We start from the raw sequence: 51,957 nt of genomic DNA on the forward strand, positions 1-51,957 counted from the left end.
CAAAGCGAAGAATGCCGAAAACCAGCGTCACGCCGATGGCGCCCAGCGCATAGATCGATCCCAGAACGGTTCCGGAAATCAGAGCGCGGTTGATAAAGAAAATAAGCTCGTCCACGCCTAGCCCCCCAGGAAACTCTTGGCCACTTCCGGATCTGCGATCAGCTCCGGTCCAGTGCCTGTGAAGCGGTTCTGCCCCTGCGCCAGAACAAAGCCCTTAGAGGCAAAGGCTAAAGCCTGCCGGGCGTTTTGCTCCACCATCAATATGCCGACGCCCTCTTTGTTGACGCGCACAATGGTTTCAAAAATCTCGATGACATAGCGCGGCGACAAGCCTGCGGAAGGCTCATCAAGCATGAGGAGGCTGGGCTTGCTCATCAGTGCCCGACCCATGGCCACCATTTGACGTTGCCCACCAGAAAGCTCACCGGCAGGTTGACGGCGTTTTTCCTTGAGCACTGGGAACATGTCGTAAACCCAACTCAACGTGCCGGAGAAATCGTCGCTACGGGTAAATGCGCCCATCTCGAGATTTTCTTCAACAGTCATAGAAGTAAAAACGTTTTTCTCTTGGGGCACGAAACTCAGCCCCTTAGGCACGAGCTTATCGGGGAGCGAATTGGCGATATTCTCGCCACCAAATTCGATCGTTCCACCTGTAACTTTAAGCAGGCCAAATATGGCCTTGAGAGTGGTCGACTTTCCCGCGCCATTAGGCCCAACGATGACACCGATATCGCTCTGCTCAATCGCCATGTCGACGCCATTGAGAATGGGCGCGCCACCATAGCCGCCAACGACGTGCTTTAATTCGATCAACGCCATTAGTTTGCTACCTCTACCGGGGAGCCAAAATAGGCCTCAACAATGGCAGGGTTTGCGCGAATTTCGCTCATCGGCCCCTCGGCGATCTTTTCGCCCTGTGCCATGACGATCACCGGATTACACATGCGCCCGATGAGGTCCATGTCATGCTCGATGACAAAGAAGGTGTAGCCAAGCTCGCGGTTCATGCGCTCGATATTGTCCGCCAGATCATTGAGCAACGTCTTGTTGACGCCAGCAGCAACCTCGTCCAGCAGGACGACTTTGGCATCCACCATCATCGTACGACCAAGCTCTAGGAGCTTTTTCTGCCCCCCGGAGAGATTGCCAGCCAATTCGTCGCGGACATGTCCGAGCTTGAGGAAGTCGATGACTTCCAACGCCTTTTTGCGCACTTCGGTTTCTCGGCTACGCACCAATCTGGGCCGCAGCCAATTGTCGAGCAAGCTTTCACCCGGCTGGTCGCCCGGAACCATCATCAGGTTCTCTAAGGCGCTCATCTGGCTGAATTCATGCGCAATCTGAAACGTGCGCAACATGCCAATACGGAAAAGGGCATGTGGCTTCATCCCTGTAACGTCCTGATCATCAAAGATGACCTGTCCGCTATCAGGAACAATGTTCCCGGCGACTATATTGAAGAGTGTCGATTTCCCGGCACCGTTAGGCCCGATCAGCCCAGTGATAGAGCCGCGCCTGACGGAGAGTGAGCAGTTATTGACGGCCTTGAGGCCGCCAAAACTCTTGCTGACGTTTTGAACGTCAATAACTAAGTCGGAGGACAAGTTCCCGAGAGCCCCGATGTTCCTGAACAAACTATTGCGCCCGGTTATTCCGAGCTGTCTTCAGGCATCTGTTCATACGATTGCGAACCGGTCAACCGGGGCCACTTAGTCAAAGTGCAGCCAATACCGCATCAGCTGTCGATTTATTATTGGCAAAGGGCACGTCGTATAACGTCGCTAGGCGGTTTAGCGCTTTGATATCAACATCATGAGGTTGCGCTGACAGGGGATCAATAAAGAAGATCAACATGTCCAAGCGCCCTTCGCAGATCATTGCACCAAGCTGTTGATCGCCGCCGAGAGGCCCAGATTTAAGCAGTTTAACGTCAAGACCGGTTGCGGCCATAATACGGCTACCGGTTGTCCCGGTGCCCCAGAGCTCGTGTTGAGCCAGCTTGTCCTTATGAACCTCCGCCCACCGGCAGAGGTCATCTTTTTTGTCGTCGTGGGCCACAAGGCCAATATGCGCCATAAGAAGTCTCCGTTGCTCTCTTTTAGCCCTTAAAAGGGGACAGCGAGCAACGGATATTCGTTGAGCAGGGGTTAGAATTCATCCCAGTTATTGGCGAGCGCGGTATTCCCACTCGTTTGGAGTGGAGCGCCCCCACGTCTGCGGCGCTGTTCGCTCGCCGGCGCGCGCCCGGCACGATCATTCAGGCGGAACACATCCACGATCACATCAAGCTCGCTCGCCTGAGCTTCGGTCTGCTCAATGGCAGCATTGGTTTCTTCAACCAGTGCTGCATTGTGCTGGGTCATCTCGTCCATCTGGCGGACAGCCGTGGTCACTTCGCGAAGAGCGGTCGATTGCTCACGATTAGCCAGCGCGATCGAGTCAATTAGGCTCGCGCTCTCTTCAGCACCGCCCTGTATCGCCTCAAGGGTTTCGGCCGCCTTAGACACCAGCAAATTGCCGCCGCGAACTTCGTTCGCACTCGCTTCAATAAGCGTCTTCACTTCGGCGGAAGCATTGGCTGTGCTCTGCGCCAAGCGACGAACTTCAACCGCAACCACGGCGAACCCCTTACCCGCTTCACCAGCACGCGCGGCTTCGACAGAGGCGTTCAGTGCCAACAAATTGGTTTGGAACGCGATGTCATCGATCATGCCAATGATGTTGGAGATTTTCGCAGACGACTGACGAATTGCGTCCATTGCCTTGGTCGCGTCGGCCATCACATTGCCGCCTTCAATGGCGTCCTGAGCGACAGAGCGCGCCTTCCCGCTGGCGTCATTTGCGCGGGTAGCATTTTCCAAGACTGCTGCCGACAACTGCTCAACGGAGGCAGATGTTTGTTCAATCGCAGCTGCCTGGCGTGTCGTGCGATCGGCCAGATCGTTGGTGCCAGCCAAGATTTCACTCGTAGCCGTCTTCAGCGAGCGCGATGTATGCTGGAGCTGGCCAACAATGTCGGCAAGCTTGTCCACCACCGCATTAGTATCCTGCTTGAGTTGATCAAACTGCGGGTCCAGATCTTCCGTAACGCGCTGGGTCAGATCACCGGTCGCAACACCGCGCAAAACCTTACCCGTAGCATCCATCGCCTGATGAATTTTCTCGCGGGACGCCGCTTCAGCTTCCTGCGCATCCGAGGTGAGCTTATCGAAATAGGCCGTCACACCAATGTCGATGTCGATCAGCATCGACTTCATCATCGCGACAACCTTGTCGGAAACGTCGGCCGCGCCTGCCATGACCTGATCGCAGCTCGGTGGCACCATACGGCCAAAGCGCCCCTTCTTGGGCTGCATGACCTCGGTCATCAAATCCTGGACGACATTCTTGAGCAAGGTTTCAAAAATAACGCCATAACCACCAATGTGCCAGCGCGGCTCCAACCCGATCAGGGCGTGCCGCAAGCCAACCTTGGCGCTATTTTCCATATATTCGGCGTCAAGCTGACCAGCGGCAATCGCGCTCCAATGGCCAATTTGACGTGACTTGGCGCGATCCATGTGCGGGCGACCACCACCGAAGAAACGGGCCACTTCAGGTTCTTTAGCGACCTTGTCATAAAAATGATCCAGCGCTGGACCGACATGCTTTTCAATGGTTGGCCGAATACTGGCCAGCTGCGCACGCGCATCTTTGTTCAGGTCAATAAAGTCCAGGCGAGTTTGCAGCGCGGCAGGAATGTTCGAAGGCAAGTCAGACACCATAGTTTAGATCCGCTGGATCAGTTCACCATTCCAGATGCGAACATCTTGATCTGGATCAACCAACCCACAGCGCTAAACGACGAGGGTAAACACGGAGTTATTTACCGCTCGTGAAATGGGAAAAATCAAAGATTTAGGTGCAGAACCGCGCAGTCGCCGCCCACTGCTGCGACAACACCTGTGCTTTACTCTGCAGCACGCAGGCTTTGCTGAAACGCGTGCTCTGCTGTGCCCGCCCCGTCGCTTTTAAATACGGCAACCAGATCATCCAGGGCTGCCGCTTGTGTTTCAGTTTGCTCAATAGCAGCGTTGGTCTCTTCGACGAGCGCGGCATTGTGCTGGGTCATCTCATCCATCTGCCGCACGGCGACAGATACCTCGACCAAGGAGGCAGATTGCTCCCGGTTCGCAGTGGCAATTTCGTCGATGAGTGTTGCGCTCTCTTCGGCGCCTTTGACAATGTCCGCGAGACGATCAGCCGCCTTTGATACCAATTGCGATCCGCCGCGCACCTCGCCCTCGCTGGCCTCGATCAAAACTTTAACATCTGACGACGCTTGCGCAGCCGACTGAGCGAGCCGCCGCACTTCAATAGCAACAACGGCAAACCCCTTGCCGGCTTCGCCAGCCCGTGCTGCCTCAACCGAGGCGTTGAGTGCCAGAAGGTTGGTCTGGAAAGCAATGTCATCAATGAGACCGATGATTTTCGAGATTTTGGTCGACGATGCCTCGATCGCGGTCATGGCCTCGGTTGCCCGACCCATCACTGTCCCACCATCGATTGCCACAGAGACCACGTGACGCGCTTTTTCGTTGGCACTGGCGGCACGCTTAGCGTTTTCAGTGACAGCTCCTGTGAGTTGCTCCACCGAGGCCGATGTTTCTTCAATGGTGGCCGCTTGCCGGGTCGTGCGTTCTGAGAGGTCGTTGGCCCCCGAGAGGATTTCACCCGTGGCAATTTTTAACGAGCGCGAGGTGGTACGCATTCCCTCAACGATCTCCTGCAACCGCCCAAGCGATGAGTTGAACGCGTGACGCAAGGCCTCATACTGGCCTGTATAAACGTGATCGATATGGCCAGATAAATCGCCCTGCGCCATCATTCGTAGGCTTTTTGTGAGTTCGTTTATGACGCCCTCGGCACGCTTGCGCTCGCTAATGTCGGTGGCAAACTTGACAATTTTCGAGACGCGACCAGCGGCATCGAGCACAGGGTTATAGCTCGCCTGGATCCACACTTCTTTCCCGCCCTTACCGAACCGCTGGAACTCGGCTGCCACATATTCGCCGGACCGCAAGCGCTGCCAGAACTGAGCGTATTCGTTCGTCCTTGTGTAAGCGGGATCACAAAACATGGAATGATGTTTTCCCGCGATCTCGGCCAAACTGTAGCCGAGCGTCGTGAGAAAATTGGCGTTGGCAGTGATGACAGTGCCGTCAAGGTTAAACGATATCACGGCCTGCACGCGTGAGATCGCTTCGATTTGAGCTGCATGGTCAGCCGCCATCTGTCGCTGCTCGGTAATATCGGTGGCGAACTTAATCACCTTTACTGGCCGACCGTTCGCATCGAATACCGGACTGTAGCTGGCTTGTATCCAAACCTCCCGCCCACCCTTACCAAAGCGTTGGAAGGCGTCGGATTTGAACTCACCTTTGCCGAGGTCAGCCCAGAAGTTTTTGTATGCTGGACTTTTTACGTATTCGGGGGCGCAAAACATGGAGTGGTGCTTGCCCCGCACTTCATCGAGCCCATACCCCAAGGCCTTTAGGAAGTTCTCGTTTGCGGTGATGATCGTGCCATCGAGTTCAAACTCGATAACTGCCTGACTTCTCAGCAGAGCCGCAAGTTTGGCTGCGTCGTCCTTGCTACTGTTCTGCCCAAAAGAAAACCGTCTCATGCCCATGCCCCTTTGGACCGGCGGCACACCGGCCGTGCACGAAAAGACTGGAGGAGGATGGTTAACTAAGACTTTTGTGGCGCTGGTCCGCCCAGCGCCACTTCCAGGTGAGTGCGGCGTTAGCCACTCAAGTTCTGTTAGCTAACAGCGATCTTTTTTGTTCAAGGGCAGTCAGTAAGTTCGCCGTTAACTAGGCATTAACCATAAATACAAAAAGAGGGCGCCGTGGCGCCCTCAATGGGAAATCTTGGATTCAACGATGCTTAGAACTCGCTCCAGTCGGCGTTCAGCGCTGTGCCGCCCTGGCTGAGGTAAGAGCGTGCCGCACTCTTAACGCGGTCACGCTGAACCGGAGCCGAACCCGCCGCTTCACGTTTCGCGGGTGCAGCCCGCTTTTGCTCAGACTGTTGGATTGTAAACACATCCACAACACGGTCGAGTTCGCTAGCCTGTGCTTCGGTCTGCTCGATGGCAGCATTCGTCTCTTCCACAAGAGCCGCGTTATGCTGAGTCATTTGATCGAGCGTTCGCACTGCGACACCGACTTCGTCAATTGCAGCGGCCTGGGCCTTGCTGGCCTTGGCAATCGACTGCATCAGGACGGCATTCTCGGTCACCGCGCCCAGCATTGCCTTAAGCTGCTTGGCTGCACTCGACACGAGATCCGAGCCTGATTTGACTTCCTTTGCACTGGTTTCGATCAGTGCCTTCACTTCGGCCGAAGCCTCAGCTGCAGACTGCGCTAGACGACGCACTTCGACAGCGACCACCGCAAAGCCCTTGCCCGCTTCGCCCGCACGCGCCGCTTCAACCGAAGCATTCAGTGCCAGCAAATTGGTCTGGAAGGCAATGTCATCTATCATGCCCACAATGTTGGAAATCTTGGCGGAAGACTGAGCAATGCGATCCATCGCGTCATTTGCCGTTTCCATCATCTTTCCGTTGCGCTCCGCATCGGCGGACACAGCATTGGCCGAAGCGTTGGCGTCGTCAGCCATGCGGGCGTTATCCTGCACGGTGCTTGCCAGCTGTTCCATCGCAGCAGAGGTTTGCTCGATCGTCGCCGCCTGTTTGGTGGTGCGTTCGGACAAATCATTGGTGCCGGAGAGCAGTTCGCCAGTTGCTGTCTTGAGCGTACGCGAGGTTTCTCGCAGCTGCCCGATAACATCCGAGAGGCTCTCTGCCACGGCGTTGGTGTCTTCTTTGAGCTTGGCAAACGAACCCTGGTACTGACCGTTCATACGGCGGGTGAAGTCGGCCTTGGCCATCGCCGCCAGCACATCGCCGGTCTCGCCGATACCACGGTCGACAGTCTCAACCAGCGAGTTGACACTAGCGGCCAGAGCATTGAGCTCACGATCAGGGAATTCGGCATGAACGCGCTTGGTGAAGTCGCCAGCAATAGCGGCGTCCACCACTTCGCCAAAAGCCGCCTGCAACTCGACCATCATGTCGGTGCGCTCGATACGGCGGCGCTCCGAAGCAGCGCGTTCTTCTTCCGTCATAGCGTTCACACGCAGACCATTTTCGCGGAAAACCTCGACCGCACGCGCCATATCACCAACTTCATTGGTGTACTGAACATAGGGTACATCGGTTTCGTACGCGCCCTTGGCGATCGCGTTCATGGTCGTTGCCAGCTTGGGAATGGTCGACATGATCATCGACGAAACCAGATAGCCGAGCACACCCAGAACAACCAAGGTGACCGCGCCAACAATCAGCAAAATCCACAATGTCTGCTGAATGCCAGCTTCGATTTGATCCTTATCGAGGCCGACAAAGATGACGCCGATGACGTCGTTCTGGTGATTTGTGATCGCCTGATAGCCGATATAGTAGCCAACGTCGCCATAGGAACCCTCGCCCCGATAGGAACCGCTGGTCACAACCGGGTTATAGGCAGGGTCGGTTTCCGCAAATGTCGATCCTAGGCTACGTTCTCCGCTTTCCTCTACAAAGCTCGATGTCAGAACGTTCAGTGGCTGGCCCGCTTGTTCCGCGCCGTAAATCATCGCTGTGCCACCGGTAAGACGGACAACAGAGTCGATGATGTTGTGGTTGATGAAAACACGCGGCATCGAAAATGCTGTCACGCGGCTCACGCTGCCATCTTCATTCCACTCGACCTTGGTCGAGGCCATCTCGCTGCTGATCAGAGAAACAGCGGTGCGCATATGGTTCTCGAGCGTGACCATTGCGTCAGCGCGAGATTGATTGCTCAGCGTAATATATGTGGCCGTACAGACAGCTGCCGTCGATAAAAGAATGCCCGAAATCACCAATGTGGCGATGAGAGCGGTCATGCGGATTTTGCCGAAAATTTGCATAGCTATAGACCAGTCCCCAATATGTTCCCGCCCTCCGACCCCACGTTCCAAAGGCGGTTGAGCTGTTTAACCCCAAACTAGGATAAAGGGGCTTAACCAACTGTTATTACGGAAAAAATAACGCGAGCCATCGCTGACCCGCGTTAAAGATTAAACACTCATAGACACTGACGTTAGAAGTCGTTCCAATCTTGCGAGACCGCAAGATTTCCTTGAGAACTTGGGCCACGAGAGGAATATTGACGCGACGGGCGCTCAGTCGCCGTAGGCCTCATTACGCTCGCTTCACTACGATGATGCGCAGGTGCAACTACAGCATCGACAGCGAAGACTTCGACAATCAAGTCAAGTTCATTCGCCTGCGATTCAGCCTGAGCAATAGCGGCGTTAGTCTCTTCGACCAAGGCAGCGTTATGCTGGGTCATTTCATCGAGCTGACGCACCGCGGAACTGACTTCCTCAATGGAATTTGCCTGCTCCGAACTCTGCTGAGCTATGGTCTCCAGCGCCTTGGTATTTTCGCGGATCGCGTCCAGCACGCTCGCAAGCTTGCTTGCCGCGTCATTGACGAGCTTGGAGCCAGTTGCGACTTCAGAGCTGGACTGATCGATCAATACCTTGACCTCGGACGAGGCTTGCGCCGCCGACTGAGCCAAACGGCGCACTTCTACCGCAACCACGGCAAACCCCTTGCCAGCCTCGCCAGCACGTGCGGCTTCCACCGAAGCGTTCAGCGCCAACAAATTGGTTTGGAAGGCGATATCGTCGATCAAACCGATGATGTTGGAAATCTTGGACGAAGACTGAGTGATCCGGTCCATCGCCTCATTGGCCGATTCCATTACGCGGCCGCCCTCTTCTGCGGTCTTGGTGACCTTGGAGGCATTCTGGCTCGCAATGCTCGCCCGCTCCGCATTTGAAAGCACTGTGGAGGCGAACTGCTCCATAGCCGCGGATGTTTCCTCAATCGTCGCAGCCTGACGTGTGGTGCGCTCCGACAGGTCATTCGCCCCTGAGAGGAGTTCGCCGGTTGCATTCTTGATAGAGCCGGACGTGTGGCGAAGCTGGCTAACGACCTCGCCGAGCTTGTCAGCAACGGCATCTGTATCTTCACGCAGCTTGGCGAAAGCGCCTTCGAATTCACCTTCCATGCGAAGGGTAAAATCAGCCTCGGCCATGGCAGAGAGCACTGTGCCAATTTCACTGACACCGTGATCAAAGGCACCAACGAGCTTGTTTACGCCTCCAGCCAGAGCATTGAGCTCTGCGTCTGGGAACTCTGTCTTAACGCGACGCGAGAAGTCTCCAGCAATAGCGGCATCCACGACCTGCCCGAAGGCATCTTGCAAATTGGCCATCATCGCGCGACGAGCATCCTCATCAGCCACGATACGCGCAGCTTCCGCTTCAGTCATTTGGCTAACGCGCAGACCATTTTCGCGGAAGACTTCGACCGCGCGGGCCATTGCCCCCACTTCGTTCTTGAAGCCGGTATAGGGCACCTCGATGTCGTAATTGCCCTCGGCAATCACATCCATAGTCTTTGCCAAACGCGGTATGGGTCGAGAAATGAGGCGCGATGAGACAAAACCCAACAGAGCAAAGACGATGGTGACGGGAATACCGACCATGCCAATAACGCCGAGAACCTCGCCTGCAGCAGCATTGACGTTTGCCATTGGCGTGCCAACCAAGATAGCACCCATCATGTCACCCTTGGTGCCAACAATAGGCTGAATGGCGACAAGGTAAGGCACGCCCTGCAAAGTCATCTGCGAGCGAATGGTTTCACCTTGCCCGAGCAAGGCAAGAGTTGGATCGCCACTGGTAATCTTCGCATCTATAGCGCGAGACCCATCGGCCGCCAGGAGTGTCGTGGTCTTAGCGACCAGATCCCCGGTCTCCTTTTCCAAAACATAGATAGCGGCGTCTTGCTTGGTGACGCGGCTCACGCTGTCGATGACATCGTTGTCGTAAAAAGGCGGCACAGCCCAGCTTTGGAAAGAAACAATGCTTCCATCCTCTGCCATGGTCAAAATGGAGCCCGATATTCGGCGCTCTAAAATGGTCGCTGCAACAGCAAGATTGGTGTCTTGCTGTATTTCGCTCTCGTCGATCGAGCGCTGATGCATGGTCAGGTAAAGTGTATGAGATATAGCACCAACCGAGCCAATGATTGAGACCATGACGAGGAGCAAAATGCTCGTAGTCATGCGCACACTGCCAAGCAGTTGAGAGATTTTTTTCATGTCTGTCCCCCACGGCCAAGCGCGGACATATCGCTCATTGGCCCATTGCGGCAAACCTTAAGTCAAACACCTTACTGAATAGTTCCAAACTACTCTCATCGGCTATTTTTATCAGATTTGCCTATTTTTGTTATTGCGATCCGGCCCCCGCATCGCAATCAAAACTCCCGCCACTCCTCTTCGAAAGCAGCATTGCTAGGCCGCAGATAGCTCCGAGCCTTGCGAGACAGATTGGCTTGCAATCCGCGCACGCCCGCCATTGTCGCGAGGCTTGCAGTGGGCTCCTGGCGCTGACGATTGCTGATCGCAAATATATCAACAATACGATCCAGTTCGCTGGCTTGGTTTTCCGTTCTCTCGATCGAAGCATTCATTTGCTCAACCAGTGCAGCGTTACTCTGAGTCATCTCGTCCATCGTGCGGACCGCAGAATTGACCTCCTCAATGGACGAGGCCTGTTCACGGCTTTGCACCGCAATGCCATTCATCAACGCGCTGGATGATCGAGCGGCGGTAAGAATATTCTGAAGATGATGTGCCGCGTCAGCCACCAGGCGCGAGCCACCCTTCACCTCTTGCGCACTCTGTTCGACCAATTGTTTGACGTCGGAAGACGCCTGAGCCGCAGACTGAGCCAAACGGCGAACCTCGACGGCAACGACGGCAAAACCCTTACCAGCCTCGCCCGCGCGGGCCGCCTCGACCGAGGCATTGAGTGCAAGCAGATTGGTTTGGAACGCAATATCGTCGATCAACCCGATGATATTTGAAATCTTGGACGAAGACTGAGTAATGCGCTCCATGGCCTCCGTCGCCTTGCCCATTACCTGACCGCCTTGTTCAGCGGTTTGAGTAACTGAGCTCGCTACATCACTCGCTTCGCTCGCGCGATTGGCATTCATCAACACCGTGGACGCCAACTGATCCATTGTAGCCGACGTTTCTTCGATAGTTGCTGCCTGGCGCGTGGTGCGCTCGGAAAGGTCATTCGCGCCAGAGAGTATCTCGCCTGTTGCCGTTTTCAGCGTGCCAGATGTCGAACGCAACTGCCCAACGATGTCAGTCAGTTTATCAGCGACTGCGTTGGTGTCATTCTGCAGGCGCGCGAACGCTCCTTCGTAGTCGCCCTCCATCCGAAGGGTCAGATCGGTCTGCGCCAGTGCCGAAAGCACTTTCCCAGTTTCAGCTATGCCGCGATCGACGGTTTCGACCAGTTCGTTGACAGCATGTGCGAGTGCATTGAGCTCGTCATCAGGAAATTCTGCCCCGACACGCTGCCCAAAGTCACCTGAAGTTGCTGCCGACACCACTCGTCCAAACGCCCGTTGCAGCTGCTGCATCATTTGTGCACGTTCTGCCTGGCTTGAAATAATACGTGCGGCCTCTGCCTCGGTCATTTCGCTGACACGCATAGCATTGGCTCGGAAAACTTCGACGGAACGCGCCATTGCGCCAATTTCATCGCCGCGATCCGCTCCTTCGACCTCAGAATCGAGACGTCCGCCCGCGAGTTCGTCCATCGTCCTCGTGAGTTTACTGATGGGTTGGCTGATGCTGCGGGCGAACACCAAGCCGAGCACCGCCGCAATGCCCAACAAGGCACCACCGATTAAAAGCGTCGAGTTGCGCATCTCGTCGACCGCTGCGTAGGCTTCCTTCTCGGGCTGCACAGCTACAACAGCCCAATCCACGCCGTTGACGGATATGGCTTGCGCCCGCACGACCATGGCCGCATTGCGGTAACTATTGGAAATGCCTTCGGCGCTACTGCCCGCAAAGGCAGCTGCGATCAGAGGGGTGTCGAGCGCAGTGTTGAGCACATCAAGCTCTTCTGTGTGGACACTTTCGCTGCGCAAAAGTCCGTCCTTGCCAACAACCACAACCTCCCCGCTTTCCCCCAATCCGGAAAGGGCACCAACGCGTGCGCTCATCGCATCGGGAGCGATCGACAAGACCATGACACCGACGTTCTGGTCACGCTCAAACACAGGCATCGCCATAAAACTCTGCGGCGTACCGGTCGGCGAATAGAGCGAAAAATCGACAAAGCTGGCTTGACCATCCTTAAGCTCTCGTGCGCTGGCAAAGGCCTTCCCTAGGCCAGACTCCTGAGAAGCGCGATCTGTCAGCACATTGTTGGCAAAATCGTCGTTCTTGGCGACCGAGTAAACCACATCGCCGGACGCGCTGATCAACAAAACGTCTGAGTAGCCGCGCTCTTGCTGCAGTGTTCGGAAGCCGGGATGATACCGCTTGTGGGGCGCGTCGTAAGTTGCCCCTTTGGGGGTACTGTCGGTCGCCGCGCGATTTTCGGGCGTCGGATTTTCGGTAATATAGGCGACCTTGAGTTGGGCAGCGGCTTTCTCTGCCAAGCCCATCCGCAGCTCATCGAGCGCCCGAGTTAGGTTTTTGGTGGCTGTGACCGTATCGGACCGCTGCACGAACAGGCGCAAATCCACTTCAGCTGCAGTGAAATAGTCGCTGACTTGCGTCGCGGCCGTGCTGAGAGAGGCCTGCATGGACAGGTCCCGCTGCGACTGCACGGTGTTCAAACCAATAAAATAGCTCGCAAAACCAACGCCAGCGCTAACTACCAATGCTGAACCAACGACAGCAAGCGGCAGCTTCTGCGCAACTTTAAGTTGCGGAAACAATCCCATAACGCCCCCCATACCTGCCCGAGCCCAATCGATAAGCGCAAACCTCCAGCGCTTATCTCAGACCCCGCAGTATATTTTGCTCATCATCTCCATGAGCATGGTAACGATATAAGTCTCACCTTAAGCACTTCTTACAATCGCGACGAAAGTGTGAAGTTTTGTCGCAGCAAGCTCATGACAGTCAAAGAAAAACACCCGGCCTTGGTAAGGCCGGGTGTGTACAAATCTTTGATTTAAAACCGCGTTTACGTCAGCGCGCCAATTACGGCTTCGATGCGCTTTTTCATCGTCGAAGCATCGAATGGCTTGATGATGTAATTGTTTACACCAAACGAAATGGCTTCCTTGACCTGTTCTTTGTCAGAACGGCCGGTTGCCATAATGAACGGCATAGCCGCTGTACGCGGATGCTTGCGAATGACCTTCAACAAGGTCAACCCGTCGATATCTTCCATGTTCCAGTCGGAAATGATCAGATCGACATTGGCCTTTTCGAGCTTGGTCAGAGCGTCGCGACCTGACTTGGCTTCAATAATGTCTTTGAAGCCAAGCTGAGTAAGAATGTACTTACAGATGCCGCGCATGGACTGCTGGTCATCGACGATCAGAACACTGACAGCGCTTGCCTTGGGCATGGACTTTAAACCTTCTACACGCCTTGGGGTGGAGCCCCAGAGTTTCCTTGGACCTTAGAGAACAAGGGTTACAATTATCTCAATCTTGACCGAAGCTACGCTGCTGATTTGAGCTTTGCCAGAGCGTTGGCGAGCTTTGTCGCGATCAGGTTAATACTAGCCTGCTCAACCACAGCGCCCTCTTCAAAGGCAACACGTGGCATGCCGTAGACCAGCGACGACGCCTGGTTTTGCCCAACAGTATAGGCACCCGCGTCACGCATCATTTTCAGGCCGCGAGCCCCATCGCGTCCCATGCCGGTCAGAATTGCCCCAACCGCCATATGACCGACGCTCTTCGCTACAGATTCAAACAGCACGTCCACACTTGGACGGTGTCCACTCGTCTGTGCTTCCTGCCCAAGGCGGCATTTCAGCTGCCCAGATGTCCGCTCGACACGCAGGTGATAGTCCCCTTTGGCAACGTAAGCGTGGCCCGGCTCAAGAACCATTCGGTCTTCAGCCTCCAGAACTTTTAACGCACAAAGCTCATCCAGTCGGGCGGCGAAACGTCCGGTAAAACCGGGCGGCATGTGTTGGGCAATGACAACCGGTGGACAATCAATTGGCAGATCAGACAAAACCGTCCGGATCGCCTCAACCCCACCCGTCGACGCGCCGATAGCGATCAACGCCCCCTTAGGGGCCGCAGCGGTGCGTAGGGCTTCTTTGCGCACCGGTTCTCCACGCGCAGCAGTTCGCCCACGAACGTCGGACTTGGCAGCTGCGCGGATTTTTTCGCGCAGACCGGCGCCGAAGGCCTCGAGCCCACCCGAGAACTCAGCGCTCGGCTTGGCGACGAAATCCACCGCGCCGAGTTCAAGCGCGAGAAGCGTTTCACTCGCCCCTTTTTTGGTCAAGGTTGAGACCATGACCACAGGCGTGGGGCGCAAGCGCATGAGTTTTTCGAGAAATGCCAACCCGTTCATGTTTGGCATTTCAATATCAAGCGTGACCACGTCGGGATTGAGTTGCTTGATCTTATCGCGCGCTTCCAGAGGATCCACTGCTGTGCCAACGACTTCGATATCACCCTCGCGGGTTAGCATCCGGCCGAGCACTTCGCGGATGAGCGCCGAGTCGTCGACGACCAAAACCTTGATGCTCATTTATGCAGCTCTTCTATTCAGTTTCTCGCGGGACTGGTAAATCGTCTTACCAACCAGCCGGAAAGCCTCACCACTCGTTCCCAGATTTTCTGAGTGCCCGATGTAGAGAAATCCCTCTGGCGCCAGCATTTTACCTAAGCGCGAGAACACCTCGCCTTGCGTCGGCTTGTCAAAGTAAATCGCGACGTTTCGGCAAAAAATCGCATCAAACGGGCCCTTCATCGGCCACTGGCCAATGAGGTTCAACTGCTTGAAGGAAATGAGTTCGCGGACCGCTTGCGGAACGCGGATCATGCCGTTGGATTTTTCGAAATGACGTGAGCGTTCGGCGCTCAACCCGGCCAATTCACTCTCTGGGTAGACACCCATCGACGCCTTCTGAATCACGGACGTGTCGATGTCTGTTGCCAGAATTTTAAAATCCCAACGCTTCAACTCAGGAAACGCCACCAAGAGGTCGAGGCCGATCGTGTAAGGCTCTTGACCTGTTGAGCAACCCGCCGACCATATGCGCAGACGCTGGCCGCGTGGACGCTCATTGATCAGATTGCCCACAAATTGGCGCAGATGATCAAAGTGATGGTCTTCGCGATAAAAGCGCGTCAAATTGGTCGTCAACGCATTGACGAACTCCTGACTATCCTCGGCCGAGCCCCCTTTTTCAAGGAAATCGACATAGGCGTCAAAACTGGGCAAACCATGAGCACGCAGGATCTTGGACAGGCGGGAAATAACCAGCGTCCGCTTCGCATCACTTAGAGAAATGCCAGCGACGGTGTAGACCCGCGCCTTGATCCGCGCGAACTCGCGTTCGCTCAGGGAATATTCTCCCTGCTCCATTTTTACCCTCTCCAGCCGGACTTCTATCCGGCGGCCCGCATCGGGGTGATCCCAAGGCGGCCATTAGCGGTCGTCCGGGCCAATTCTGCCCGGGTGGGCATGTCTGTGACGCTACCCTCTGTGTGCATAGTCGCCGACTCATTGCTTAGATTGCGTAAATTATCTTGCAGTGCCTTGGTGATATTTTGTAGCGCATCAGCCTCCTCAAGGCCCGCACGTGCCTGCGTCCGGCCCTGATCCGCGACAACACGTATGTCTTTGGCTGAACGATTGGTAAGCTTACTAAGCTGACGGACCTCGTCTGCCACAACGGCAAAACCCGCGCCTTTTTCACCGGCTCGCGCCGCTTCTACGGCCGCGTTGAGTGCGAGAAGATTGGTACGGAAAGAAACATCCTCAATCCCTGCCGTCATGCGATCAATCTCGGCAGTTAGACGGTCCAGCTCGGCGACAAATTCATGTGTCCGCTGTGCAGATTTGTCGGCTTGGCTGGCAAGAGAGCGCGCATCTCCTGCCTTGCGCGCGGCGTCTTGAACCCGCGCTTCCATTGCCTTGAGCTTTGTTACCCCCTCAGCCAAAGCTTGGCGTCCCAGATCAGCTTTCGCCTCAAACTCTCGCGCGCGCTCTTCAAACTGGCCAAGCAGTTGCTTGACTGTCGACAGCTTGGTCTCGAGCGCTTCGCGCGTGTTGATCTGATCATCATGGAAGTCGTCAAAGGCGGAAAGTAGATCTAGAACCTGTTGGCTCTGCTCGGCAAAAGGCAGATTTGGATTGCGGAGCTTTTCGCTCTTACCAGCTATGGTGCTTTGGAGCTGAGCTAAGCCTTCGCCCATCATGCCCAACGCCTCATTAATTGCCGACAGCCCGGGAGCGTGTTTGATAGACGAGACATCAAACCGGAAGCCGGTCTGCCCACTCGCCAAAGCGCCAGCTAACGCGTCCAAATCATCATGCTGGACCAACTGCCCGGTCGGTTTTATTTCGAGGGCGTAGCCACCACCTGGCAAGGAATAACGATTGGTATTCATACGAATACCACCGAGCATGAGGAAATCCCGTGTCGATGCGCCGGGCCCCAATACGGTCTCGATACTGTCTCCAACCTTAGCTGCGGGCACCAGCTCCCGTAGTCCGCGACTAAGGGCGGTCACCTTGCCGAAACTATCAACGATCGAAATCGCACTGTCCAAATGCACGAGTGCTTGCTGATAGCTGTGCGCAACCTCAACGCGCTGCGCTAGTCGCGCGCTCATCGCGGCGATTGTGTCGAGCTCATCAGCACGTTCGCTCAGACCAACGGTTTGTCCCAGTTTTGCGAGATCTCGTCGGCTGGTTTGCGCTAATCTATTGGCCAGAAACACGGACCCGGCGACACAAAAAGCGGCAGTTCCACCAACCGTGCTCAGCCAGAGAGAACCGGGTCCCATTGCAACATAAAGACCTGCGCTAAGCGCTCCACCGACCAACCACATTGCAGATGTAGAGACGGCCAGTCGCTGGAAGCAACCGGGTGATAATGAAGCGGGGGGCTGCACACTCTTGACCGTCATAGCGTTAACCATACGTCAAAAATGGTTAACCAATCCTATAGCCCCATGGTGGGCCGTAATTTCTGGGTAACAGCGGTTAAAAAAGTTCGATATCCACCGCTGGCGCAGGAACAACCACCCGACGACGTGCAATCGCCAATTCTTCTCTTGCAACGTTCGCACCGACATCGGCGTCAAGACGCTTTACAAAAGCTCTCCCAGAATGGGGCTTGAACAACACGCGGCGGGCATAGGACCCGCCCAGATCTTCACTCGTCGTTATATAACCTTCGTCATGGAGAAACGAACGGATGAACTCGATGTTCTTGGCGCCAACATCGTCCAATGTCGTCGCAATTTTGCCACCGCCGAAGACCTTGATCTCGAGGTTTGGCTTATACCCCGTGCCAGCAGACAAAACCTTGTTGATAAGCTGCTCCATGGCGAAGGCGCCATAGCGGGCAGAAGCACCAAACCGGTCTCGCGAAGACCCTGACTGCTCGGCGAGCAAAAAGTGGTTCATACCGCCAATATTAGCTACGCGATCCCGAACACAGGCGGAAATGCACGATCCCAACACGGTCGAAAAGGTCACATTCGGATCAGATGAGACATGGCAATCTCCCTGATGCACGGAGGTTACCACGCCACGATCGAATTCTGGCGGCAAGGAACTGGGGAGGACCATGAAAGTGGTATTACTCTTGAGGCTATTCCGTCATGATGATAGCGGACTAATGTTAGCCAAACGCTAACCACCCCTTACGAGCCTCCCCAAGTGTGCATCGGTGAAACGTGAGATTCAGAATTTCACGTTAGGGTGTGCTATCGGTGCCAGGAAGACTTTCAATGTCGCTGCAAAAACTCGCTAGAGAACTCGACGAGACCGGACGCCAGACGTCCGAAATGCTCGAAGGTATTTCGCAGGCGTTGACCCTACTCGCACAAAAGCCGCTTGGAGATGACCCTAAGGTGAAACAAGCCGTTCACCTGATCATCACCGCGCTGCAAGGACAGGACCGGATCGAGCAGCGGTGCCGCAATATCGCTCTTGCCGCTCGCCAGTTTGCTTTGCTGCCGCCCACTGCACCAGAAAGTGTCTATGTGGAGATATGGGAAAGCCTCACCCTGGATGAACTGCGCGTTCCAGAGCTTTCCGGAGTCGCTAGAAACCATTCGAGCGGCGACGCCGATTTGTTTTAAGGCTTTTCGGACGGCGCCCAACGGCGCCTTTCGCTCGCCTGACATCGACAACAAAAAAGGCGCCGGTCAGGGCGCCTAATTTTCCACAAAACTATATGTCGACGCTATTTATGCGTCTAGACGCGCACCGCTAACCACGGCGTGTAGATCGATGAGCCCAACCATACGGCTATCGTGGGTCACAATCCCATTGAGCAGCTCGGTATCGATCGCATTGCCTTCTGGCACATTGTGAATGTCGGCACGGTTGACGGTGAGAATATCACTCACAGCGTCAACGAGAATTCCGACCCACTTATCGCCAACACTCATCACCACCACGACATGGTTTTTGGTCGGCGAAGTTTGACCATCGCCAAAGCGTGCGCGCAGGTCAAAAATTGGTACAATGGTGCCACGCAGGTTGATCACGCCACGTACGAATTCACGGGTGTTTGGCAGCGGGGTTGCACCGTTCCAGGCGCGGATTTCGCGCACCGTGGTAATCTCCACACCATAGGTCTGATCGCCGATAGAAAATGCGATCAGCTGTAGAGTGTTTTGACCGGCAACAGCGGTGTTGTCGCCCATATCATCTCGAAGGCTCAATGATTCCATTGTTCTGGCCCTTTGCTGCCCTTCTGGGCGCCTAACAGAGGTTGAATTCTACACCCGAAGGTGACGACAATTTCTTAACGTGCTGACTACGCGGCATTCTGATGAAGTTGCGTCGTGCGCAGACCTTGCACGTCAACAATCAAAGCGACATTGCCGTCACCCAGAATAGTGCCCCCGGCGATGCCTTCGACGCGCTCGAAGTTCTCTTCGAGCGATTTGATAACAACTTGCTGCTGACCGATAATGTCGTCCACAACCAGCGCCAGCTTTTGACTGCCCTCGGTCTCACATAAGACAACAAACTGATCGTCCGGCTGTACTTCAGACGGAAGTCCAAAGCGCTGGCAAAGATCGGCCACCTGCACATATTCGCCACGCACCTGCAGCACGCGACCACCAGAAGGAACGCGGTCAAAACTTGCGCGCGAGCACTGGATCGTTTCAACAATCGAAGAGAGTGGGACCACGTAAGGGCTCCCGCCCAATCGCACCAGCATCACGTCAAGTACCGCCAGTGTCAGCGGCAGACGCAGGGTCATCCGCGTGCCCTTGCCAGTGCGGCTTCGGACGTGAACCGAACCACCAATCTTCTTGATGTTGGAGAGCACAACGTCCATGCCCACACCGCGACCAGAGATGTCGCTCACAGCATCTGCCGTCGAGAAACCAGGGGCAAAGATCAATTGATCAATTTGCTCATCGGTCGGCGTGAAGTCCGGCGCAACAATGCCCTTGTCGCGAGCCAGTTGCAGCACGCGCTCACGATTAATGCCGGCACCATCATCTTCGACGATGATCAGAATATTGCCACCTGCCTGCTCTGCCGAGAGACGAACGGTACCAAATTCGTTCTTACCAACGGCAAGGCGCTTTTCTGGCGACTCGATACCATGGTCTGCAGAATTGCGGATCATGTGGGTCAGCGGGTCTGAAAGCTGCTCAATAACCGTCTTATCGATTTCGGTGTTTTCACCGATGGTTTCGAGCTTGATCTTCTTGCCGGTTTTGAGGGCCAGCTCGCGCACGAGCCGCGGCATACGAGAAAACACCGATTTAACGGGTTGCGCACGGATCGCCATGACCGAGTCCTGAAGACCACGAGTGGTCTGCGCCAGAACTTCAAGACCACGGACCAGCTCAGTATAGCGTGCGCGCAGGGTCTCATCCATTTGCTGGGTCAGCATGGATTGCGTGATAACCAGCTCGCCCACCATGTTCACAACACGATCAACCTTGTCTAGGTCGACGCGGATCGACTGAACACCAGAAGGTCGGTGGCTTTCTTCTTGTTCGTTTGCCGCTGTCGGCGCTACAGCCGCAGGAGGCTTCGGCGCAGTTGGAGCAACGGGCCGCGCTGCAACCACAGGCGCTGCCGGCTTAATTTCAGCAGCAAGATCAAGGAAGCTTAGGCCCGCGTCTTCAGCGGCAGCAGGAACTTCAGCCTTCGCAGCGGATGGAACAACCACAGCCTTCTTGCTGGCCATTTCTTCTTCGGTGAGCGCCAAAAGGCTGGCAAAGTCTGCGTCTTCTTCTTCGTCGGCGACGATGGCTTGGACCGGAGCCACAGGTGCAGCACCGCCACGCGAGATGATGATTTCACAATCGCCGTCGACGAATTCGAAGACTTCGCGAATGGAGACTTCGCTGACGTCAGGCCCGCTCAGTGTGATCGTCCACGAGCAGTAGACAGCAAAAGGATCGAAATCCGCCAATTGCGAGATCTCAGCCAGATGCGCAGTGACGCTTATCTCGCCCAGTGCAGCAAGTTCGCGCAAGAGCAACAGCGGATCATTGGCACGCGCGTAAAGAGCGCGATGCGGCGTAAAACGTATAGACCAACTTCCGTCGACATCCTCCATCGGGGGGGCGTCAAACGTATCGTCGCTGGCGTCGTCTGTTCCGATGGAGACCATGACTGGCACAAACTCAAGGTCGAATTCTTCGACAATCTCGCCGCTGAGATCGTGTTCATCGTCGCTCGTAGAGGTGTCACCGCGCGCCAAAGCGTCAAAGCGGGACTTTTCTTCTGAGCCGTAATCGAGAGGAAGTTCTTCCCCCAATTGCGCCGCCTTCACATAATCCGCGACAATATCATTGGCACGGATACAGAGAGCTGCAACTTCATCGGTTAGCTCTACTCTGCCATCACGAACGTAATCGAGCAGGGTTTCATAGGCGTGCGCGAAGCCCACCAATGCAGAGAAGCCGAAAGCTCCTGCCCCGCCCTTGATCGAGTGAATGGCCCGGAAGACAGCATTGAGGCGATCGGAACCTCGCTCGCCTTCTTCAATGGCAGCAAACTGTTCTTCAAGCTCGGTGAGAAGCTCGGAACATTCGTCAAAATAGGTTGCCTTGAAATCGTCGAGATCACTCATACGCGCTCTTCGCCCCTTCTGGGCTCATCTGGCATTTGGTAGTCAAATGCCCGCAGAACGGTGTGTTCGGCGGACATATAGGGAGTTAGTGGACAACGCGGTTGATAACGGAGATCAGTTTTTCCGGGTCGAAAGGCTTAACGATCCAGCCGGTACCGCCAGCCGCCTTACCCTGATCGCGCTTATCCTGGCTCGTCTCAGTGGTAAGAATGAGAATTGGGAGGCTATTGTGCTGGCCGGTGGCGCGCACGTTCTTGATAAACTCAATGCCGTCCATGACGGGCATGTTGATGTCGGTGATGACAACATCGACGCTCTCATTTTTGAGAACATCAAGTCCCTGCTGGCCGTCTTCGGCTTGCAAGACCTCAAAGCCCGCATTGCTCAACGTGTGATGCAACATGGCCAAAATCGTTCGCGAGTCGTCGACGGTGAGTACACGCAGCGTCATTGTTCTATCATCCCCGAAAACCGGGCATTCAATCCCAGTCTCTCAATCGCAACACTCATGGCTGCGCTTACATTTTGAATGGCAAATCCAGTCTGCTGGACCTGTGCAGTCTCAGCTGCGCTCACCAAGAGAAACAGTGCATTGGTGGAAACACGTTCCACCGCAGATGCATCGACAACAACAGCGCCCAGGCCAATCGCGTCGATGAGGCGATCGCGTATGGTATCTAGCGTATCGAGGTCGATAATGGCTGGTAAGGCGACCGAAATGCTATTTGAAATGGCCATAGGCGAGACAAGCCCCCGAAGTCTTCACTTGCCATAATCGCCCGCACAGGTTGAGGAATTGCTAATCGTGTCAGTCAGTCAGCCCTATCCACAGCATAGAACGCCACTTATGGCCCGCCCGGCCTGCCAAATTGAACGAAAAGGTTTCGAGCGAAAACCTTGCTCCGCTCCCATCTGCGCGCTATCGGCATAGGGAACGTAGATTGGAATAGTCATATGGCCCCCAAAATAGCGCTCACCGGCATTGCCCGTGATCTCGCGGCTCGCGCTGAGCAAGGTAAATCCATCCGGGTGGGGGTTATTGGCTCGGGTGAAATGGGTACGGACCTCGTTACCCAGATGAGCCTGATGCAAGGCGTCGAAATGGCCGCCATTGCCACGCGTCGTCCGCACACCGCGCTCGACGCCATGAAAATCGCCTATGGCGATGATAGCCGCGGCAAGGAAGCAGAAACGCCAGCTCAGGCCACAGCCGCCATTGAGCAAGGCAAGATCGCCATCACCAACGCTGAGACGCTGGTTACGACGCCCAACATCGACGTCATAATTGATGCGACGGGCAAACCGGGCGTTGCGGCCGACTATGACCTTATGGCCATGGAGCACGGCAAGCATGTGGTGATGATGAACGTCGAAGCCGACGTCACCATTGGACCATACTTAAAGGCTCAGGCCGATCGCCTTGGCGTTGTTTATTCGGTGGGCGCGGGCGATGAACCAAGCTCATGCATGGAGTTGATCGAGTTCGTTTCAGCTCTTGGCCTCGACATTGTTGCCGCCGGCAAGGGCAAGAACAATCCTCTTAAGCACGATGCCGTCCCCGACGACTATCGCGAAGAAGCCATGCGCCGGAACATGAACCCACGCATGTTGGTGGAATTTGTCGACGGTTCAAAAACCGCCGTGGAAATGACCGCGATTGCCAATGCCACCGGCCTCGTGCCTGACGTTCCGGGCATGCATGGCCCCGCAACGCACCGTGATGAGATGGCCAAGGTTCTGATCCCCAAAGAAGACGGGGGCATCCTCAACAAGATGGGCGTGGTTGATTTCACCATCGGCAAGGGCGTGGCACCCGGCGTATTTGTGATCGTGAAATCAGACCACCCGCGCATTATTGAGCGCATGGATGATCTGCATATCGGACACGGGCCATACTATGCATTCTTCCGCCCATATCATCTGACCAGCTTGGAAGTGCCGCTCACCTGCGCACGGATTATGATGTACGGCCGGCCAGACATGGTGCCTCTGCCACGACCAGTGGCTGAAGTCTGTGCCGTCGCCAAGCGCGATCTCCTGCCCGGCGAGAGCCTGGATGCGATTGGTGAGACCTGCTACCGCTCTTACGCAATGACCGTTACTGACGCGCAGGCGGCCAAGGCCATCCCTGTTGGTCTTCTAGAAGGTGGAAAGGTCACAGCCCCAATTGCCAAGGGCAGCCTGATCACCACGGCCAATGCCCAACCCGACACGTCCACGCGGTTGTTTTCGCTGCGCCAAGAGCAGGACCGCATGCTGGGCTACATTTAAGGCGATCCCCAGAAGCTCCCTCGCGGGAGCTTCTTTCATTTTCAGTCGACGTTTTGCGAAAGAGGCAAAGGGTAGCGCTTCCGGTGGGGTGGCAGGCGGTGCATGACCATGCCTACCACTACCAAAACAATGCAGGACGCGAGCAACGCCCCAAACAAGTTTAAGGCAGGTACAGGGCCAGTATACACCATCAATGGAACGGCCGCCGCCGGGGGATGGGACACCCGAAAGACCAGCATGGTCAACATTGTTAGTCCCACCGCCAGCCCAACGAGCCACCAAGGCTCGGGGACAACCACCATGCTCAGCGCCGCAAAAACAGCCCCAATGAAATAGCCCGCAAAAATGTTAATCGGCTGGGCCCCGGGCGCTTGCGGCTGGCCAAATATGAGCAGTGCGGTTGGAGCCAATGGCGCGAGCAGCAAAGGCAGTCCGCTGGCGACCCCCAATCCGGCAATTAACGTGACGCTGAGCGCGGTTCCGATCGTGGATTTGAGATGGATGCGCCAGTCCGCTTTCGGCTCATGGCGTGCAACCCAGCGGGCAAGGAGGGGATTTAATTGGCGCATTCGTGGACAATTTTCCATTTTTCAATCGCCAGATAAAGTTTCATCTGCACTTTGCCTATGCCCCTTGCGTGCTTGCGCCCAGACGCCGCACGGGATAATTGCTGACACGCTAACTCAGAAATAAAGTAAACATGATGGACGCCATTGACCCACGCGCTCCGCAGCGCGTTCGCCACGAGACCAGGCTTCGTCTGCTCACGGTCAAAACCGTGACTGACATCACCCCCCTCATGCGCCGCATACGTCTTGAAGGCGATATGGCAGGTTTCGCTTCACTTGGACACGCCGACCACATCAAAACCTTCCTTTTTGCCGAAGGTGTGGCACCGGAGCTTCCACCCGTTGGCCTACGTGGTGCTGAATTTGCGCCTGGCACTCGCCCTGAAATGCGTGACTACACGCCACGCTATTGGAATGTGGAAGAAGGCTGGATCGAACTCGACTTCGCCCTCCACGGCGACGGCCCTGCCTCCACTTGGGCAAACTCTGCTGTCCCCGGCAGCAAATTGGTTATCGGCGGGCCCCGCGGCTCGATGATCGTGCCTTTCGCATTCGACTGGTACTTGCTCGTCGGCGACGAAACAGCGCTGCCCGCGATTGGCCGCCGCATTGAAGAAATGCCTGAAGGCGCCAAGGTTATTGCCATTCTCGAGGTCGACAACCCTGCAGAAGTGCAGAGCTTTGAAACCAAGGCGGACCTCGCATTGCACTATGTCTACCGCAATGGCGCGACCGCAGGTACGACGGCAGTTCTCGCGGACGCGGTAACTGCTGCTGCACTGCCAGACGGCGTAGCCTATGCCTATATCGCTGGTGAAGTGACCATGGCCCACGCGGTGCGCGACCACTTAACGTCCGAGCGCGGTTTCAACCCCGAATACATCAAGGCTGCAGGCTACTGGCGCTATGGCGTTGCTGACGCTCACGAAGATCACTAATTGTTTGGGCCAGCCTTACTGAGGCTGGCCTCCAACAAATTGCACCGCTTTGGCACCGCCAGCTATCCCCGCACCTAGACAAGAACCAGCATCCGCATCCGCCAAAAGCGCGCCAACAAACCCGGCCGCAAAAGCATCCCCTGCCCCGGTTGTATCAACCACCGGCACGACAGGCGCCGGAAGGCTCAGCACAATCCCCTCAGTCCCGCCCAACACCGCCCCGAACCGACCGCGTTTAATAACGACATTTCGGAAGGTTTTAGCGAGTATCGCGATTTGCTGCTCGAAATCAGCGTGCCCTGTCAAAACCTCTGCCTCGCTGTCATTGGCAAATATCCAATCACATGAGCCAACCCAAGCCATAAATTGACTGGGGCCGATCTCGGCCAGAAATCCAACCGAGGCCGGGTCGACAGCAATTGAGATCTGCCGCGCGCGTGCTTGATCGAGCAGACGCCGCACAGCTTGCCTCGGCCCTGGTGAAAACAGACTATAGCCCGAAATCAAGACGAGCCCGACCTCGTCCAAAACGGATTCGGGCATATCATCTGAGCATAGGTTGAGATTGGCGCCGCGGTCGGTGAGAAAGCTACGCTCGCCGTTCTGATCCAGCAGCGTCACGAGGATGCCTGAATCAAACTCAGCATCGCCAGCCAAGTGGGCATCAACACCAAAGCGCGCAAAATAGCGCTCGTGCGTGGCCAAATCGTCCTGCCCTACCCGCGCAACAAACTTGACGGGCACGCCGGCGGCACCAAGCCACACAGCCTGATTGGCTCCGGAACCGCCGGGCCGATTGCGAATTTTCGCGCGTCGATCAGAGCCCCACACTATGGGGCCCTCAGGTTTGACAATAATGTCGGTCATCACGTCGCCGACGACGAGGACCTTCAAGCTCATGGGCGATGCACGCTCGCCTTATTGGCTTCGATCGCCGCCAGTTCGACCGCAATTTCTGCTGCAACCCGGGCATTGTTTTTGACGAGGGCAATATTTGAGGCCAACGACCGTCCCTCGGTCAGCTCGAAAATCCGCTTCAGCAGAAAGGGCGTGGTCGCCTTACCAGCAATGCCCTGGGTTTCCGCGTCAGCCAAAGCCTGCGTGATGAAGGCTTCGATTGCCTCTGGCTCCCATGCGTCCGCTTCCGGAATAGGATTGGCAATCAGCACCCCACCCATTTCTAAATCGGATTGAATGGACAGCATTTTTGCAACTGCTGCGGCAGTATCAAATCGGTGGTCGACCTTGAACCCACTGGTCCGGGCCCAAAACGCCGGAAAATCATCGGTTCCAAAGCCAAGCACGGGCACACCATTGGTTTCCAAAACCTCTAGTGTCTTGGCGATATCCAGAATGGATTTCGCGCCCGCACAAATGACCGTCACAGGCGTGTTGCCGAGCTCTTCTAGGTCTGCCGAAATATCAAAACTGTCCTCGGCACCGCGATGCACCCCACCGATGCCGCCAGTCGCGAAAATGGCAATTCCGGCAAGCGCTGCAATCTGCATGGTGGTGGCAACAGTTGTGCCCGCCATCTCCCCACTCGCCAATAGTGCGGCAACGTCACGACGGCTGGCTTTGGCTGCCCTGTGACCTTCTACCGCTAAGCGTTCCAAGTCATCGCCAGAAACACCAACGCATAGTCGGCCGTCCATAATGGCGATCGTCGCTGGGACGGCGCCTGCTTTACGCACGACATCTTCGACATCCCGCGCCATGGCCAAGTTCTGCGGATAAGGCATGCCATGGGTGATGATTGTCGATTCGAGAGCAACCACTGGCAGACCTTTCGCCAGCGCCGATTTCACCTCGCCCGAGACCGATAGATAGGCTTTCCCGTCCATGGATATTCCCTATTCCCAACCCTGTGGGTGCCGCAAAAGGCCAGCACTGCCATACTAGCTTTTGCGCTTGGGCAACAAATGGGTCAAGAGGTGCAAAAACTTCGCTTACACCGCCTTGTCGGCGGGCCCAATTCTGCTAATTTCGCGTTGATCCTGAGGGAAAGGTTACTTCGCTGAACACGTCTATTGTTGATGGCGCGCAATTTGCGCCTCGATATACGCCCGGCTCCGGGACAATGGCAGCGTTGACCAACCGCTCTGACGAGCGGACGACTTCTCGATTCACATTTCCAATTTCACATTTTCCGAGCTCTCAAAGATGAGGTGCCGGGGCAAGTCGCGGGGCTTTTCCGCGACCCAAGCGTTACGCCGCTAAACCAGCTGTCGCGTCAGACAGACCATCGCCTCAACCAAGGTCCCAATAGGAGACTGATCCCATGAACAAGCCACTCGCCATTGCCCTGGGTGCTCTCTTGGCTGCTAGCCCTGCCTTTGCGCAGGAAGAGCCAGTGCTCAACGTCTACAACTGGTCCGATTATATCGCCGAAGACACCATCGCCAATTTCGAAAAGGAAACTGGCATCAAGGTGAACTACGACGTCTACGACAGCAATGAAATCGTCGACGCCAAGCTCCTTGCTGGCAATTCGGGCTATGACATCGTCGTGCCGTCGGGCAATTTCGTTGAACGTCAGATCAAGTTCGGCCTGATCGCCCCACTCGATAAGTCCAAGCTGACCAATCTGGGCAATCTTGATCCGATCGTTTTGGAACAGGCCGCACGCCACGATCCAGACAATGCCCACGCGGTTCCCTACATGATCAACACGATCGGTCTGGGTTACAACAGCGCCAAGCTGGCGGAAGCTCTGGGTGCCGACGCGCCAATCGACAGCTGGGACCTGTTGTTCAAGCCTGACGTGGTATCAAAGCTGGCGTCTTGCGGTGTTGCCGTTCTCGACAGCCCGTCTGAAGTCATGGGTATTGCGCTGAACTACCTTGGCATCGACGCCAATTCAGAATCTGAGGAAGACCTCGCCAAGGCCGAAGCTCTGCTTAACTCGGTGAAACCGCACATCCGTTACTTCCACTCGTCGCAGTACATCGACGATCTGGGCAACGGCGAAATCTGCTTGGCCCTCGGCTACTCGGGCGACATCTTCATTGCCTCGGACGCTGCAGCCGAGGCCAATCGTGGCGTTGAAGTCAACTACCTGATCCCCAAGGAAGGTGCAGCAACGCTGTTCGACTTCATGGAGATTCCTGCGGACGCACCGCACAAGGAAAATGCCCACAAGTTTATCGACTACATCCTGCGCCCAGAAGTTGTGGCTGAGATCACCAATTATGTGTTCTACGCCAACCCAAACCTGCCGGCTCTTGAGTTTGTAGACGATGAAGTGAAGAACAATCCGGGCATTTATCCGCCTGCAGAAGTGCTGGCCGAAGCTTTTGTGATGTCTGCGCACTCTCCAGAGTACGAAGAGGTCTTGACCCGCACTTGGACCCGCATCAAAACGGGTCAGTAACAAGTTTTGCGAAGGGGCGGTTTCGACCGCCCCTTCAACCATTGCCAGCCCGGTTTTCGAATGTCTTCGAACACCCTCCCCTGGCGTTGTTTTCGAGTACCGATTTTTGCCTTAAACGGAGAAGTCGGCAGCGCTGAAGATGACGGCAGGTGGCCGTCAGTAGAGTTGCAGAGCGTCAATGGCCAAGAAGCCGCAGCTTGCAGTCGATACGCGCCCATGGCGCGATACTGGTAATAATAAGCCCTTCGTTCGCATTAAAAATGTGACCAAGAAGTTTGGCGACGTCACTGCTGTCAATGACGTGTCGCTCGACATCTATCGCTCTGAACTCTTCTGCCTTCTGGGCGGTTCAGGCTCGGGCAAGTCGACGCTTTTGCGCATGCTCGCAGGCTTTGAAATGCCAACCTCGGGCACCATCGAGATCGACGGCCAGGACATGACCAATGTCCCGCCCTATAACCGTCCCATCAATATGATGTTCCAGAGCTATGCTCTGTTCCCGCACATGACGGTCGAACAGAATATAGCCTACGGCCTCAAGCGCGATCACCTGCCCAAGGATGAGATTACTGCCCGTGTCGCTGAACTTCTCGCATTGGTGAAGTTGCAGGACTATGGCAAGCGCAAGCCGCACCAGCTTTCCGGTGGTCAGCGCCAGCGCGTTGCCCTCGCGCGTGCTCTGGCTAAGCGGCCAAAACTCTTGCTCCTCGACGAACCTCTTGGCGCGCTCGACAAGAAGCTGCGCGAGGAAACCCAGTTCGAGTTGGTCAAAATCCAGGAATCGCTTGGCGTTACCTTCATCGTCGTGACCCACGACCAGGAAGAAGCCATGACCTTGGCCACCCGCATAGGGGTGATGAACCAAGGCGAAATCGCCATGATCGGCGAACCAACTGACATCTACGAATATCCAAACTCCCGTTTTGTCGCGAGTTTCATTGGCTCTGCCAATATGGTCGAAGGCACTGTCACCGAAGACGAGCCAGACCACGTGCGTATCCGCTCCAAGGAATTGGGCTGCGATATTTACGTCGGCCACGGGGTCGACTGCGCACCAGATCAGATTTTGTGGTGGGCCATCCGCCCAGAAAAAATGTCGCTGAGCCGTGAAAAGCCCGAAGGCCATTTCGGCGCCAACGTCACCACTGGCGTAGTCGAAGAAATCGCTTATTTGGGCGACATCTCGGTTTATCAGGTGGAGCTGGAAAGCGGCAAACGCGTCCGTGTGAGCCAGACCAATTCCGTGCGCGGCAATCCAGACGCGATTACATGGGAAGAGAAGGTCTACATCACCTGGGATGACAACGCCGGTTCGGTGCTAACAGTATGATCACCCCTTTTGTTGTTTTCCAGCGTGGGGTCCGAGCATGACTTCCGCTCACGAACCAACCATCCCTCCGCCCCGACGGCTAAAACCCTGGAACGCGGTTGAGCGCTCATTGCGTAAAGTGGGCATCACCGGCCGCATGCTGGTGTTGGCCGCTCCTGCGCTTTGGCTGTTCATCTTCTTTCTGGTGCCGCTCGCGGTTGTTTTCGGCATCTCGCTGGCGACCAAGCAGTTCGGCCGTCCGCCCTATTCAGCGCTCCTGAGCACCGAAGACGGCACCGTGCAGCTCACCCTGCATTTGAGCAACTACATCCGGCTTTTCACCGATAATCTTTATATCGCAGCTTACCTGAGCTCGATCCGGATTGCTGCGATCGCAACGGTGATCACGCTGTTCGTTGGCTACCCAATGGCCTATGCCATTGCACGTGCGCCCGACCGGTGGCGCAACATCTTGCTGATGTTGGTGGTTCTGCCGTTCTTCACATCCTTCCTGCTGCGTGTTTATGCCCTCTCGGGCTTTATGCGCGGCAATGGCGTCATCAACCAGTTCTTGGGCATGTTTGGCATACCGCCTTTGGTGATGATGCAGACCGACTTTGCGGTCTATGTCGGCATTGTTTACACCTACCTGCCCTTTATGATCCTGCCGCTCTATACGACGCTGGTGAAACTCGACAGCTCGCTGTTCGAGGCCGCAGCCGACCTTGGCGCGCGTCCTGTACTGACCTTCCTAACGGTTACCCTGCCGCTCTCGCTGCCGGGCATTATCGCGGGGTCGATGCTGGTGTTCATTCCAGCCATTGGCGAGTTCGTTATTCCCTCGCTCTTGGGCGGTCCTGAAACACTCATGATCGGCCGCGTGTTGTGGGATGAGTTCTTCACCGCCGCCAACTGGCCGCGCGCTGCAGCGGTCGCCTGCGCTATGCTGCTGGTCGTCGTCGTTCCCATCATGCTCCTCCAGAAGGTGCAAAGCTCGATGGTGGAGAAGTAAGATGTTCTCACGTGGATGGTTTTTGCCCATCGCCGCAGCACTTGGCTTCTCCTTCCTTTATGCGCCAATCGTGTCGCTGGTCATCTTCTCGTTCAACGAAAGCAGCCTCGTCACGGTCTGGTCGGGCTTTTCGACCAAGTGGTACTCCGCGCTCTTCAACGACCCGCAGCTCTTGGGCGCTGCCTGGCTGAGCCTACAGATCGCAGCACTTGCGGCAACAATAGCGCTTGTGCTCGGCACGCTTGCGGCAGTGGCGCTCGTGCGCTTCCGCCGCTTCAAGGGTCGTACTCTGTTCTCGGGAATGGTGTCGGCCCCGCTGGTCATGCCGGACGTGATCACGGGCCTGTCGCTGCTTTTGCTCTTCGTGGCCATGGAATCCATGCTGGGTTGGCCGCGCGGGCGCGGGATGATGACCATCGTCATCGCCCACGCGACCTTCTGCACGGCCTATGTCTGCGTTGTGGTTCAGTCGCGCCTTGCTGATTTCGACCGAAGCCTTGAAGAAGCAGCGATGGATCTGGGCGCGAGCCCTGTTCGCACCTTCTTTGACGTAACCTTGCCCATCATTGCGCCGGCCCTCGTATCGGGTTGGCTCTTGGGCTTCACGCTCTCGCTCGACGATCTTGTGATCGCCAGCTTTGTTTCAGGCCCCGGCTCGTCGACCCTGCCAATGGTGATTTTCTCCAAGGTCCGCCTTGGCGTGTCGCCCGACGTAAATGCGCTTGCGACCATAATAATTGGTATCGTCGCTGCCGGGGTACTGCTGGCAACCTTGCTGCAATTGCGCGGACGGCCCAAGAAAAAGGCCCGTGCGTAACCTTGTTGAAACCCGCTTCCGAGCGGGTTTTTTCTTGGCACAATCGCCCATTACTCGCCGGACTAGACAGAGCAGAACTTTGAGGGCACACTCTTATTATGTTCAACCTGTTATAAGGAGGTGATCCAGTGTCTTTTGAGGTTTTAGTTCTCTCGAGCTCCGGTATTCGTGCAGTGAACGGGAGTGATCTCGGCTAGCACACCTCCGCAGTCCCAGAGACTGATTAACTCAGGAAGGGCCACTCTTAGGGGTGGCCCTTTTTGTTGGGCTTGACGTGGGGGCTTTAGGCATTGATACCCCAATGCAAATATTTTGGAGGCTTGCCGTGTCCTCGGCTAATTTTGTTCTGACCCTATCCTGCATCGACCGTCCGGGCATTGTGGCTGCCGTCACAACAGAACTGGCGGGCCTGAATGCCAACATCGCTGAGAGCAATCAGTTCTGGGATAAGGAAACCGGTCGCTTCTTTATGCGCATCGCCTTTACCGCACCGGATGGGCTGAGCCGCGAAGCTATTGAAAATGCGCTGAAATCGCCAATCGCTCGCTTCGATATGCAAACCGCGTTGAGCGATGAGAGCATTCGCAAGCGTATCGTGATCATGGTTTCAAAGTTCGACCACACGCTCTTGCACCTGCTCTACCAGATCCGTGTGGGCTGGCTAAATGCCGACGTTGCAGCGATCGTTTCGAACCATGAAGATGCGCGCAAGATCGCAGAAGATGCAGGGATTCCATACCATTACCTGCCTGTGACCAAAGACACCAAGGCCGATCAAGAAGCCAAGGTACTTGAGATTGTGCGCGACAGTGGCGCTGATCTTGTCGTGCTCGCCCGCTATATGCAGGTGCTGTCGGACAAGCTCTCGACCCGTCTTTTCGGTCAGGTCATCAACATCCACCACTCGTTCCTGCCGAGCTTTAAGGGCGCTAAGCCCTACCATCAGGCGCATGAGCGTGGCGTGAAAATCATTGGCGCTACAGCGCATTACGTCACGCCAGACCTCGATGAAGGTCCGATTATCGAGCAGGAAACTGCCCGCGTGACTCATGCCCTGAGCGCTGATGATCTGGTGGCCGCTGGCCGCGATATCGAAAGCCGCGTTCTGGCGCGTGCGGTGAAATTCCATTTGGAAAACCGCGTGATGCTCAATGGCCGTAAAACGGTTGTATTTGGCTGATTGGTTCGGCCTTTAGCCGGAGCGTCACGCCATAACTACCGATACAACCACACTAATTATCCTGGCCGCAGCGGGCATCGCTGCGGCTTGGCTCATTTTCTCAGTGTTCAAGCATCTCTTGGGCATTCTGGCGATCGCGGCTTTGGCCGCCATTGCTTTCGTCGTGGTGACACGACCTGAACTCCTTGATTTCGCAAAGAGTTTTCTCGCGGACCGTTAGGCTACAGCGTCGATTTCGATATCAGCCAGATTGAGCGAGTCCGCGAGGCTGGTGCGATCCAGAACTTCACGCGTTGCGAGTGTAACCCGTTCAAAAACATGTCGAATTTCGCAGGACGCTTCATCCTGGCAATCAACGCACTTGCGATAAGCGATCTTTGAAAGGCAGGGGAGCGGGGCGATTGGACCATCGATTAGCCTAAGTACTTCTCCGTAGGTAATCTCCGATGGCGCACGCACAAGCCCGTATCCGCCCATGCGTCCGCGGCGGCTGGTGACGATGCCAGCCCGTTTTAATTCCAAGAGAATTTGCTCCAGGAACTTTTTGGGGATGGCCTGATCGCGGGAGATTTCGCCGATCATACGGGTCTCGCCAGGAGCGGTGCGGGCGAGAGCAACCAGAGCGCGCAAGGCGTATTTGGCCTTTTGAGAAATCATAATGCGCGCCGGGCCTTATCAGTCTTTGGTCTCTGGTTTAACCACCGGCACGTCATCATTCGTCGAGGTCTCCTCGGAACCTTCAGATGCAGTAGCATCCTCTGGTGAAGCCTCCTCCGTCGCGATGGGTTCGTCAACCGTTTCGATCACGGTTATTTCAGCGGGCGGTAAACGAGGGGCCTCTGATGGGCCTATTTGTGGCACTGTGCCGGCACTTTTGGGCTCCACAATGGTCAAAACTTCGATTTCGATGGGCGCCGGACGATTTTGGGCCACGGGCTCTGACGCCTCAACCTCGACAGCCTCCTCAGCTGCCGACACGGCAACAATTTCAGCCGTGGTTTCGTCATCGACAAGCGGCTCGATTCGATCAGCCGGACCATGCTCCTCTTGAGCGTCTATCAATACCGGATCTACGACTGGTAGCTCGTCCTCACCCAAGGCGGCGTATTTGATCACGGCGGAATGTGCTTCCTTTATCGGCGCTTTGGTTATGGCACCTGCGGCGCGCAACACATCCAAAAAGCCCCGACCAATTTCGCGCTCGCCGCGAATGATCGTGCTGGCCCCCAAGCCGCGCAGAAAACTCTCTTCCTCGCCGGAATAAGCGCGGGCGATGATCTGGATGCTTGGGTTGAGCTTGGCGGAGCTTTCGCAAACACTGCCCGCTTCAAAGGCATTGGAAATGGCAACGAGAAGCGTTTTGGCTTGCGCGAGATTGGCGAGCTTCAACACGTCTTGGTGCGCCGCATTCCCGACCACCACTTCAAAGCCTTCGCTACGCGCGGCAGCGACGTCGTGATCAGAATCCTCGATTACGACGACTCCGCCGCCCTCAGCCTTGATGCCTTGGGCGATCACGCGCCCCACTTCGCCGTAGCCAACCAGAACGGTGTGCTCGGTTTGAGTGGATGGCTCTGGAGTATCGTCGTCAGCGCCAAGCGCTCCGCGATCAAGGCCTGCGGCGGTTGGGATGTCGGTGGTCGCGGGGCCTGTTGCAGCCAAAGAGGGCTCATGACGTCCGGAAGCTGGTACACTGGACTTGTCTTCGCCCTGCGGCTTGCCAAAGCGCGCCTCAAGCTTGGGACGAATAAGGTCATTGGCCCAGAAAGCCACGGGGTTGAGCAGAATGGAGATCAGCGCGCCCGCAAGAATAAGGTCTTTCGCCTCGGTGGGGAGAATGGCCAGGGCCACGCCCATGCTGGCGAGGATGAAGGAGAACTCACCAATTTGCGCCAGCGAGGCCGAAATGGTGAGGGCAGTGCCGACGGGACGGCGGAACAGCAGCACGATCCCGAAGGCGGCAAGGGACTTGCCCACCATAATGATGAAAACGGTCGCGAGAACCTGGAACGGCTGCGCCAAAAGGATGGCCGGGTCGAACAGCATGCCGACCGAGACAAAGAAGAGAACCGAGAAGGCATCCCGCAGCGGCAGGGTTTCGTTGGCGGCGCGGTGAGAAAGCTCGCTCTCAGCCAAGATCATGCCCGCAAAGAAAGCGCCAAGCGCCAGCGACACGCCAAAGAGCATGGCCGAGCCGAGGGCAACACCCAAGGCAATTGCCAACACGGCGAGGCGGAACAGCTCGCGGCTGCCGGTGTGGGCCGTGGTGTGCAGCGCCCAAGGGATAATGCGCCGACCCACGACAAGCATGAAACCAACGAAAGCGGCCACCTTGATAAAGGTCAGGACGAGCACGCCCCAGATGCCGATATCAACGCCCAGAATACGGGTAACGAAGGAGACGAAGGGATCGTGCACGCCCGTTGTCGTGCCGCTCACACTGGCGATAGCGGGAACCAACACCAGGGCGAGAACCATCGCCAGATCTTCGACAATCAACCAGCCAACAGCAATCCGCCCGCGTTCGCTTTCCAGCAAGCGCCGGTCTTGCAGCGCCTTAAGCAGCACGACGGTGGACGCCACGGACAGCGCCAAGCCAAAGAGCAGGGCCGCGCCAAGGCTCCAGCCCAGAAGGAGGCCCAAGCCCGCACCCAGAACCGTGGCCGAGGCGATCTGCACGATTGCGCCGGGAATGGCGATATTGCGGACACTCATCAGGTCTTTGAGAGAGAAATGGAGGCCAACCCCGAACATGAGGAGGATGACGCCCATTTCGGCCAGTTCGGCACCGATTTTCTGATCGGCAACAAAGCCGGGCGTGAAGGGACCGACGAGAATACCGGCGAACAAATAGCCCACCAAAGGGGGCATTTTGAACCGGTTGGCGATCATGCCGAAGATATAGGCTAGCACCAAACCCGCTACGATCGTCGTGATCAATGGGGACTCGTGGTGCATCTGCGCCTCCGGCTTTTCGCGATTTCAAAGTTCACAATGAGGGATCAAAACCTCAAGTTCAAGCGAGCATCGGCCCAAGGCGATACGCGCGGGCAAGCTTAGGCCCTGCCCCCATAGATGCGGAAAACATGACTGAACTTTGACTCTGGCGCGGCCGAATGGCGGCCTTAGCCGCTGACGATGGTTATCTTTTCAGCGGCACGGGTAATCGCGGTGTAAAGCCAGCGCGCGCGTTCCTCGCGGAAGACATGGCTCTCATCGAAGAGATAGACATTGTCCCACTGGCTGCCCTGCGCCTTATGGACGGTGAGGCAATAGCCAAAGGTGAACTCGTCAAACTGGCGGCGCTCGGTCCACGCCATAGCGTCTTCCTCACCCGCAAAGAACGCCTTGTGCGTGAGGACCTTCGCCTCGCCCTTGCCTTCATCATCGACGAGAAGCAGCGTCCACTTGCCAGAGTTGCGTTTCCAAGCTTCTGAGACGATCCAGATTTGACCGTTGAGGAGACGTTTACGCGGATTGTTGCGCAGGCACACCATTCGGTCGCCAAGGACCGGCTCATGGAACGGCAGGCCCTTCAGCTCGCGGATACGATCATTATAGGTCAGACGCGTTTTATTGCGCCCAACGAGAACCTGATCGGCCTCCATCACCGCGTCACGATCAACCTGAGCACGGGTGACAACGCAGCTCTCACCATAGGTGCCGTGTTCCAGATAGCCCCCTTCACGCACTGCCATCGAAAGGCGGATGATCGGATTATCGGCGGCCTGGCGGTGAATTTCGGTGAGCATGATGTCGGGTTCGACATCGGTAAAAAAGCCTGCGCCCTGCACTGGCGGCAGCTGGAAGGGGTCGCCGAGAACCAAAACCTTGGTGCCGAACGAGAGAAGGTCGATTGCAAGCTGCTGATCGACCATCGAGACCTCGTCAATGACGATGAGGTCGGCGTCGGCGGCCCCGCTTTCGGGATCGAGCGCAAAGCGCGGCTCGCCATTATCGTCCGAGACCAGCGTATAGATCAGCGAATGGATGGTTTGCGCGCCCTTGCAGCCGCGCTTGCGCATGACCATCGCAGCCTTGCCGGTGAAAGCTGCATAGCGCACCGAGCGCACGTCTTGCGCTAAGTGCACGGCCAGCGTTGACTTGCCCGTGCCGGCCCAACCAAACAGGCGAAAGACTTGCGGAGCATTTTTGTCCTTAAGCCAATTTGAAACAGCGATAAGTGCTGCGTCCTGCTGAGCAGACCAGACGGGTGGCATTAAATGATCTCCGCTTTGATGGTCCCAAGGCCTGCAATAGCACCTTCGAGAACATCGCCTTTCACCACCGCTCCAACGCCTGCCGGTGTTCCGGTCATAATCAGATCGCCTGCTTTGAGGGCAATGAATTGGCTGAGATAGGAAATGGTCTCGGGAACGGACCAAATCTGTTCAGACAAATCACCCGATTGGCGCAGCGCGCCATTGACCTTGAGCGTAATGGCACCGGCTTGGAGATGGCCGATTTGCGCAGCGGGCACAACCCGCCCAATTGGCGCAGACTGATCAAAGCCTTTGGCCATTGTCGACGGCCGCCCCTGCTTTTTCGCTTGGGCTTGGAGGTCGCGGCGCGTCATGTCGAGACCCACCGCATAGCCAAACACATGGGCTAGCGCATCGGCCTCAGCAATGTTCTCGCCGTCTTTGCCAATGGCAACAACCAGCTCGACCTCATGATGGAAATCAACGGTTTGCGGCGGATAGGCGATTGGGGCGTCGTCAATGACCACCGCGTCCGCTGGCTTTTCAAAGAAGAAGGGCGGATCGTGCAGATCATTGCCCATCTCTTTGACGTGCTCAGCGTAGTTTCGGCCCACGCAATAAACGCGGCGCACCGGAAAAAAGCGCCCATCGGCGACAGGCACAAGCACCGGCTGCGGCGCGGCAAAAACCAGATCAACCACGCTTGAGCTCCTCAGCATAGGGACGAATAAGACCCCAATCGGCGGGGCCCAGTCGATCCTGCGCTGTAAAGCTTTGATGCCAATAAGGATAGAGCAGCGGCGGTTGGCTGGCCTTGTCGAGCCGCGCTCGTTCTTCGCTCGAGAGGGTGAGCCTTGCGGCGGCAATATTGTCGGCAAATTGGGCTTCGTTGCGACCGCCAATGATCACCGAGGTGACGCCGGGACGGCCCAGCAGCCAAGCCAACGCCACTTGCGCCCCGGAGACGCCGCGCTGTTCGGCGATTTCAATGAGCACATCGATGATGGAATAGAGCTTTTCCCAATCGTAAACCGGAGGCTCGCGGAAACCGCCGACATGGCGACCACTTTCCGGGCCTCCATCGCGACGATATTTGCCCGAGAGCAGGCCGCCCGCCAGCGGGGACCACACGAGAATGCCAAGGCCCTGATCGTGCGAAACAGGGACCAGTTCATATTCGGCATCGCGCGAATGCAGCGAGTAGTGAATTTGCTGGGACACAAAGCGTTCGCTGCCGCGCTTTTCGCTGGCCATGAGCGCTTTCATGATGTGCCAGCCGGAATAGTTCGAACAGCCGATGTAGCGAACATGACCGTGGCGCACGAGCGTATCCAGTGCCTCCATGGTTTCCTCGATGGGGGTCAGCCCGTCCCACTCATGGACCTGATAAAGGTCAATGTAATCGGTCTTGAGCCGTTTCAGGCTCGCCTTGCATTGCTCGATAATGTGGTGGCGCGACAGCCCAGCCTGATTGGGCCCATCGCCCATTCTGAAGCGCACCTTGGTGGCGACAAGCGCCTTGTCGCGCCGACCATTTTGCGCGAGCACTTCGCCCAAGATTTCTTCGGAGACGCCAGCATTGTAGACATTGGCTGTGTCGTAGAGATTGATCCCAGCGTCGAGGCACATGTCCACTTGCCGCGCGGCGGCATTGACGTCGGCATGGCCAATCTTTTCGCTGCCGCCGAAAGTCATTGTGCCCATGGTCATAACCGAGACCTTGAGGCCTGATCGGCCCAGTTGACGATATTCCATGAGCATTCCTCCTTTGTTCTCCTCTTAACAGGGCTAAAGACTGGAGCGGCTGCGGTCAATCGGCTGGGTGGCGTTTCTCGCAAGGGTAAGCGCGAGGGCAGACCATGACGCGGCACAGTTTCAATGCTAGAGCTGTTCGTCACCTCGTCTTAGGCAGTGTTGTGCGGCCCAATTCCATCGCTCTCCCGGTACTTCTCGTCGCGCTCGGCATGGCCTTTACCCAAACCGGGGCCAGCTTTGCCAAAATGCTGTTTCCGCTGGTGGGCGCGCCGGGGGCAACGGCGCTGCGGCTGACCATTGCCGCCGTTGTTCTCATCGCCATTTTCCGCCCCTGGCGGTTTAAGCTCGATGGGAAACAGTGGCGGGCGGTTCTGCTTTATGGCGTTTCCATGGGCGCGATGAACCTCTTCTTCTACGCGGCGCTGGAACACATTCCGCTGGGGTTGGCGGTTGCCCTCGAGTTCACCGGGCCACTGGCGGTCGCGCTTTTTGGCGCGCGAAAGCCACTCGATTTCTTCTGGATCGTTTTGGCGCTGATCGGTTTTGGTTCGCTAATCCCCTGGGGCGGAAGCGGTGACGATATTTCGATTATCGGGGTGTTGCTCGCTCTGGCAGCAGGCGCGTGTTGGGCGGGCTATATTGTCTTTGGGCAGCGGGCGGGGACCGGCGGCGGGCCCCATATTGCAGCACTCGGTGTTGGCACGGCCGCTATCATCGCCCTGCCCTTTGGACTTATGACGGCGGGGCCGGCGCTGTTTGATGTCTCGATACTGCCGCTCGCTATCACTGTGGCGCTGATGTCGAGCGCTATTCCCTATGCGCTTGATATGGTGGCCCTGCCCCATATTCCAGCGCGGCTCTTTGGGATTTTGATGAGCGGGCAACCCGCTTTGGCGGCAATCTCGGGGCTGGTTATCTTGGGCGAGCGATTGAGCGTATTGCAGACCATCGGCATGGTGGCGATTATGGCGGCGTCAATTGGGGCGACGCTGACCATTGCCCGCGCGAAAAACCGCGAAAACATTTGATCCCAATCAAATGGCGACGGGCGATGGAGCGCTAAAAACGGGTCAATGACATTGGCCCGGAGCCTTCCCATGGCGCTGACGACCGCACAATTGGTGGATCGCTATTCCGCCCCTGTTCCGCGTTACACAAGCTATCCCACCGCGCCGCATTTTCATGACGGCATCACAGGCGAAACCTATGCGCAATGGCTCAAGGCATTGCCAGAGGACGCAACGCTCTCGCTCTACTTCCATATCCCCTATTGTGATCGGCTCTGTTGGTTCTGCGGCTGCCACACCAAGCACACGCTGCGCTATGAGCCGGTGGCGGACTATCTCCTTGCGCTTTACGCGGAGATGGATTGGGTTTCGCGCCAGCTTGCGGGGCGTGGAACTGTTACGGCGATCCACCTCGGGGGCGGTTCGCCAACCTTGCTCAAGCCCGCCGATCTCCTCGCGCTAAAACGCAAGATTGCGGACGGCTTTACACTCAGCCCCGAGGCAGAGATTAGCATTGAGATTGACCCCAATGATCTCGATGAGGGGCGGTTTGACGCTTTTGCAGAGTTTGGGCTGACGCGGGCCAGCATTGGCGTGCAGGATTTTGACATCACCGTGCAAAAGGCGATCAATCGGCTGCAAAGCTATGAGCAGACCGCGGCTGTGGTGCAGGCGGTACGCAGCCGGGGCGTGCGCTCGGTCAATCTCGATCTCGTTTATGGGCTGCCTCACCAGACGCTTTCGGCGCTGGAAAAGACCGTCGCCAAGGCGCTGCTGATGGAGCCAGATCGCTGCGCGCTCTTTGGCTATGCGCATGTGCCTTGGATGAAGCCGCATCAGAAGATGATCGACGAAGCCACATTGCCCGGCCGGCATAGCCGGTTTCAGCAGGCACAGCGCGCGGCAGAAATGTTCACCTGGGCGGGCTATCGCCCGATTGGCTTTGATCACTTTGCCCGGCCCGGCGATAGCCTCGCCATTGCTGCCGAGAACGGCACGCTCAAGCGCAATTTTCAGGGCTATACCGATGATGCGGCCGATGCGCTTATCGGCTTCGGGGCTTCGGCGATCGGGCAGTTTCCGCAGGGCTATGTGCAAAACATTGTGGCGACCGCGGACTACAAACGCCGGGTGCATGAGGGCAAGCCGGCCACTGGCAAAGGCGTGGCGCTAACACAAGAGGATCGCCTCCATCGCCACGCGATTGAGCGTCTGCTTTGTGCCTTTGCCTTGCGGCCGGAGGATTTTCACGAGTTTGGACGGGCGGGGGCAAATCTCTTTGAGAGCGCCGTGCTGATGGCCGAAAGCGACAGCGACGGGCTGCTGACGCTTTCCGGCAATTCAGTGGTCGTCACCGATACGGGCCGACCGTTCGTGCGGGCCATAGCGGCGCGGTTTGACCAATATCTGACCCTCGGCGCGGCCCGACATTCGCTGTCGGTCTAGGCAAGGGATAGCTTAGAAGAAGATGTCGTCGAGATCGTCGGCATCTTTTTTCTTGGGCTCAGGGTCCGTCACACTGACTTCGGGCGCTTCGCTCAAGAGCTCAAAGCCGTCAATGTCGCTGGTTGGGCTGGCCACAATTGGCTCCGGCTCGGTGCCGAAATCATCAAAGAAGACATCCTCTTCCGCAGGCGCTTCGATAGCGGCAGGGGGGGCGGCTTCAAAGAGATCGAAATCGCCTAGGTCAGAGCTTTCAGAAGCCGGGGCATCGGGTTCATCAAAGCCGAAGAAAATGTCGTCATCGGCTGCGGCGGGGGCAGCTGAGGCTGCAGCGGTGGCCGCAACGACAGGGGCGCCGACCAGACGATCATGGATCTGGCGCTCGGCCTCCATGGTGTAGAGTTTGCGCAGCTTGGCAAAGATCGGTTTGAGGGCGTCCGGCAGTTGCTCTGGCGTGTCTTCGCCGCGCAAAGCCTCTATTTCTGCCTTGATGGCGTCGAGCCGTTCAACGAGACGGGTCTGCCCTTCGAGCCCGCGCTCGGCCGCTTCGAGCAGGCGAATGACGCGCGGTGCGTCGGAGTTAAGCTGTTTGAGCGCGACCGAGATGCGCTGATCAAGCTCCAGCAGGATCGCCAATGCCGCCTTGGCCCGCCGCTCCAATTCCCCCACGGGGCCATCCGCGCTTTGCGCTTCAGCATCGTGGAGCTTGCTAGCAAATGCTGTCGCCTTCGTCAGTTGCTCCATCGCAGCTTGCGCAGCGGTGACTGTTTCAGCAGTCAGCTCGCGCAACTGCATGGCGATAATGGTAAGCGGCGCGCCGCGCGGCCCCATCTGGGCGCAGCGCACGGCGGTGTTGAGGCTGACAAGATGCATGCTGGCTTCGATTTCCTGAACCGCTTCCACATGCTCGAGCAGCTTGCGCACCAATTCCTGAACGGAAATGGAGGTCGCCTCAAGCTTACCGCGCTCGCCTTCGAAATCATTGACCGTGGTCACAGCGGTGCCCACCTGCACGTTCAGAGTCGAGATGGCCGAACCGCTGCCTTTGCCATCGCCCTGAAACTCCTTGCTCAAGGAGATGATGATGCTGGCGTCCGAGACCAACTCGCGCAGAGCGTTTTGGGCCGCGCTGACCTCATCGGCGAAGGTGTCGATGCAATCGCCAAACAATTCGTCCTGCAAGGCGGCGAGTGCCGCAAGGCAGAGCGGCAGATGCTCTGGCGCAATCGCTTCGCCTTCAAAACTGCCATTTTCGGCTAGGGTTGAGAGCGCGCTCAGCAGTGCCTCGACATGCTCAAGCCGCTGACGCGTGGCGTCGCCCACCTGCAGCGCCATGACAGTGCTGCCAATACGTCCCGTGATCTGCCGACCGACGCGTCCGGTTTCAATACTGGACTCGGCGGCGAGGAACTGATGCTGATTGAGCCCGGTAATGGCCGTGCTGAGGTTTTGCGCCAGTGTGCTCAGCGTGTTGGAATGGGTGCTTTCAAAGGCAGAGCGCTGCAGCGACGCCCGGCTCACCTCATCGGCAAGCTGGCGATAGACCTGCGCAAATTCCTGAATGGTTTTGCCCGCCGTATCGGACAGGGTTTTGATGTCGGCGGTGAACACCTCGAAATCATCGTCATTGCCGACAATGCCTGCGGCGGTGACGCGCGCATTGATCGAGACAATGCCCATCATTTTGATGGTGCGGCGCAGGGCATCGATGGGCGAGGAGGCTGCCGTCACGACGCCGACGAGGCTATCAAGGTCAGTCTTTTCAAAATCAAAGCGCTCGGACAGCGTCAGAGCGCGACCCGAAACTGCATCGAGATGCTGAACCGCTGCGCCGACTTCCTCGCCCTGCAAGGCGCTGGGCATGGCTTCGAACAATCGGGTGAGCGTATTGAGCAAGCTTGCCCCTTCGCTCAGGCGATCGCCAGCGTCGACAAAGGCCGCTTCAATGGCTTCACGTGGTTTGCGCACGTCCTCTACGAGGGCGCGAAGCTGTGCTGGATCAAGCTGAATGGTCATGCGCTGTCTCCAGAGCTGTTGTGAGCATGGGCAAAGGCGGCGATCTCGGCGGCCATGCGATCGAGCGGGCGAATTTTTACCGCCGCGCCGCGCTGCACCGCTTCCTTGGGCATGCCATAGACCACCGAAGTCGCCTCGTCTTGCGCGATGGTGGTGCTGCCCATTCCGCGCATTTCGAGAAGGCCGTTTGCGCCGTCGTCGCCCATGCCGGTGAGCAACATGCCCAAGGCATTTTTACCAGCGGACTGCGCGACCGAGCGGAACAGAACATCGACAGAAGGACGATGGCGCGCGACATGAGGGCCATCATCCAGACGCACGGTGTAGCGTGCGCCATTGCGCACCAAAACCATATGCTGATTGCCTGGAGCGATGAGCACCTGACCGGGCAGAACCACATCGCCATCTTCAGCTTCTTTGACCGTGACGGCGCAGGTGGTGTTGAGGCGGCGCGCAAAGGCGGCGGTGAATTTTGCCGGCATATGCTGGACGATCAGAATGGCCGGGCTGGTTTCGGGCAAGGCCTCAAGCACTTCGCGCAAGGCTTCCGTGCCCCCGGTCGAGGCACCAATGGCAATTAGCGGCTCTGTTTGCGGCAAGCGCGCGATAAGATTGGTGCGGCGCAGATCGGTGAGCGGCGGCAAAATCGCGTCTGCCGTCAGCTTGCCTTCGACCTTGATCTGGGCGACCGGGGCCGCAACGCGGCGCTTGGCCGTGCCGGGCATACGGGCATGGGCCGCGGCCTTGGCCGCATCGCAAATGCGCATGCTCGATTCATGTAGGAACTGCGCCGTGTCCATCTGCGGCTTGGCCACAATATCGACGGCGCCCGCTTCCATCGCCTGCAAAAACATGTCGCTGCCGTCTTGCGTCAGGCTGGAGCAAATCACCACCGGAATGGGGCGCTGGGACATGAGTTTGCGCAGGAAGGTCAGCCCATCCATGCGCGGCAATTCGATATCGAGGAAGATGACATCGGGCACTTCATGGCGAATGCGTTCCACCGCCACATAAGGATCGGTTGCCGTCGCCATAACCTCAAGCTCGGGGTCCGAGTTGATGATATCAGAGAGCGCCGTGCGCACCGAGGCGCTGTCGTCGACAACCAGCACGCGAATTTTGGAGGTGGTCAGCTCAGTCATGCAGCTACCGTTGTTTTCTGGAACACCGCAGGGGCGATTTGGTGGAAACCGGCCGAGGTCCCAATCATGGATTCAGAATGGCCCAGAACCAGATACCCACCCGGACGAAGGTGGCTCATCAGCCGTTCTATGACCGCCTGCTGATCGTTTTTCTCAAAATAAATCAGAACGTTGCGCAGGAAGATGATGTCCACGTCACGGTCAACCGGATAGCTGGTTTCCATCAGATTGAGATAGTTGAAGCGCACACGCTGGCGCAGTTCAGGGACGATGCGCACGTCATTGCGGATGCCGTTGCGACGCGAAAACATCAGATATCGGCTTTGCATCGCCTTTGGCACGGGAGCAATTTGCTCTTCTGGATAAATCGCCATCTGGCCAATTTTGAGCACCGAGCGCGACACATCCGTCGCCAAGATCGCATAGCGGAAGTCTTTGCTTTGGGCTTGCAACTCGGCGAGCACCATAGCGGCTGTGTAAGCCTCGGCTCCAGTTGAGCTGGCTGCGCTCCACACTTTGAGCAGCGGCGAAGCTTCACCCAGTCGCGCCTTGAGGAGTTGCGGGACCATGAGGCTGCGCATCAGCTCAAAATGGTCGCTTTCGCGGAAAAAATCGGTTTTGTTGGTCGTTACCGCATCGATGAGATAGGGCAGCTCATTGTCGAGCCCGCCCTGCCGAAACAGGTAATCGCCATAGGTTCGGAAACTCTTGAGCGAGAGCGCGCGGACGCGCTTGCGCAGCCGCCCTTCCACCATGGACTGTTTGGCCGGAGGCAAACGAATGCCGATCTGCGACGAGATAATGTTCGCGATACGGTCATAGTCGACGCTGGAGAGGTGATCCAAATCACCCACAAGCGGTGTGGTGGCGGAGGCGTGCAAATTGATGTCCAAACGATAGAAGGCACGACCGGCAAGACTGCCGATCGTGAATTGGGTCAAAGAGCGGAAGTCGCAGCGGTGACTTCTTTTTTCAAAAGCCGATCAAGATCGAGCACGACGACGAACTCGCCTTTGCGTCGACCGACGCCAGCAATGCCGTGATCGCTCCAACCGCTGTTGACGGTCGGCGCAGGATCAAGCGTGTCATCGTCGAGAACGGTGACTTCAAACACCCGGTCGGTTTTGAGACCCACGGTCATGCCGCCATTGGGGCCCTCGACCGACAGCACCAGAATGCGACTGGTTTCGGTGTCGGCCGCAGCGGGCATGTCGAGCGTCAGACGCAAATCGAGAACGGGGACAGATGCGCCCCGCACATCAATCATGCCCAGAAGATAGTGAGGCGCACGCGGCAAGCGTGCGATTGGCCGAAGATCCAGAATTTCCTGCACCTTGCCAACCGGCACGGCGAACACTTCGTCAGCGACGCCTAGGGTAACGTATTGAGATAATTCAGCCATTCGACAATCCAAAGCGCCGCAAAGCAGCAGCAATCAATGTTTGGCTCCGGCCGCTCAAAACGAGCGACCGGACCTGCTTATGGTTGAACGTTCAAACGTTCGGGCGACGGGCGAATTCGCTGTCGATTTCGTCCTGACCATCATCGCTGAGGTCGAGGTCGAAACCACCGCCCTGCGCAGATTTGGAGGCAGAACCTTCGGACTTGCGCGCTGCCGCGCGGACAGGCTTGGCCTTCTCAACCAGCGCTGGATCGACGCGCTTTGGTTCACGCGCTTCTTCTTCCAGACGGAAGTAGCTAATCGCCTGTTCGAGCTGTTCGGCCTGGGCCGCCAGCTGATCCGAGGTCGAGGCCATTTCTTCAGCCGCGGAGGTGTTCTGCTGGGTGACCTTGTCGAGCTGCTGGATGGCAGCGTTCACCTGCATAGCGCCAGCGCTCTGCTCACGGCTACCAGCCGAGATTTCCTCGACCAGTTCAGCGGTGCGCTGAATATCGGGAACCAGCTTGGCCAGCATATCGCCTGCCGACTGCGCAGCCTTAACCGTTGTGCCCGAGAGGGTCGAGATTTCAGCCGCGGCACTCTGGCTGCGTTCAGCCAGCTTGCGCACTTCGGAAGCCACAACCGCAAAGCCACGGCCATGTTCACCGGCACGCGCCGCTTCCACCGCTGCGTTCAGCGCCAGAAGGTCGGTCTGACGGGCGATTTCCTGCACAACCATGATCTTTTCAGCAATGGTCTGCATGGCGTTGACGGCATTGGTCACCGCTTCGCCGGACGCCTTAGCGTCGGCAGCAGACTGACGCGCAATCTTTTCGGTCTGGGTGGCGTTTTCAGCCGACTGCTTAATGGTGGCAGCCATCTGTTCCATCGAGGCGGATGCCTCTTCGGTGGACGAGGCCTGCTCGGTTGCACCCTGGCTCAGCTGTTCGGCGGTTGCCGACATTTCCTGGCTGCCAGCAGCAACATTGCGGGTGGCGCTGACGACTTCGGACACGACTTCACCGAGCTTGCCGGTCATCATGTTGAGCGCAGTGATCAGATCGCCCACTTCGTCATTGCTCTTAATCTCGGCCTTGGCATTGAGATCACCAGAAGCGACGGCTTCAGCCAGTTTCACCGCACGACCGAGCGAGCGAGTGATTGTCGTGGTGATGAAAATTGCTGCGATTAGCGCAATCAGCGCCGACACGAGCATCAGGCCAATGAGGAAGTTCCGGTCGGTTTCAAAGGTGTGGCCGGCTTCAGCAACCGACTTCATCAAATACTGGGCATTGCGATCAATAATCTGATCGACCAATGCCATGGCTTCGAGACGGAATGGCGCAGCCTGCTGGGTCGAGATCGTGTAGCCGACATAGGCCGAGCGCTGCATTGCCAAATCGACGGCTTCGTCCATCGCGCCAGCAAGCTCTGTCAGCTGTGTCATTGCCGAGGCAAAGACCGCAACCTCATCACCAACGGCCAAACGCTCAAGGCGGGTTACGCCAGAGAGCATACGGTCCAATACTGCGCGATAGTCGTCATACATGGCCTGTTGGGTGGCCGGTTCGTCAGACAACAGCATGATATTGCGATGCATGGCAAAAACATCTGCCGTGTCGGTGAACATGCGCGTGTAGCCGATATAGGCTTCAAAGGCGGCGTCTGCACCAGCAGGGTTTACCTGCTTTAGGGCTTCGTAGCGCGCTGTTGCAGCATCGCGCAGCGACAAGGCCGTCTGCTCGAACGCCATTTCATGCACCCCCGCATGCTCTAGGCTCAGCGCCATGGCCTCTCGATCGGTATCGCGCAGGGCCAGATCGGCCACCTGCACCGCGTAATCCCAGTAGACGTCAACATTTTTGACGAATTGCTCAAAGGCAACCAGATCGGCTTCGTCGGTCAGGCGACCGGCAACGTTCTCGATTGCAGCACGCAGGACTTGGTAATTGGCTTCGAGATCCGAGCGGATCGCGACCCGCTCATTCGGTTCCTTGATAATCAGCAGAGAATTGGCTTGCTGAGACACGTTCAAGAAGCTGGTTTTGAGATTGGCCAGATTTACCGAGCGTGCAGCAATATTGCTGATCAAATAGGAGGACTGAGCGTTTTGCGTCGAAAGGCTGTTGATGGCGAGCAGATTGCCCGCGCCCGCCAAAATAACGACAAGGCCAAAAACTGCTGCCAGTTTGAGTTTAATGGATAGGCGCACTAAGCGAGCCTTTCTTCTGATGCTGCATTAGGCGCTGTTCTGGCGCCCTGGCTTTGAAATATGCGTCCCAGATCGGGAATGATGATGAAGCCGCCGTCGCGCTTGCCGATGGCTTTGACCAGTTCGGCAGGCCAGCGCATGCCGACCTTGGGGGCGTCTTCGATGTACTTGCCCTCAATGTCGGTGACGTCGCTGACCTTGTCGGCCAAAACCCCGAGAACGGTCGGCTCGCCATCGATTTCGAGTTCCATCACGACGACACGGGTGTCGTGATCGGCGGGCGGACGCGGCATGTTGAACACGACCCGAAGATCGGTCAGCGGCACGACGCGGCCACGGAAGTTGATGAGATGGGCGGCGAACTCAGGCGCATTGGGCACGAGGGTCGTCGGCACCGGCTCGAGAATTTCGCGGACACGCTCAGCTTCGAGGGCGAAGATTTCGTCGCCTAAGCGAATGGTGAGCGCTTTCATATCGGATTGGGTCATGATGCGGCCCTCTCAGAGCGACCAACGTAGCTTTGTCCTGCCGAAACCAGATGGGCCGTATCCAAGATGAGCGCGACCGAGCCGTCGCCCAAAATGGTCGCGCCCGAGAAGGTGCGGATGCCGCTGTGCAAACGCGACAGCTGTTTAATGACGGTCTGGTTGTTGCCGATGATCTGATCGACCACGAGCCCAACGCGCCCTTCGCCAGACGAGACGATGACCACCTTTTGGTGCTCACCGGTGACGCCAGGCGTCTGGAACACTTCACGCAAGCGCAAATAGGGCACGAGGCTTCCACGGATATCGAGGAAATTGCGGCCCGAACGCGTCGCTTCTGCCTCGGCGGTCAGCTCAACACATTCTTCGACGGCGGCCAGAGGGATGGTGTAGAGCCCATCGCCAACGCGCACCAACATGCCTTCGATAATCGCCAAGGTCAGCGGCAAGCGCAGGCTTGCAGTGGTCCCGGCACCGGGATTGGTGTTGAGCTCGATGGTGCCGCGCAGACCATCAATGGTGCGCTTAACAACATCCATGCCCACCCCGCGTCCGGAGAGCGAAGTGACCTGCTGGGCGGTCGAGAAACCGGGCGCGAAAATCAGCTGATAGAGCTCTTGGTCGCTCAGCTTGGCATCGGCAGAGATCAGCCCGTTTTCTTCGGCCTTGGCGCGAATGCGCTGAGCGTCGAGCCCGGCACCATCGTCGGTCACCGAAATGGCAACTTCCGCACCGGAATAGGTCGCCGAAAGGCGCACGATGCCGGTTTCCGATTTGCCGCTCGCGCGGCGACGATCTGGAGATTCCAGACCATGATCCACGGCATTGCGGATCAGGTGCACCAGAGGATCGGCCAAACGTTCGATGACATTTTTGTCGAGCTCGGTGTCTTCACCGGCGGTAACAAACTCAATCGGTTTGCCCAGCTCGCTTGAAAGGTCATAGACTAGGCGGCGGAAGCGGCTGAACAGCGTCCCAATCGGCACCATGCGAATGCCCATGGTCGTATCGCGCAGACCAGAGGACAGGCGTTCCAAATCTTCCGCGACCGATTTCAGCGTCGCATCGTCCGAATGCGCAGCGAGCTGGCTCAGGCGCGCTTGCGCAATCACCAATTCGCCAACCCGATCCATCAGCTCGTCAAGACGCTCCGCTGGCACCCGCAGTGAGGTTGAGGCAGCTTTGTCGCCTGTCGCATCGGCCTTGGCCGAGGCAGCAACCTTCGACACCGAGCTCGGTGCAGGTTCGGAGGGCCCCGAAACGGGCGCAGGAGCGGCTTCTGGTGCCACCTCGACCAGCGTTAATTCCATGGCATCGCGCAGGAACATGAAGACGTCGTCGATCGCACCGCTTGGATCGACTGCGTCTATATCAACGCGCCAGCCGATGTGTGGCACTTCAGGATCAAGCGTATCGAGGGCCGGAACGCGCTCGGTCAGTGCCATGACTTTGGTTGGGCCAATGTCGGCGAGTTCGGCAAGCAAAAGCTGCGGATTAGTGCCAAAAACCAAAGCGTCCGACGGCAGATAAAACTCAAGCCGCCAGGATTTAATCCCATCCGGCGCCACGCTAGGCGCCGCAGGAGCGACATCAGCCGCTGGCGCAGTTGCACTGGAGCCGACGATAACGCGCAGACGCGAGAGAATAGCGTCGCCGTCGACGTCGGTCTCCTCGTCCTCAATCAGCGCGCTAATGTAATCTTTGGCTTCGAGCGCAATATCGATCAGGCGCGAGCTGGCGTCGCTCTGGCCCTTGCGGACGCGATCGAAAGCCGTCTCGAACTCATGGACGAAATTGGCCACCGCGGTGAAGCCGAACATCGCCCCGGAGCCCTTGATGGTGTGCAGGGCGCGAAAGCTGGAGTCGATCAACGCACGATTTTGCGGATCTTGCCCAAGGTCAAGCAGCCCGCTTTCGAGCTCTTCCAAAAGATCACGTGCTTCCTGACGGAACGTTTCCGCAGGATCTATCCCGATCATGCGCCCGTGACTTTCTTAATAACCGCAAGCAATTGGTCTTGCTTAAAGGGTTTTACGATCCAACCCGTCGCACCGGCCTCTTTGGCCTGGCGCTTGAGCTCGTCGTCGGACTCGGTGGTCAGCAAAATGATCGGCACGCCCTTGCTGGAGGGGTGCTCACGGAATTTACAGACAAACTCAATGCCGTTCATGACGGGCATGTTGAGATCGGTCAGCACGGCATCGATCGGCTGCGCGATCGCCTTTTCGTAGCCTTCGGCGCCATCGGCAGCCTCAACCACGTCATAACCGGCAGTCATGAGCGTCATCGACACCATCTGCCGAATGGAAGCAGAGTCATCGATGGTCAAAATGGTTTTAGCCATAGTTCAAGCCTTCACTTCTGTTCAGGATTAAGGGGCCAGAACGACAAGTCGGCTTGACCAGCTGACAACAGCCCCAAGCTTGTAAGCGCGTCCACGAGGGCGGGAGCAAGCGGCTCTGCCATGCGCACTGTGGTCTCGTTTTGATCCGCCAAACGCTTGGCAGCCAGCAGGGTCTGAACGCTGGTGAGATCAGCATGAGTGACCGCCTGCGTGTCGACGAGGACACTTGCGTGATCTTGAAGGGCCTGACGCAAAACGTCCGCCACACTGGTAGCGGCTTTGACGCCAATGTCGCCGTCAAGACGAAGAATATGCTCGAGCGTACTGGTCATACAGAACCTCGAGACGAGCGGTTGGCGGTGGAAGGCATTCTGTCTTTCTGTCGTTCTTCTGCCGACAGGCGTGAGCGCTCCGTCCCTTGCAATTCATCAATTACAAGAAGGAATTCGCACCCATGCTGTGAGCGGCACGCAGTAACTAGCTGCCACTCATGAATCAGACGTTACTTTTGTTGTGCGCTTACAAAGGGTTATGAAGTCACCGCGCTTGGTTAACAATCAACTTCGACAAGTGAATCCAAGAAATTAGATTCTACTGGCGAGTTAATTCAGCGCCATTTCTCACTGGCCGAGCCACTACCGCTTCGGGGACCCAACTAAACACTAAAGCAAAGCTTGTTTTTCACCGCGCAAGACAGCACGCGGTGACTCTGGGCTCAACGCCCGGCAAGAGATACAACTGTCGCGCGGACCACAGCACCTGCGCAGAACGACGCAAAAATGCTGTTTTTGTCCTCTAACGCTCACCCAAGTGTGAAGGCACTGAGTCGACTGCGACAAGATAGCCCGCCTCAAGAAATCCCTTAAATTTCGAGCGCTCCGAACGCGTAAGCACACGTTACAAAAACGGTGCACCTGAGGTACGCCGTTCCAAAAGAGCTCTAAAGTCCGCGTCAACCCAGACGGGCTAGAAACGCTATTTTACGATCTGCTCTGCATCGGCACGCCAGACGCGGAAACGCAGCTCAACATCCTCGGGCGTATAGACAACGACAGGCAGCTGAAGACCCGCAAGAACTGGCTCGCTGAGCCTGCGGCTGCGATTGTGGTCGTCTGATTTCCGTGTTTGAGCAGATTTGGCGCGGCGTTTGGCGATCGGCGGTGCCCATTGACGGCGTTTCCCGGTCATCCGGGCAGACTCATGGCGCGGTTGCGCGCTTTTCGTGGAAGACGAGGCGGTCGAAGTTGTAGGCCAGATTGGCCAAGGT

General features: G+C 56.9%; 45 protein-coding genes and 1 pseudogene (1 of these 46 running past the window's edge). 10 read left to right on the forward strand and 36 right to left on the reverse strand.

Going from position 1 to position 51,957, the window contains the following annotated elements; all coding sequences use genetic code 11:
• The 14 genes from HKD40_RS09830 to HKD40_RS09895 form a co-directional block, all read right to left on the reverse strand.
• On the reverse strand, positions 1-115 hold the start of the coding sequence (locus tag HKD40_RS09830; RefSeq protein WP_169195564.1) for a branched-chain amino acid ABC transporter permease. The gene continues 893 nt to the left of window position 1, outside the view; only the first 115 of its 1,008 coding nucleotides appear in the window; its start codon is at positions 113-115; its stop codon lies off the left edge, out of view.
• A gap of 2 nt (positions 116-117) precedes the next feature.
• A complete protein-coding gene (locus HKD40_RS09835) occupies positions 118-822 on the reverse strand; it encodes an ABC transporter ATP-binding protein (RefSeq protein WP_169195566.1) in 705 nt (234 codons plus the stop codon).
• Positions 822-1,607 carry an ABC transporter ATP-binding protein gene (locus HKD40_RS09840; protein ID WP_169195567.1) on the reverse strand — a complete coding sequence of 262 codons (786 nt, stop codon included), beginning with the start codon at positions 1,605-1,607 and terminating at the stop codon, positions 822-824. The genes HKD40_RS09835 and HKD40_RS09840 overlap by 1 nt, the downstream gene beginning before the upstream one ends.
• Positions 1,608-1,716: 109 nt before the next feature.
• Positions 1,717-2,079, reverse strand: a complete 363-nt coding sequence (locus tag HKD40_RS09845) for a methylglyoxal synthase (RefSeq protein WP_169195568.1) — start codon at positions 2,077-2,079, stop codon at positions 1,717-1,719.
• Between the two features lie 71 nt (positions 2,080-2,150).
• On the reverse strand, positions 2,151-3,767 hold the full coding sequence (locus tag HKD40_RS09850) for a globin-coupled sensor protein (RefSeq protein WP_248305997.1): 1,617 nt from the start codon (positions 3,765-3,767) through the stop codon (positions 2,151-2,153).
• Positions 3,768-3,952: 185 nt separating this feature from the next.
• Complete coding sequence (locus tag HKD40_RS09855; RefSeq protein WP_248305998.1) at positions 3,953-5,668, reverse strand: methyl-accepting chemotaxis protein; 1,716 nt, start codon at positions 5,666-5,668, stop codon at positions 3,953-3,955.
• A gap of 263 nt (positions 5,669-5,931) precedes the next feature.
• Complete coding sequence (locus HKD40_RS09860; protein ID WP_169195571.1) at positions 5,932-7,974, reverse strand: methyl-accepting chemotaxis protein; 2,043 nt, start codon at positions 7,972-7,974, stop codon at positions 5,932-5,934.
• A 197-nt stretch (positions 7,975-8,171) separates the two neighbouring features.
• Positions 8,172-10,247: a methyl-accepting chemotaxis protein gene (locus HKD40_RS09865; RefSeq protein ID WP_248305999.1), complete on the reverse strand. Its 2,076-nt coding sequence runs from the start codon at positions 10,245-10,247 to the stop codon at positions 8,172-8,174.
• Between the two features lie 158 nt (positions 10,248-10,405).
• The gene (locus tag HKD40_RS17890) at positions 10,406-12,907 is read right to left on the reverse strand and encodes a methyl-accepting chemotaxis protein (RefSeq protein ID WP_248306000.1); all 2,502 of its coding nucleotides are present in this window, start codon (positions 12,905-12,907) and stop codon (positions 10,406-10,408) included.
• Positions 12,908-13,152: 245 nt separating this feature from the next.
• Positions 13,153-13,542, reverse strand: a complete 390-nt coding sequence (locus tag HKD40_RS09875) for a response regulator (RefSeq protein WP_169195573.1) — start codon at positions 13,540-13,542, stop codon at positions 13,153-13,155.
• Positions 13,543-13,637: 95 nt separating this feature from the next.
• Positions 13,638-14,690, reverse strand: a complete 1,053-nt coding sequence (locus HKD40_RS09880; protein ID WP_169195574.1) for a chemotaxis response regulator protein-glutamate methylesterase — start codon at positions 14,688-14,690, stop codon at positions 13,638-13,640.
• Positions 14,691-15,530 (reverse strand): protein-glutamate O-methyltransferase CheR, encoded by an 840-nt coding sequence (locus HKD40_RS09885; RefSeq protein WP_169195575.1) that lies wholly within the window; start codon positions 15,528-15,530, stop codon positions 14,691-14,693. It abuts the gene before it with no gap.
• Positions 15,531-15,553: 23 nt separating this feature from the next.
• Positions 15,554-16,957 carry a methyl-accepting chemotaxis protein gene (locus tag HKD40_RS17895; RefSeq protein ID WP_248306001.1) on the reverse strand — a complete coding sequence of 468 codons (1,404 nt, stop codon included), beginning with the start codon at positions 16,955-16,957 and terminating at the stop codon, positions 15,554-15,556.
• Between the two features lie 199 nt (positions 16,958-17,156).
• Positions 17,157-17,747 (reverse strand): chemotaxis protein CheD, encoded by a 591-nt coding sequence (locus HKD40_RS09895; RefSeq protein ID WP_169195577.1) that lies wholly within the window; start codon positions 17,745-17,747, stop codon positions 17,157-17,159.
• A gap of 161 nt (positions 17,748-17,908) precedes the next feature.
• Between HKD40_RS09895 and HKD40_RS09900 the strand changes: the two genes are divergently transcribed.
• The gene (locus HKD40_RS09900) at positions 17,909-18,262 is read left to right on the forward strand and encodes a hypothetical protein (RefSeq protein WP_169195578.1); all 354 of its coding nucleotides are present in this window, start codon (positions 17,909-17,911) and stop codon (positions 18,260-18,262) included.
• A gap of 108 nt (positions 18,263-18,370) precedes the next feature.
• Here the strand turns inward: HKD40_RS09900 and HKD40_RS09905 are convergent, their stop codons facing one another.
• The 4 genes from HKD40_RS09905 to HKD40_RS09920 all read right to left on the reverse strand — a co-directional run bounded on the left by HKD40_RS09905 (position 18,371) and on the right by HKD40_RS09920 (position 21,972).
• Positions 18,371-18,859 carry a chemotaxis protein CheW gene (locus tag HKD40_RS09905; RefSeq protein ID WP_169195580.1) on the reverse strand — a complete coding sequence of 163 codons (489 nt, stop codon included), beginning with the start codon at positions 18,857-18,859 and terminating at the stop codon, positions 18,371-18,373.
• Between the two features lie 86 nt (positions 18,860-18,945).
• Positions 18,946-21,234, reverse strand: a complete 2,289-nt coding sequence (locus HKD40_RS09910) for a chemotaxis protein CheA (protein WP_169195581.1) — start codon at positions 21,232-21,234, stop codon at positions 18,946-18,948.
• An 85-nt stretch (positions 21,235-21,319) separates the two neighbouring features.
• The gene (locus tag HKD40_RS09915; RefSeq protein ID WP_169195583.1) at positions 21,320-21,685 is read right to left on the reverse strand and encodes a response regulator; all 366 of its coding nucleotides are present in this window, start codon (positions 21,683-21,685) and stop codon (positions 21,320-21,322) included.
• Entirely contained in the window at positions 21,682-21,972 is a 291-nt protein-coding gene (locus HKD40_RS09920; protein WP_169195585.1) for an STAS domain-containing protein, read from the reverse strand. Before HKD40_RS09920 ends, HKD40_RS09915 begins: the two co-directional genes overlap by 4 nt.
• A gap of 216 nt (positions 21,973-22,188) precedes the next feature.
• Between HKD40_RS09920 and HKD40_RS09925 the strand changes: the two genes are divergently transcribed.
• On the forward strand, positions 22,189-23,505 hold the full coding sequence (locus tag HKD40_RS09925; protein WP_169195586.1) for an NAD(P)H-dependent oxidoreductase: 1,317 nt from the start codon (positions 22,189-22,191) through the stop codon (positions 23,503-23,505).
• Positions 23,506-23,546: 41 nt separating this feature from the next.
• Here the strand turns inward: HKD40_RS09925 and HKD40_RS09930 are convergent, their stop codons facing one another.
• On the reverse strand, positions 23,547-24,074 hold the full coding sequence (locus tag HKD40_RS09930; protein ID WP_169195587.1) for an HPP family protein: 528 nt from the start codon (positions 24,072-24,074) through the stop codon (positions 23,547-23,549).
• A 131-nt stretch (positions 24,075-24,205) separates the two neighbouring features.
• Here HKD40_RS09930 and HKD40_RS09935 point away from each other — a divergent pair, with 131 nt between their 5' ends.
• A complete protein-coding gene (locus HKD40_RS09935) occupies positions 24,206-25,012 on the forward strand; it encodes a siderophore-interacting protein (protein ID WP_248306002.1) in 807 nt (268 codons plus the stop codon).
• A 15-nt stretch (positions 25,013-25,027) separates the two neighbouring features.
• Here the strand turns inward: HKD40_RS09935 and HKD40_RS09940 are convergent, their stop codons facing one another.
• On the reverse strand, positions 25,028-25,912 hold the full coding sequence (locus tag HKD40_RS09940) for a sugar kinase (protein WP_169195588.1): 885 nt from the start codon (positions 25,910-25,912) through the stop codon (positions 25,028-25,030).
• Positions 25,909-26,856, reverse strand: a complete 948-nt coding sequence (locus HKD40_RS09945) for a pseudouridine-5'-phosphate glycosidase (RefSeq protein WP_169195589.1) — start codon at positions 26,854-26,856, stop codon at positions 25,909-25,911. Before HKD40_RS09945 ends, HKD40_RS09940 begins: the two co-directional genes overlap by 4 nt.
• Before the next feature lie 437 nt (positions 26,857-27,293).
• Between HKD40_RS09945 and HKD40_RS09950 the strand changes: the two genes are divergently transcribed.
• The 5 genes from HKD40_RS09950 (at position 27,294) to purU (ending at position 32,703) form a co-directional block, all read left to right on the forward strand.
• Positions 27,294-28,385: a polyamine ABC transporter substrate-binding protein gene (locus HKD40_RS09950; RefSeq protein WP_169195590.1), complete on the forward strand. Its 1,092-nt coding sequence runs from the start codon at positions 27,294-27,296 to the stop codon at positions 28,383-28,385.
• Positions 28,386-28,563: 178 nt separating this feature from the next.
• A complete protein-coding gene (potA, locus tag HKD40_RS09955; protein ID WP_169195591.1) occupies positions 28,564-29,715 on the forward strand; it encodes a polyamine ABC transporter ATP-binding protein in 1,152 nt (383 codons plus the stop codon).
• Between the two features lie 37 nt (positions 29,716-29,752).
• On the forward strand, positions 29,753-30,706 hold the full coding sequence (locus HKD40_RS09960; protein WP_169195592.1) for an ABC transporter permease subunit: 954 nt from the start codon (positions 29,753-29,755) through the stop codon (positions 30,704-30,706).
• A 1-nt stretch (position 30,707) separates the two neighbouring features.
• A complete protein-coding gene (locus HKD40_RS09965; protein ID WP_169195593.1) occupies positions 30,708-31,523 on the forward strand; it encodes an ABC transporter permease subunit in 816 nt (271 codons plus the stop codon).
• 325 nt (positions 31,524-31,848) lie between these two features.
• Positions 31,849-32,703 (forward strand): formyltetrahydrofolate deformylase, encoded by an 855-nt coding sequence (gene purU, locus HKD40_RS09970; protein ID WP_248306534.1) that lies wholly within the window; start codon positions 31,849-31,851, stop codon positions 32,701-32,703.
• A gap of 216 nt (positions 32,704-32,919) precedes the next feature.
• Here the strand turns inward: purU and HKD40_RS09975 are convergent, their stop codons facing one another.
• From HKD40_RS09975 to HKD40_RS09995, 5 genes and pseudogenes are all read right to left on the reverse strand, one after another.
• Positions 32,920-33,360 (reverse strand): Rrf2 family transcriptional regulator, encoded by a 441-nt coding sequence (locus HKD40_RS09975; protein ID WP_169195595.1) that lies wholly within the window; start codon positions 33,358-33,360, stop codon positions 32,920-32,922.
• A 510-nt stretch (positions 33,361-33,870) separates the two neighbouring features.
• A pseudogene (locus HKD40_RS09980) lies at positions 33,871-35,661 on the reverse strand (cation:proton antiporter); the annotation flags it as partial.
• A gap of 167 nt (positions 35,662-35,828) precedes the next feature.
• A complete protein-coding gene (locus tag HKD40_RS09985; RefSeq protein ID WP_169195597.1) occupies positions 35,829-36,923 on the reverse strand; it encodes an AAA family ATPase in 1,095 nt (364 codons plus the stop codon).
• Positions 36,923-37,606, reverse strand: a complete 684-nt coding sequence (locus tag HKD40_RS09990; RefSeq protein ID WP_349236802.1) for a fumarylacetoacetate hydrolase family protein — start codon at positions 37,604-37,606, stop codon at positions 36,923-36,925. The genes HKD40_RS09985 and HKD40_RS09990 overlap by 1 nt, the downstream gene beginning before the upstream one ends.
• Complete coding sequence (locus HKD40_RS09995; RefSeq protein ID WP_169195599.1) at positions 37,599-38,660, reverse strand: aldo/keto reductase; 1,062 nt, start codon at positions 38,658-38,660, stop codon at positions 37,599-37,601. Before HKD40_RS09995 ends, HKD40_RS09990 begins: the two co-directional genes overlap by 8 nt.
• Before the next feature lie 104 nt (positions 38,661-38,764).
• Between HKD40_RS09995 and HKD40_RS10000 the strand changes: the two genes are divergently transcribed.
• A complete protein-coding gene (locus HKD40_RS10000; RefSeq protein ID WP_169195600.1) occupies positions 38,765-39,688 on the forward strand; it encodes an EamA family transporter in 924 nt (307 codons plus the stop codon).
• A 69-nt stretch (positions 39,689-39,757) separates the two neighbouring features.
• Positions 39,758-41,113, forward strand: a complete 1,356-nt coding sequence (gene hemN / locus HKD40_RS10005; RefSeq protein WP_169195601.1) for an oxygen-independent coproporphyrinogen III oxidase — start codon at positions 39,758-39,760, stop codon at positions 41,111-41,113.
• Positions 41,114-41,125: 12 nt separating this feature from the next.
• Here the strand turns inward: hemN and HKD40_RS10010 are convergent, their stop codons facing one another.
• The 10 genes from HKD40_RS10010 to HKD40_RS10055 all read right to left on the reverse strand — a co-directional run.
• A complete protein-coding gene (locus HKD40_RS10010; protein ID WP_169195602.1) occupies positions 41,126-43,126 on the reverse strand; it encodes a hypothetical protein in 2,001 nt (666 codons plus the stop codon).
• Positions 43,123-44,268, reverse strand: coding sequence for a chemotaxis response regulator protein-glutamate methylesterase (locus HKD40_RS10015; protein ID WP_169195603.1), 1,146 nt, complete (start codon positions 44,266-44,268; stop codon positions 43,123-43,125). The genes HKD40_RS10010 and HKD40_RS10015 overlap by 4 nt, the downstream gene beginning before the upstream one ends.
• Positions 44,265-45,122, reverse strand: a complete 858-nt coding sequence (locus tag HKD40_RS10020; protein ID WP_169195624.1) for a protein-glutamate O-methyltransferase — start codon at positions 45,120-45,122, stop codon at positions 44,265-44,267. Before HKD40_RS10020 ends, HKD40_RS10015 begins: the two co-directional genes overlap by 4 nt.
• A gap of 83 nt (positions 45,123-45,205) precedes the next feature.
• Positions 45,206-45,670 (reverse strand): chemotaxis protein CheW, encoded by a 465-nt coding sequence (locus HKD40_RS10025; protein WP_169195604.1) that lies wholly within the window; start codon positions 45,668-45,670, stop codon positions 45,206-45,208.
• Between the two features lie 91 nt (positions 45,671-45,761).
• A complete protein-coding gene (locus HKD40_RS10030; protein WP_169195605.1) occupies positions 45,762-47,861 on the reverse strand; it encodes a methyl-accepting chemotaxis protein in 2,100 nt (699 codons plus the stop codon).
• On the reverse strand, positions 47,861-48,349 hold the full coding sequence (locus HKD40_RS10035) for a chemotaxis protein CheW (RefSeq protein ID WP_248306003.1): 489 nt from the start codon (positions 48,347-48,349) through the stop codon (positions 47,861-47,863). Before HKD40_RS10035 ends, HKD40_RS10030 begins: the two co-directional genes overlap by 1 nt.
• The gene (locus HKD40_RS10040) at positions 48,346-50,325 is read right to left on the reverse strand and encodes a chemotaxis protein CheA (protein ID WP_169195606.1); all 1,980 of its coding nucleotides are present in this window, start codon (positions 50,323-50,325) and stop codon (positions 48,346-48,348) included. The genes HKD40_RS10035 and HKD40_RS10040 overlap by 4 nt, the downstream gene beginning before the upstream one ends.
• The gene (locus HKD40_RS10045) at positions 50,322-50,690 is read right to left on the reverse strand and encodes a response regulator (RefSeq protein ID WP_169195607.1); all 369 of its coding nucleotides are present in this window, start codon (positions 50,688-50,690) and stop codon (positions 50,322-50,324) included. The genes HKD40_RS10040 and HKD40_RS10045 overlap by 4 nt, the downstream gene beginning before the upstream one ends.
• 11 nt (positions 50,691-50,701) lie before the next feature.
• The gene (locus tag HKD40_RS10050) at positions 50,702-51,022 is read right to left on the reverse strand and encodes an STAS domain-containing protein (RefSeq protein WP_169195608.1); all 321 of its coding nucleotides are present in this window, start codon (positions 51,020-51,022) and stop codon (positions 50,702-50,704) included.
• Between the two features lie 643 nt (positions 51,023-51,665).
• Positions 51,666-51,957, reverse strand: a 292-nt coding sequence (locus tag HKD40_RS10055) for an ecotin family protein (RefSeq protein ID WP_282567890.1), incomplete at its 5' end; no start/stop codon positions are given.

Source organism: Devosia sp. MC1541 (assembly GCF_012847305.1).
Lineage (GTDB): Bacteria > Pseudomonadota > Alphaproteobacteria > Rhizobiales > Devosiaceae > Devosia.

Excerpts from the sequence above, each read along its gene's own strand:
- HKD40_RS10015 (WP_169195603.1), bottom strand. The coding sequence starts at position 44,268 with ATGACTGAGCTGACCACCTCCAAAATTCGCGTGCTGGTTGTCGACGAC.
- HKD40_RS09925 (WP_169195586.1), top strand. The coding sequence starts at position 22,189 with ATGGCCCCCAAAATAGCGCTCACCGGCATTGCCCGTGATCTCGCGGCT.
- HKD40_RS09945 (WP_169195589.1), bottom strand. The coding sequence starts at position 26,856 with ATGGACGGGAAAGCCTATCTATCGGTCTCGGGCGAGGTGAAATCGGCG.
- HKD40_RS09915 (WP_169195583.1), bottom strand. The coding sequence starts at position 21,685 with ATGACGCTGCGTGTACTCACCGTCGACGACTCGCGAACGATTTTGGCC.
- HKD40_RS09905 (WP_169195580.1), bottom strand. The coding sequence starts at position 18,859 with ATGGAATCATTGAGCCTTCGAGATGATATGGGCGACAACACCGCTGTT.
- HKD40_RS09910 (WP_169195581.1), bottom strand. The coding sequence starts at position 21,234 with ATGAGTGATCTCGACGATTTCAAGGCAACCTATTTTGACGAATGTTCC.
- potA (WP_169195591.1), top strand. The coding sequence starts at position 28,564 with ATGGCCAAGAAGCCGCAGCTTGCAGTCGATACGCGCCCATGGCGCGAT.
- HKD40_RS09965 (WP_169195593.1), top strand. The coding sequence starts at position 30,708 with ATGTTCTCACGTGGATGGTTTTTGCCCATCGCCGCAGCACTTGGCTTC.
- HKD40_RS17895 (WP_248306001.1), bottom strand. The coding sequence starts at position 16,957 with ATGGGACCCGGTTCTCTCTGGCTGAGCACGGTTGGTGGAACTGCCGCT.
- HKD40_RS09930 (WP_169195587.1), bottom strand. The coding sequence starts at position 24,074 with ATGCGCCAATTAAATCCCCTCCTTGCCCGCTGGGTTGCACGCCATGAG.
- HKD40_RS09880 (WP_169195574.1), bottom strand. The coding sequence starts at position 14,690 with ATGAGCATCAAGGTTTTGGTCGTCGACGACTCGGCGCTCATCCGCGAA.
- HKD40_RS10050 (WP_169195608.1), bottom strand. The coding sequence starts at position 51,022 with ATGACCAGTACGCTCGAGCATATTCTTCGTCTTGACGGCGACATTGGC.
- HKD40_RS09845 (WP_169195568.1), bottom strand. The coding sequence starts at position 2,079 with ATGGCGCATATTGGCCTTGTGGCCCACGACGACAAAAAAGATGACCTC.
- HKD40_RS10040 (WP_169195606.1), bottom strand. The coding sequence starts at position 50,325 with ATGATCGGGATAGATCCTGCGGAAACGTTCCGTCAGGAAGCACGTGAT.
- HKD40_RS09940 (WP_169195588.1), bottom strand. The coding sequence starts at position 25,912 with ATGAGCTTGAAGGTCCTCGTCGTCGGCGACGTGATGACCGACATTATT.
- HKD40_RS09920 (WP_169195585.1), bottom strand. The coding sequence starts at position 21,972 with ATGGCCATTTCAAATAGCATTTCGGTCGCCTTACCAGCCATTATCGAC.
- HKD40_RS09855 (WP_248305998.1), bottom strand. The coding sequence starts at position 5,668 with ATGAGACGGTTTTCTTTTGGGCAGAACAGTAGCAAGGACGACGCAGCC.
- hemN (WP_169195601.1), top strand. The coding sequence starts at position 39,758 with ATGGCGCTGACGACCGCACAATTGGTGGATCGCTATTCCGCCCCTGTT.
- HKD40_RS10045 (WP_169195607.1), bottom strand. The coding sequence starts at position 50,690 with ATGGCTAAAACCATTTTGACCATCGATGACTCTGCTTCCATTCGGCAG.
- HKD40_RS09865 (WP_248305999.1), bottom strand. The coding sequence starts at position 10,247 with ATGAAAAAAATCTCTCAACTGCTTGGCAGTGTGCGCATGACTACGAGC.
- HKD40_RS17890 (WP_248306000.1), bottom strand. The coding sequence starts at position 12,907 with ATGGGATTGTTTCCGCAACTTAAAGTTGCGCAGAAGCTGCCGCTTGCT.
- HKD40_RS09835 (WP_169195566.1), bottom strand. The coding sequence starts at position 822 with ATGGCGTTGATCGAATTAAAGCACGTCGTTGGCGGCTATGGTGGCGCG.
- HKD40_RS09960 (WP_169195592.1), top strand. The coding sequence starts at position 29,753 with ATGACTTCCGCTCACGAACCAACCATCCCTCCGCCCCGACGGCTAAAA.
- HKD40_RS09900 (WP_169195578.1), top strand. The coding sequence starts at position 17,909 with ATGTCGCTGCAAAAACTCGCTAGAGAACTCGACGAGACCGGACGCCAG.
- HKD40_RS09860 (WP_169195571.1), bottom strand. The coding sequence starts at position 7,974 with ATGACCGCTCTCATCGCCACATTGGTGATTTCGGGCATTCTTTTATCG.
- HKD40_RS09995 (WP_169195599.1), bottom strand. The coding sequence starts at position 38,660 with ATGGAATATCGTCAACTGGGCCGATCAGGCCTCAAGGTCTCGGTTATG.
- HKD40_RS09935 (WP_248306002.1), top strand. The coding sequence starts at position 24,206 with ATGATGGACGCCATTGACCCACGCGCTCCGCAGCGCGTTCGCCACGAG.
- HKD40_RS09975 (WP_169195595.1), bottom strand. The coding sequence starts at position 33,360 with ATGATTTCTCAAAAGGCCAAATACGCCTTGCGCGCTCTGGTTGCTCTC.
- HKD40_RS09885 (WP_169195575.1), bottom strand. The coding sequence starts at position 15,530 with ATGGAGCAGGGAGAATATTCCCTGAGCGAACGCGAGTTCGCGCGGATC.
- HKD40_RS10035 (WP_248306003.1), bottom strand. The coding sequence starts at position 48,349 with ATGACCCAATCCGATATGAAAGCGCTCACCATTCGCTTAGGCGACGAA.
- HKD40_RS09895 (WP_169195577.1), bottom strand. The coding sequence starts at position 17,747 with ATGGTCCTCCCCAGTTCCTTGCCGCCAGAATTCGATCGTGGCGTGGTA.
- HKD40_RS10000 (WP_169195600.1), top strand. The coding sequence starts at position 38,765 with ATGACGCGGCACAGTTTCAATGCTAGAGCTGTTCGTCACCTCGTCTTA.
- HKD40_RS09950 (WP_169195590.1), top strand. The coding sequence starts at position 27,294 with ATGAACAAGCCACTCGCCATTGCCCTGGGTGCTCTCTTGGCTGCTAGC.
- HKD40_RS10025 (WP_169195604.1), bottom strand. The coding sequence starts at position 45,670 with ATGGCTGAATTATCTCAATACGTTACCCTAGGCGTCGCTGACGAAGTG.
- HKD40_RS10010 (WP_169195602.1), bottom strand. The coding sequence starts at position 43,126 with ATGACCATTCAGCTTGATCCAGCACAGCTTCGCGCCCTCGTAGAGGAC.
- HKD40_RS09985 (WP_169195597.1), bottom strand. The coding sequence starts at position 36,923 with ATGCCACCCGTCTGGTCTGCTCAGCAGGACGCAGCACTTATCGCTGTT.
- HKD40_RS09850 (WP_248305997.1), bottom strand. The coding sequence starts at position 3,767 with ATGGTGTCTGACTTGCCTTCGAACATTCCTGCCGCGCTGCAAACTCGC.
- HKD40_RS09875 (WP_169195573.1), bottom strand. The coding sequence starts at position 13,542 with ATGCCCAAGGCAAGCGCTGTCAGTGTTCTGATCGTCGATGACCAGCAG.